Origin of the sequence: Pseudomonas sp. SW-3 (assembly GCF_016615645.1) — a bacterium.
Lineage (GTDB): Bacteria > Pseudomonadota > Gammaproteobacteria > Pseudomonadales > Pseudomonadaceae > Aquipseudomonas > Aquipseudomonas mandelii.
In genome coordinates, this window is the sequence record NZ_CP067098.1 from 4,724,398 (window position 1) to 4,781,645 (window position 57,248).

Here is a 57,248-nt window from a genome sequence, read left to right on the forward strand (position 1 = left end):
GCGAATGTACGCCAGAAACATTGCCAGCGTGCCTGCCCAGAAAAGGAACAGGACAATGACCGCTACCTCAAGAATCAATCAGATGTTCTCCAGGTCCGACCATTCTTCTTCGCTCATCATCTTGTCCAGTTCGACCAGGATCAGCAGTTCATTGTTCTTGTTGCACACGCCTTGAATGAACTTGGCGGACTCTTCGTTACCGACGTTTGGCGCGGTTTCGATTTCCGACTGACGCAGGTAAACCACTTCGGCCACGCTATCGACCATGATCCCGACCACTTGCTTGTCGGCTTCGATGATGACGATACGGGTGTTGTCGCTGATCTCGGCATTCATCAGGCCGAAGCGCTGGCGGGTGTCGATGACGGTGACCACGTTGCCGCGCAGGTTGATAATGCCCAGCACGTAGCTCGGGGCACCCGGGACCGGGGCGATTTCGGTGTAACGCAGGACTTCCTGAACGCGCATCACGTTGATGCCGTAGGTTTCATTGTCCAGTTTGAAGGTTACCCATTGCAGGATCGGATCTTCGGAACCTTTTGCATTCGTCGCTTGACTACTCATACCCTGACCCCTCGAAAAACCGCTTCTGGCGGTGTGTGTTCTGTGTGGCGGCATTCAACAATGCCGTCGCATACTTGTTATGTCGGCAGCTATGTCGGTTTGTGTAGCGGCTTGCTGCCGCCCATGTGCTTTGCCCCACCGCTGGCGATCAACTCGGCCAGGGCGGAAACGTCCAGCAGCGCACACATGTGCTCAATCACCGTGCCGGCGAGCCATGGCCGCTGACCTCGATGACTTCTCCATTTGATTTCGTTCGGGTCCAGGCGCAACGAGCGGCTGACCTGATGCACCGCCAGCCCCCACTCGTAGCCCTGAACCGAAATAACGTATTGCAGCCCTTGGCGGAAATCGTCGCGGTAGCGGTCGGGCATGACCCACCGCGCGGTGTCCAGGACTTTCAGGTTGCCGGCCTGACTCGGCAGGATCCCGAGGAACCATTCGGGCTGGCCAAACAGCGGCGTCAGCTCGTGACCGGCCAGCGAATAAATCGAGCCCAGGCACACCAGCGGCACCGCCAGGGTCAACCCGGCGACATCGAACAGCAGGCATTCGAACGGCTCGGCGGCCCACGCCGGGCGACCGTCGGTTTCCACCGGTGGCGGCGTGTTGCTCGGCGGCAGATGGACTTCGACCAGCGGCGGCACCAGGGTTTGCAGCAACGGTGCGAGGGTCGAGACCGGCGCCAGAATCGGTGCCGGCGCATCTTCGATCACCACCGGGGCTTTTGCGACCGCAGCGACCACTGGCGCGACGACAGGCGCAGCTGCCACAACGGACTTCTGCGCATCACGCGCCTGCTCTTCAAGCACGGCTGCCTGGAACTCGTCCAGCGCAGCCTCAACCTCTACCGCTTCAACGACCTCGATGACTTCAGCCACCGCTTCGACTTCCAGCGGCAACTCTTCAGTCGCTTCCATCAGCAGGCTGTCCAGATAAGACTGGAGCGCCAGTTGCGGACGCGAGGTGATTTTCACCGGCCGATTCATCTCAGGCCACCTGCGGGACAAGTTGTGCCGCCAGCAAATGCTTGAGCAAGGCGCGATAAGCGAGAACCCCACGGCTCTTGCCGTCGAATTGCGAAGGCGTCAGCCCGGCCCGGCTCGCATCCCGCAGGCGCGTGTCGATCGGGATGTAGCCTTGCCAGATTTCTTCCGGGTATTTGTCGCGCAGCACGCGAAGGGTCCCGAGGGACGCTTGGGTGCGGCGGTCGAACAAGGTTGGAATGATGGAGAACGGCAACGCCACTTTGCGTGAGCGGTTGATCATCGCCAGTGTATTGACCATGCGCTCCAGACCTTTGACGGCCAGGTGCTCGGTCTGCACCGGAATCACTAATTGCTGGCTCGCCGCCAAGGCATTGACCATCAGTACGCCGAGCAACGGCGGGCTGTCGATCACGGCGTAATCGAAGTCCTGCCACAGTTGCGCCAGGCTCTTGGCAATCACCAGGCCCAAACCACTCTGGCCCGGCGACTGACGTTCAAGCGTGGCCAGAGCGGTGCTCGACGGCAACAACGAAATGCGTTCGTCGCTGGTCGGCAACAGCAACTGCCCGGGCAAGCCTTGCGGCACGCTGCCCTTGTGCAGGAACAGGTCGTAGCTGCTGTGCTCCAGGCTGTCGGGATCGTAGCCGAAGTAGCTGGTCATCGAGCCGTGCGGATCGAGATCGACCACGACCACGCGCTTGCCCGCCTCGGCCAGCAAGCCGGCTAAAGCGATAGAGGAAGTGGTTTTACCAACACCACCCTTTTGATTGGCAACGGCCCAGACTCTCATTCGGATTGTTCCTCCCGGTCGATATGCTCGACCGAGAAATAGCTCAACGTGTTAATGCAGGTGACGGAGAATTGACGGCGCTCTCTCGTACCGGCGACTTGACCGGGGTCGGTGCAGTTTGTGTGCCAGCACGCTTCAACGCGGCATCCGGTTGCGCATGGGCGGTCCCGGTGCCGGTGAGGCTGCGACGTACATCAAGATTTCGCGACACGACCAGCACCACGCGACGGTTACGCGCCCTGCCCTCAGCGGTGGCGTTGTTGGCCACCGGCTGGAACTCGCCGTAACCCACCGACGCCAGGCGGCCAGGGTTTACGCCCTGCATCGCCAGCATGCGCACGATGCTCGCCGAACGGGCCGAAGACAGCTCCCAGTTGGTCGGGTATTGCGCGGTGCGGATCGGCTGATCGTCGGTGAAGCCTTCGACGTGGATCGGGTTGTCGAACGGCTTGAGGATTGCGGCCACCTTGTCGATGATGTTGAACGCCATGTCACTGGGCATCGCATCGCCGCTGCCGAACAACAGGCTGGAATTGAGTTCGATCTCGACCCACAACTCGTTGCCGCGCACGGTCATCTGATTGGACTTGATCAAGTCGCCGAATGCCGCGCTGATGTCATCGGCGATGCTTTTCAATGGATCACTGGCACCGGCCACGCCGGCATCGACCTGCTCGCTGTCCTTGACCAGAGGCTTGGCCGGGGTCACGGTCTTCGGCCGCTCTTCACCGATCGGGATCGGCTTGAGGGCGCGATCGCTGTCGGTAAACACCCCGATCAGCGCCTCGGAAATGACTTTGTACTTGCCCTCGTTGATCGACGAGATCGAGTACATGACCACGAAGAATGCGAACAGCAACGTGATGAAGTCGGCGTAGGAAACGAGCCAGCGTTCGTGATTGACGTGTTCTTCAGGTTGCCGACGACGAGCCATAGTCCGTTACTCCCATCAATCCATGAAGCCCTGAAGCTTCAACTCAATAGAGCGAGGGTTTTCACCTTCGGCGATCGACAGGATTCCTTCCAGCAACATTTCGCGATAACGCGACTGGCGCAAGGCAACGGACTTGAGCTTGGCGGCAATCGGCAGCAACACCAGGTTGGCACTGGCCACACCGTAGATGGTGGCGACGAAGGCGACGGCGATGCCGCTGCCCAGTTGCGTCGGATCGGCCAGGTTGCCCATGACATGGATCAGGCCCATCACCGCACCGATGATGCCGATGGTCGGCGCGTAGCCGCCCATGCTTTCAAAGACTTTGGCCGCTTCGATGTCGCGGGCTTCCTGGGTGTAGAAATCCACTTCAAGAATGCTGCGAATCGCTTCCGGCTCGGCGCCGTCGACCAGCAGTTGCAGACCTTTGCGCGAGTAGCTGTCAGGTTCGGCATCGGCCACCCCTTCCAGACCGAGCAGGCCTTCCTTGCGCGCGGTCAGGCTCCAGTTGACGACGCGGTCGACGCCACCGGCCAGGTCAACGCGAGGCGGAAACAGAATCCAGCCAATGATTTGCATGGCACGCTTGAAGGCGCTCATCGGCGATTGCAACAATGCCGCGCCGATAGTCCCACCGAGTACGATCAGCGCCGCCGGGCCGTTGGCCAATGCGCCGAGATGACCGCCTTCAAGGTAGTTGCCGCCAATGATGGCGACAAACGCCAAGATGATCCCGATAAGGCTTAGAACATCCATCAGATACACGCCTCGACCAAGTGCCTGCCAATATCGTCCAGACCGTAGATCGCGTCGGCGAGGTCGGCTTTGACGATGGCCATCGGCATGCCGTAGATCACGCAGCTGGCTTCATCCTGAGCCCAGATCGCGCTGCCGCCCTGCTTGAGCAGGCGCGCGCCTTCACGACCGTCGGCACCCATGCCGGTCAGTACGACCGCCAGAACTTTGTCGCCGTAGGACTTGGCTGCCGAACCGAAGGTGATGTCCACGCACGGTTTGTAGTTCAGACGCTCGTCGCCCGGCAGGATTTTCACCGCGCCACGGCCGTCGATCATCATTTGCTTGCCGCCCGGCGCCAGCAGCGCCAGGCCCGGACGCAGAATGTCGCCATCCTCCGCTTCCTTGACGCTGATGCGGCAGAGCTTGTCCAGACGTTCGGCGAAGGCCTTGGTGAAGGCGGCCGGCATGTGCTGGATCAACACGATCGGGGCCGGGAAGTTGGCCGGCAACTGGGTCAACACCCGTTGCAGGGCAACCGGACCGCCCGTGGACGTACCGATAGCCACTAGTTTGTAGGCTTTGCGTTTTGGTGCGGGCGACGACTGTCCGGACGATGCCGGGGCCGATGCCGGGGCGTAGCTACGCGCCGGAATCGGTGCCGGAGCCGGACGCGCAGGCGTGCTGCTGCCGTAACTGCTGACGCTCGAAGGCGCAGGCGTCGGGGCTGGCGCGGCGACCGGGGCCGGTGCGCTGTAGGTGCTGGCACGACGGTTACTGCGCGAGATGCTGAGAATTTTCTCGCACAGCAGTTGCTTGACCTTCTCCGGGTTACGGGAGATGTCTTCGAAATTCTTCGGCAGGAAATCCACCGCGCCGGCGTCCAGCGCATCGAGGGTTACCCGAGCGCCTTCGTGGGTCAGCGAGGAGAACATCAACACCGGGGTCGGGCAACGCTGCATGATGTGCCGCACTGCCGTGATGCCATCCATCATCGGCATCTCGTAGTCCATGGTGATCACGTCTGGCTTGAGGGCCAGCGCCTGATCAATCGCCTCTTTTCCGTTGGTCGCCGTACCGACGACCTGGATATTCGGATCCGCTGAAAGAATTTCCGAGACGCGGCGGCGGAAAAACCCCGAATCGTCCACCACCAGGACTTTGACTGCCATAAACACTCCGTTAGGACGGAGCGAGGCTTAGTCGCCCCGCTCCACCAGAATCAAATACGCCGTGCGGCGTAACGCTTGAGCATGCTCGGAACATCGAGAATCAGCGCGATGCGACCGTCACCGGTAATGGTGGCGCCCGACATGCCCGGGGTTCCCTGGAGCATTTTGCCCAATGGCTTGATGACCACTTCTTCCTGGCCCACCAGCTGGTCGACGACGAAGCCGATCCGCTGAGTACCCACCGAAAGGATCACCACGTGGCCTTCGCGCTGCTCTTCGTGAGCGGCGGAGCTGACCAGCCAGCGCTTGAGGTAGAACAATGGCAGCGCCTTGTCCCGCACGATCACCACTTCCTGGCCGTCCACCACGTTGGTGCGCGACAGGTCGAGGTGGAAGATTTCGTTGACGTTCACCAGCGGGAACGCGAACGCCTGGTTGCCGAGCATGACCATCAGCGTCGGCATGATCGCCAGGGTCAACGGGACCTTGATGACGATCTTCGAGCCTTTGCCCTTGGTCGAATAAATATTGATGGTGCCGTTGAGCTGGGCGATTTTGGTTTTCACCACGTCCATGCCCACGCCGCGTCCGGAGACATCGGAAATTTCGGTCTTGGTCGAAAAACCCGGCGCAAAGATCAGGTTGAAGCAGTCGGACTCGCTGAGGCGATCCGCGGCATCCTTGTCCATCAGCCCTTTCTTCACGGCAATGCCGCGCAGAACATCGGCGTCCATGCCCTTGCCGTCATCGGAGATGGACAGCAGGATGTGGTCGCCTTCCTGTTCTGCGGACAGGATCACCTTGCCGCTGCGAGGTTTGCCCATCGCTTCGCGCTCGGCCGGCTCTTCAATGCCGTGGTCGACCGAGTTGCGCACCAAGTGGACCAGCGGGTCGGCCAGGGCCTCGACGAGGTTCTTGTCGAGGTCGGTTTCTTCGCCGACCAGCTCCAGGTTGATCTCTTTCTTGAGCTGGCGAGCCAGGTCGCGAACGAGGCGCGGGAAGCGCCCGAAAACTTTCTTGATCGGTTGCATCCGGGTCTTCATGACCGCGGTCTGCAGGTCGGCCGTGACCACGTCGAGGTTCGACACAGCCTTGGACATGGCTTCGTCGCCGCTGTTGAGGCCCAGACGGACCAAGCGGTTACGCACCAATACCAGTTCGCCGACCATGTTCATGATTTCGTCGAGACGCGCGGTATCAACCCGCACGGTGGTCTCGGCTTCACTGGCCGGTTTTTCCGGTGGCGGCGCGGACGGTGCGCGGGCCGGAGCCGGTGCAGCGGCAGCCGCCGGTTTCGGCGCTTCGGCTTTCGGCTCGGGCGCCTTGGCAACCGATTTCGGTGCAGCAGCCTTGGCGGCTGGAGCAGCCACCGCAGCACCTGTGCCGACTTCAGTGAATTTGCCTTTGCCATGCAATTCGTCGAGCAGCGATTCGAACTCGTGATCGGAGATCAGATCACCACCGGCCGCTTTCGCGGTTGGCGCAGCCGAGGCGGGTACGGCGGCAATGGCCGACTCCAGCGCGTCCACCGCAAAGTTGCCCTTGCCGTGCAACTGGTCGAGCAGTGCTTCGAATTCGTCGTCAGTAATATCAGAGCTGTCGCCGGCCGCTTTCGGAGCAGCCGGTGCAGTGGGCGGTGCCACCGCGTCGACGGCGAACTGGCCTTTGCCATGCAGTTGATCGAGCAACGACTCGAACTCGGCATCGGTGATTTCGTCGCCGGCCGCCGAATCGGCAGCCGCCACTGGAGCAACCGCCGGCGCTTCGGCTTGAGCCTTGACGGCGTTCAGCGAGTCCAGCAATTGCTCGAATTCGTTATCAGTGATGTCGCCCGATTCTTCAGCAGCAGGTGCTTCAACCACTTCAGCAACCGGTGCAGATTCATCAGCCGTTTGCGGCTCGGCCAGACGGGCCAGTGCCGCGAGCAATTCAGGCGTGGCAGCCGTAATCGGGCTGCGTTCGCGGACCTCGGTGAACATGCTGTTCACCGCATCCAGCGCTTCGAGAACCACGTCCATCAGTTCCGAGTCGACGCGACGTTCACCCTTGCGCAGGATGTCGAACACGTTCTCGGCGATGTGACAGCACTCCACCAGCTCGTTGAGCTGGAGGAAGCCGGCGCCCCCTTTTACAGTGTGAAAACCGCGAAAAATTGCATTGAGCAAGTCCGCATCATCCGGTCGGCTTTCAAGCTCGACCAGCTGTTCGGACAGTTGCTCTAGAATCTCGCCGGCCTCAACCAGGAAATCCTGAAGGATCTCTTCATCGGCGCCGAAGCTCATTAAGGGGGTGCTCCTGAGGTCTAAAAACCTAAAAAACCTAAAATGCTAAAACTCTAAAATCCTAGGCTGGATAACAAATCGTCCACATCGTCCTGACCGGACACAACGTCTTCTCTTTTATCGGCATGAATCTGCGGACCTTCACCCTGAGAGAGATGTTTTTGCGGATCTTTTTCAGCGAGCATCGCTTCACGGTCATGTTCGATACCCGCAAAGCGGTCTACCTGACTGGCCATGAGCACAAGCTTGAGCAGGTTGCTTTCAACTTCGGTGACCAATTGGGTCACGCGTTTGATCACCTGACCGGTGAGGTCCTGGTAATCCTGGGCCAGCAATATGTCGTTGAGGTTGCTCGACACCGTGCGATTGTCTTCGCTGCTGCGTGTCAGGAAACCGTCGACTCGCCGGGCCAGTTCGCGAAACTCTTCAGCCCCGACTTCGCGACGCATGAAGCGCCCCCAGTCGGTGCTCAATGCCTGAGCTTCAGTGCTCAGGCCATTGACCAGCGGCGTGGCGTTTTCCACCAGGTCCATGGTGCGGTTGGCCGCAGCCTCGGTCAGCTTGACCACATACCCCAGTCGCTCGGTGGCGTCCGTGATCTGCGACACTTCCTCGGCTTGCGGCATGTTCGGGTCAATCTGGAAATTGACGATCGCGCTATGCAGCTCGCGAGTGAGCTTGCCCACTTCCTGGTACAGGCCGCGGTCACGGGTCTGATTGAGCTCATGGATCAGTTGCACAGCGTCGCCGAACCTGCCCTTTTCAAGGCTTTCGACCAGTTCGACCGCGTGTTTTTTCAGGGTCGATTCAAAATCGCCCAGTGAAGATTCGTTATGCTCCATAGCTCCCCCGTGGCGCAGTGGATCAACCGATGCGTTCGAAAATCTTCTCGATTTTTTCTTTCAACGCCTGGGCCGTAAAGGGTTTGACCACATAGCCGTTAACACCGGCCTGGGCTGCTTCGATAATCTGCTCGCGCTTGGCTTCGGCGGTCACCATCAGCACCGGCAGGTGCTTGAGCTTTTCATCGGCGCGCACGTGACGCAGCAGATCGATACCGGTCATGCCAGGCATGTTCCAGTCCGTTACCAGAAAGTCGATGCTCCCGCTGTTGAGAACCGGAATGGCAGTAGTGCCATCGTCGGCCTCGACCGTGTTGGTGAACCCAAGGTCACGCAACAGGTTTTTTATGATCCGCCGCATCGTTGAGAAGTCATCAACGATGAGGATTTTCATGTTCTTGTCCAATTCGACCTCCAAGCAGTCTTAAACGCGCCCAGCACCTGGACGCGCCATTTCAATCAATCCGGCAATGCACTCGATGACTGTCTGGAGCACAACAGATCGCGACCGGTGCAGCTCAACACCCCACCGGCCTCGTTCGCAGTGCCCCCACACTGCCTTCAGCGCGCTCGCCACTCCCCCAAACGCCCCCGCAAACGGGCCGCGCACTGGCTATGTAACTGGCTGACCCGCGATTCGCTGACCCCCAGGACCTCACCGATTTCCTTGAGGTTCAGCTCTTCGTCGTAGTACAGCGCCAACACCAGTCGCTCACGCTCCGGCAAATTGGCAATCGCGTCCGCCAGCGCGGCCTGGAAGCGTTCATCTTCCAGATCGCGTGACGGCTCCAGATGTGCACTCGCGCCATCCTCGTGCAGCCCTTCGTGTTCGCCGTCCTGCAACAGATCGTCGAAACTGAATAACCGGCTGCCCAGGGTGTCGTTCAAAATCCCGTAATAATCGTCGAGACTCAATTGGAGTTCGGCCGCAACTTCATGATCTTTAGCGTCACGACCGGTTTTAGCTTCAATCGAGCGAATTGCGTCACTGACCATGCGGGTATTGCGGTGAACCGAGCGTGGCGCCCAGTCACCCTTGCGCACTTCATCGAGCATCGCGCCGCGGATTCGAATGCCCGCGTACGTCTCGAAACTCGCGCCTTTGCTGGCGTCATATTTGGTCGATACTTCCAGCAGGCCGATCATCCCGGCCTGGATCAGGTCTTCAACCTGAACACTGGCCGGCAGACGCGCCAGCAAGTGGTAAGCAATGCGTTTGACCAGTGGCGCGTAACGCTCGATCAGCTCGTACTGCGCGTCACGTGCCGACTTCTTGTAGAGGTTGTAGCCACTGGCTGTCATAGGACGGGTCCTGCGGTCTGTTGCACGAGGCGCTCGACGAAAAACTCCAGGTGCCCACGCGGGTTGGCAGGCAGCGGCCAAGTGTCTACTTTCTGCGCGATGGCCTTGAACGCCAGGGCGCACTTGGAACGCGGGAAGGCTTCGTAGACGGCACGCTGTTTCTGCACGGCCTTGCGCACGCTTTCGTCGTAAGGCACCGCGCCGACGTATTGTAAGGCGACGTCAAGGAAGCGGTCCGTGACCTTGGTCAACTTGGCGAACAGGTTGCGACCTTCCTGCGGGCTCTGGGCCATGTTGGCCAGGACGCGGAAGCGGTTCATGCCGTAATCGCGGTTCAGCAGTTTGATCAGCGCGTAGGCGTCGGTGATCGAGGTCGGCTCGTCGCACACCACCAGCAAGACCTCTTGCGCTGCGCGGACGAAACTGACTACCGAGTCACCAATACCTGCAGCGGTGTCGATCACCAAGACATCGAGGTTGTCGCCGATATCGCTGAAGGCCTGGATCAGGCCGGCGTGTTGAGCCGGGCTCAGATGAACCATGCTCTGTGTGCCGGACGCGGCCGGGACAATGCGAATACCGCCGGGGCCCTGCAACAGAACGTCGCGCAGCTCACAGCGGCCTTCGATCACGTCGGCCAGGGTACGTTTGGGTGTCAGCCCCAAGAGGACGTCGACGTTCGCCAGCCCCAGATCGGCGTCCAGCAGCATGACGCGCCGGCCGAGCTCAGCTAGAGCCAGGGACAAGTTCACTGACACGTTAGTCTTCCCGACGCCACCTTTGCCGCCGGTCACCGCGATCACCTGTACGGGATGCATGCTGCCCATGTTATTTCTTTACCTTGTCTTGCATAGACGGAGGCCACATTACTGGCTGCGCGCTCAATAACTGAACAATGCATGGCAGACCATCGATGTAGGTACAAAAACGGTTCATTAGCACCTCAGCCAACCTGCTTGGTCGGGCTGTGGTAAATATCAGCGAACATGTCAGCCATGGCTTCTTCGCTGGGTTCTTCTTGCATTTGCACGCTGACGGCACGACTGACCAACTGATGACGACGCGGCAGATGCAAATCATCCGGAATACGCGGTCCATCGGTCAGGTAAGCCACCGGCAATTCATGACTGATCGCCAGGCTCAACACCTCGCCCAGACTTGCCGTTTCATCCAGTTTAGTCAGGATGCAGCCAGCGAGCCCGCAGCGCTTGTAACTGTGATAAGCGGCCGTTAGAACCTGTTTCTGGCTGGTGGTTGCCAGAACCAGATAATTTTTTGACTTGATGCCCCGTCCGGCCAGGCTTTCGAGCTGCATGCGCAGGGCTGGATCGCTGGCCTGGAGGCCGGCGGTATCGATCAGCACCACGCGCTTGCGCAGCAAGGGGTCCAGCGCCTGCACCAGAGATTGGCCCGGATCGACGTGGGTTACCGACACGTTGAGAATCCGGCCCAGGGTCTTCAATTGTTCCTGAGCACCGATACGGTAGCTGTCCATGCTCACCAGCGCGATGTTTTGCGCGCCGTATTTGAGCACGTAGCGGGCCGCGAGCTTGGCCAGGGTGGTGGTCTTGCCCATGCCGGCAGGGCCGACCATGGCAATCACGCCGCCCTCTTCCAGTGGTTCGACTTCCGGTGTGGCAATCATCCGTGCCAGGTGCGCCAGTAACATGCGCCAGGCCTGACGGGGTTCGTCAATGTCGGTAATCATCGCCAGCAAGTCGCGGGACAACGGGCCGGACAGGCCGATGCGTTGCAGGCGACGCCAAAGATTGGCCTGGGCTGGACGGCTGCCTTGCAGCTGATTCCAGGCCAGGGAGCCGAGTTGTACTTCCATCAATTCGCGCAGGCTGTTGAGTTCGAAACGCATCGAATCGAACGCCCGCGGATCGACGCCGCCAGCGGCAGGTGCCGGGGTTGGTGCCGAGCGACGAGGTTCGGCATACGTCGGCTCGATCAGCGGCTCGGCGGCGGTCAACGGCAGGCCGGCGAACAACTGGCGATTGGTGGTCTTGTCGCCTTCGGTTTCGCCTTCGCCACGCAGGCTCAATTCGGCCTGGGCGGTGACGATCCGCGACTGGGTCTTGCGCAGCTCATCCTCGAGTTCCATGTTCGGAACACGCGGGGCCAGCGCCGACAATTTGTAATCCAGGGCAGCCGTCAGCTCGACACCACCGGCGATCCGGCGATTGCCAATAATGGCGGCATCAGCGCCCAGCTCATCACGAACCAGTTTCATGGCCTGACGCATATCGGCGGCGAAAAAACGCTTAACTTGCATAAACCACTACCTCAGCCGTTGGGCCCTACTGTCGCAACGATGGTCACTTGCTTGTTGTCAGGAATTTCCTGGTAAGCCAACACATGCAAACCCGGCACTGCCAGTCGGCCGAATCGCGACAGCATCGCGCGAACCGGACCGGCTACCAGCAGAATCACCGGTTGACCTTGCATTTCCTGACGCTGCGCCGCATCGATCAACGAACGTTGCAGTTTCTCAGCCATGCTTGGCTCCAGCAGAACACCCTCTTCCGAGCCTTGTCCTGCCTTCTGAAGACTATTGAGCAATATCTGTTCCAACCTTGGCTCCAGCGTGATAACTGGTAGCTCGGAGTCAGTCCCTACAATGCTTTGGACGATTGCGCGGGATACGCCGACGCGCACCGCGGCCACCAAAGCGGCAGTATCTTGACTCTTGGCAGCATTGTTGGCGATGGCCTCGGCGATGCTGCGAATGTCCCGCACCGGCACCTGTTCGGCCAACAACGCTTGAAGCACCTTGAGCAACTGCGACAGCGAGACCACACCCGGCACCAGCTCTTCGGCCAGCTTCGGCGAGCTTTTGGCCAGCAATTGCATGAGTTGCTGGACTTCTTCGTGACCGATCAGTTCGCTGGAGTGCTTGTACAGAATCTGGTTCAAGTGCGTCGCCACGACCGTACTGGCGTCCACCACGGTGTAACCCAGCGATTGCGCCTGGGCACGCTGGCTGATTTCGATCCAGACCGCTTCCAGGCCAAAAGCCGGATCTTTGGCGGTTATGCCGTTGAGCGTGCCGTAGACCTGCCCCGGGTTGATCGCCAGTTCGCGATCCGGGTAAATCTCGGCTTCTGCCAGGATCACGCCCATCAGGGTCAGGCGGTAAGCACTGGGGGCCAGGTCGAGGTTGTCACGAATGTGCACAGTCGGCATCAGGAAGCCCAGGTCCTGGGACAGCTTCTTGCGCACGCCCTTGATCCGCGCCAACAACTGACCACCCTGATTGCGATCCACCAGCGGAATCAGGCGATAGCCGACTTCCAGCCCGATCATGTCGATCGGTGTCACGTCGTCCCAACCCAGCTCCTTGGTTTCCATCGCGCGAGCTGGCGATGGCAGCAGCTCCTGTTGACGCTTGACCTCTTGCAGGGCCTGAACCTTGACCACGTTCTGCTTCTTCCAGAACAGGTACGCGCCGCCAGCAGCCAGGGCCGCCATGCTGAGAAAGGAGAAGTGCGGCATGCCGGGCACCAGGCCCATCACTGCCATCAAACCCGCCGCCACGGCCAACGCTTTCGGCGAGGCGAACATCTGGCGATTGATCTGTTTGCCCATGTCTTCCGAACCGGAAGCACGGGTCACCATGATTGCCGCCGCTGTCGACAACAGCAGTGATGGCAATTGCGCCACCAAACCGTCACCGATGGTCAACAAGGCGTAAACCCGGCCGGCATCACCAAAGGTCATGCCGTGCTGGAAGATACCGACCGCCATGCCGCCGATCAGGTTGATGAACAGAATCAGCAGGCCGGCGATGGCGTCACCGCGCACGAATTTGCTGGCACCGTCCATCGAACCGTAGAACTCGGCTTCCTGGGCGACTTCCATCCGGCGCAGTTTGGCCTGGTTCTGGTCGATCAGGCCGGCGTTCAAGTCGGCGTCAATTGCCATTTGTTTGCCGGGCATCGCATCGAGGGTGAAACGTGCGCTCACCTCGGAAATCCGCCCGGCGCCCTTGGTCACCACGACGAAGTTGATGATCATCAAGATCGCGAAAACTACGATACCAACCACGTAGTTACCGCCGATCACCACCTCGCCGAAGGCCTGGATCACCTTACCGGCGGAAGCGTGACCGTCCTGTCCGTGGAGCATCACCACTCGGGTGGAGGCCACGTTCAGCGCCAGTCGCAACAACGTTGCCACCAGCAGAATGGTTGGGAACACTGCGAAATCCAGCGGCCGCAAGGCGTAGACGCAAACCAGCAAGACGACAATCGACAACGCGATGTTGAACGTGAAAAACACGTCCAGCAGGAACGGCGGGATCGGCAACATCATCATTGCCAACATGACCAGCAGCAACAACGGCACACCCAGGTTGCCCCGACTTAAGTCGGCAACGTTTGTGCGTGCGGTGCTGAGTAACTGAGAGCGATCCACCGGTTTTCCCCGTTCCTTTAAAGCAAACTTTTGACGCCTGAAGCAGGCGCAGAGCGGCTACTGCAAGAAGCCTTCCAACTTTTGCCGGAGCGGGGAATACGTAGTGGATTGCAGGCGCAACCTTTGTGACCGCTGATCCAAAAAGCATTCGTACCTGTTAGTTCTGACAGTAGCCGTGTGCCGCGCATTGACCTTCAATGAAAGACCAATCGCAGCGACAGGAATTGCCCCATGAACAACACACGCACGTCACTGACTGCACCGTCGGTGAAAGTTAATCTCGACACTCTCGACTGGAAAGACACCGGAATCAGGCTTGCCTCCCGCGAAGACTTCTTTCCCTACAATGGGGTGAACGTAACCATTGCCGACCCGTGTTTAGCCTCAGACAACGAACTGGAGCTACTGCTCGACGACAAAGTCATTGCTCGACACATCATCACAACTGCGGATGCCGGATCGCCTTTGATGATCCATGTGAAACCCGAGGACCTCACCGAAGGCCGACATGAACTGAGCTATCGAGTAAAAATCAACAACCAGCCATTTCAAACATGCGAGCAACGCGCAGAGATTCACGTTGCACTCAGGTCTCTGACAGACCTGCGCCTGGAAAAGGTGACCTCCCGTCACCACGGCCCATTTGCGCAGATCCAGATAAGCTACCCGCACGCTGCCCCCCTGGCGACGCGGGCGAACGACAATATACAGATGGTCCAGGGCATCCACGGCCTCACCCTCAACCGGGATGCTTCACGGCTGTATTTCGTTCAATCCCCGGATGGCAGCGTCAGTTATGTCCGCGCAATGGATACCCGTACTCAGACAATCGTTCATAGCTACTCACCTGAAACGGGAGGCGAAACGTTAGGTGGCCTAAGCCCGAACGGTGACCATGCTTACGTCAACAGTCGTTACTCGAATTACATTTGGGAGATCGACACTAAAACTCACGACATCAAGAAAGGCGCCGACCTCGAATCCGGCTCACCTTATATGGTGGTGAGTTCAAGCGGCGAACGTCTCTATGCCTGTAACACACTGGGAATCAATGGGTACTTGAAAGCAGTCGATACAAGCACTCAGTCCATTGTCCTGTCGCTGCCGATCAATCCGTGGCCTTTTGGCCTCGCTATCAATTCCAGCGGTTCGCGTGTGTACCTTGCCCACGGGGGCGACGCGGAGTCGGACTCCGATCCAACCGCTATTGACGTCATTGACACTGAAAAATTAAAAACTGTCGCAAGAATACCGATCACTGGATCTGCCTACTCGATGGCCCTGAACCAGGACAGTACTCGCCTTTATGTGGCCGATATCAGTGCTAGCGAAATTGCGGTAATTGATACGGCTACCAACAAAATCATCAATGTTGCCTGGAGCGAAAAATCGCCGAGACATGTGTCGGTGAGCGCCGACGGTAAGCACCTCTATGTCGTTACGTTTACCTCCGCGTTTATCTGGGTTCTGGATGCTGTAAGCCTGGAGGTTATCCAGAAAATCGATACAGGAAAGAACAACCTGAGAGAGGTGCTTGCGCGGCCTGACAACGGCATCTTTGTGCTTTATTTCTATTAGAATCCAAAGCTAAAAGCCTACTCACCTGCAGTTTTCCAACTGCAGGTCTCCCTTCGCAACTTTTGCGCAGGGAGGTTCGAAACAGAAGGGCTCACGTCAGCGGTCGTCAGGCACAAAAACATCACACACCAGCGCTCAATCATCCCGCCGTCAGAATCTGCGCCTCACGGATGGCACCGAAATCAAGCGTTCTGCCAACCATGTACCGTGTACCTTTATTCATCTGCAATCCCTCCGCCTCCACCAACTCCTCCAAGGCATAGCCAAGTATGACGACTGTCCCCGGCGCAAGGGAATCACCCGCCATGTTGTGCCCCAGCAACAGGTCTAATGCCCATTGAAATTTAATGACCGGCAAATCACTCACCAGAATCGGGCGTTTTTTCGAATGGCGATAATCTACTGTGGCGACCACTTGCAGTTGCCCATCGACAAATGAGAATTCAGGTTTGTGAGGGCGTCGCTGCAAGACCCCGGCGGACCACTGATCGTTGTAGTTTTCTGGATCCGTAAAAAGGCGGCACAACTCCTCTGTGCTACCGATTTTTCCGGCCGAATCTTCTAAATAGTTGAAGCTGTCATGGCTGGCGAACCCTTCTAACGAGGGCCTGATGGCATTTTTTGGAAAGTTTAAATATCCAGGTATATGAGCATTGGCCATCTGCACAAAGCACGCGAAATCCAGCGACATTCTGAATGTGACCGAATAACCGATAGCGCTTTCTGTCGGCTTATCCTTCAGAACACCCGAAACAAACTTCAACTCCATACCCTGCAGTTTTCGATAGAGACGCTCGGTCATGATTATTCCCTCTAGAACAGACGCAAACACCAATCCTTGGCGCTCCAGTCGAATGATCAGAACACCACTGCAAGGACGTTGATCGGGAGAATTCCCACGGGTATGACAGCGCAAGCGGGTGCTGACCGTCTACTGTCAGAACTAACAGGGTTGCAGAGTTTTCAGATGAACGGGATCAGGAATCACGCCGCAGATCCGGTGGGATCGGCAAGTTGTCCTTGAGCGGATCCGGGCGCTTGCCCTTGCCCGCGCGGTACTGGCGGATCTGGTAGACGTAGGCCAGCACCTGAGCGACCGCCAGGTACAACCCACCGGGGATTTCCTGCTCCAGTTCCGTGGAGTAGTAGATCGAACGCGCCAGGGCCGGCGATTCGAGCAGCAGCACATTGTTAGCCACGGCGATTTCACGAATCTTCAAGGCAAGGAAGTCGCTGCCCTTGGCCAGCAGCACTGGCGCGCTGCCCTTGTCGGGATCGTACTTGAGGGCGACGGCGTAGTGAGTCGGGTTGGTAATCACCACGTCGGCCTCAGGGATGGCTGCCATCATCCGCCGCTGCGACATCTCGCGCTGCAACTGGCGAATACGCTGTTTGACCTCCGGCCGCCCTTCCTGATCCTTGTGTTCGTCACGCACTTCCTGCTTGGTCATCAGCAGTTTCTTGTGGCTTTCCCACAGCTGCACCGGCACGTCGACGGCAGCGATGATGATCAGCCCGCAAGCCATCCACAAAGTGCTCCAGCCGACCACTTGCAGGCTGTGAATGATCGCCATGTCCAACGGTTCATGAGCGATGCGCATCAGGTCGTCGATGTCGGAAGACAACACCGCCAGCGCCACGAACAGCACGATGAAAAACTTCGCCAGGGCCTTGAGCAGTTCGACCAGCGCCTTGGCCGAGAACATCCGCTTGAGCCCCGCACCGGGGTTCATGCGACTGAATTTCGGTGCCAGGGAGCCTGCCGCGAACAGCCAGCCACCGAGGGAAATCGGGCCAATCAACGCGGCCAGCAACAAGGTGATCATCACCGGCTGAATTGCCAGCAGGGCGATCTGCCCCGAGTGCAGCAGGAAGGCGCCCATGTTGCGCTGATCCAGAATCACTTCCCGCGACAGCGTGAAGTTCATGCGCATCAGCTCCATCATGTCCTGCGCCAGGGCTCCACCGAAAATCAGCAGCCCGCCAGCGCCGGCGAGCATGACAGCCAGGGTGTTGAGCTCCTTGGAGCGCGCAATCTCGCCCTTTTCCCGGGAGTCCTTTTTACGTTTCTCCGTGGGGTCTTCTGTTTTGTCCTGACCGCTTTCGCTCTCAGCCATGACTCAGCGCGCCCGTGCCAGTTCGCGTAACAACTGCAAGGCCTCGGAGGCCAGCGGTTGATACTGATTGATGATGTCCGCCAACCCGACCCAGACGATGAACAGCCCGAGCACCAGGGTCAGCGGGAAACCGATGGAAAAAATGTTCAGTTGCGGCGCGGCCCGGGTCATCACGCCGAACGCAATGTTGACCACCAGCAACGCGGTGATCGCCGGCAGTACCAGCAACAGTGCAGCACCCAGAACCCAGCCCAGCTTACCGGCCAGCTCCCAGAAATGATTGACCATCAAGCCACTGCCCACCGGCATCGTGGTGAAGCTTTCGGTCAGGACTTCGAAGACCACCAGATGGCCATTCATGGACAGGAACAACAGCGTCACCAGCATGGTGAAGAACTGCCCGATCACCGCCACCGAGACGCCGTTGGTGGGGTCGATCATCGACGCGAAGCCCATGCCCATCTGAATGGAGACGATCTGCCCCGCCACCACGAACGCCTGGAAGAACAGCTGCAAGGAGAAACCCAGCAACGCACCGATGAGGATCTGCTCGGCGATCAGCAGCAGCGCACTCAGATCCAGCGCATTGATCGGCGGCATCGGCGGGAGGCCCGGCGCAATCACCACCGTGATCGCCAAGGCGAAATACAGGCGCACGCGAGTGGGCACCAGGGTTGTGCCGAACACCGGCATGACCATCAGCAAGGCGCCGATGCGAAACAGCGGCAACATGAACGTCGCCACCCAGGTACTGATCTGGGTATCGGTCAGCTGCAGCAGCGACGGCATGGTTTAGCCGATGACCTGAGGAATATTGCCGTACAGCTGCAGGATGTATTCCATGAACGTCTGCACCAGCCACGGGCCGGCGACGATCAGCGTGACCAGCATGACCAGCAAGCGCGGCAGGAAGCTCAGGGTTTGTTCGTTGATCTGCGTGGCGGCCTGGAACATTGCCACCAGCAGGCCCACCAGCAGACTCGGAATCACCAGCACAGCCACCATCATGGTGGTCAGCCACAGCGCTTCGCGAAAAATGTCTACCGCCACTTCCGGCGTCATGGCGACACACCGCCGAAGCTGCTTGCCAGGGTGCCGATGATCAACGCCCAGCCATCCACCAGCACGAACAGCATGATCTTGAACGGCAGGGAAATGATCAGCGGCGAGAGCATCATCATCCCCATGGCCATCAGCACACTGGCCACGACCAGGTCGATGATCAGGAACGGAATGAAGATCATGAAGCCGATCTGGAACGCGGTTTTAAGCTCGGAGGTGACGAAGGCCGGCACCAGAATGGTCAGCGGTGCCTGATCCGGCGAAGCGATGTCGGTGCGCTTGGACAGGCGCATGAACAGCTCGAGATCGCTGCTGCGCGTCTGCGCCAGCATGAAGTCCTTGATCGGCACCTGGGCCTTGGCCACGGCATCCTGAGCGGTGAGTTTCTCCGCCAGGTACGGTTGCAAGGCGTCCTGATTCACCCGGTCAAACACCGGCGCCATGATAAACAGGGTCAGGAACAGCGCCATGCCGGTGAGGATCTGGTTCGACGGCGTCTGCTGCAGGCCCAGGGCCTGACGCAGGATCGAGAACACAATGATGATCCGGGTGAAACTGGTCATCAGCATGACGAACGCCGGGATGAAACTCAGCGCGGTCATGATCAGCAAAATTTGCAGGCTGACCGAGTATTCCTGAGCGCCATTGGCGTTGGTACCCAGGGTGATCGCCGGGATCGACAACGGATCGGCGGCGAACGCCAGCGGCGCGACCAGCATCAGGGCCAGCGTCAAGACGATGCGTAACGCACCCATTACTTCTTATCCTTCTGATCCTTGCCGAGTATCTTCAACAGATGCTGGGCAAACTCCGGGGTCGCTTTCTCGGTGGTGGTCGGCACTTCAATCGGCTCTTTAAGCACATGCAGTGCAGTGATCGTGCCGGGGCTCAGGCCAAGCAAGATCTGCTCATTGCCGACTTGCACCAGCATCAAACGGTCGCGGGGGCCCAAGGCACGGGAACCGACAATCTCGATCACCTGCCCCTTACCGGCCGGCCCGGCCTGCTGGACCCGGCGCAGCAGCCAGGCGAGGAAGAAGATCAACCCCAGCACCAACAGCAAGCCGAAGACCAACTGCGTCAGTTGCCCGGCCACACCGCTACTGACTGCCGGCGCGGCCGCCGCCGTCGCAACCGGCTCGGCGGCCAGAACGCTGAACGGCAACGCCAATAAAAACCCCAGAACCCTCTTCACTTAGCGCAGCTTCTTGATACGTTCGCTTGGGCTGATCACGTCGGTCAGGCGGATGCCAAACTTCTCGTTGACCACAACCACTTCGCCGTGGGCGATCAGGGTGCCGTTGACCAGTACGTCCAGCGGCTCACCGGCCAGTCGGTCCAGCTCGATCACCGAACCCTGGTTGAGTTGCAGCAGGTTGCGGATGTTGATGTCGGTGCTGCCCACTTCCATGGAAATCGACACCGGAATGTCGAGGATCACGTCGAGGTTCGGACCGTCCAGGGTGACCGGATCGTGGTTCTTCGGCACGCTGCCGAACTCTTCCATCGGCAGACGGTTAGACGACGAGCTGCCGACGTCGGTGGCCAGCAAGGCGTCGATATCGGCCTGGCCGGCATCACCGGTTTCTTCCAGGGCAGCAGCCCATTCGTCAGCCAGTGCCTGGTCGTCCTGGGCGTTCATATCGTCGTTCATCATTTGTCCTCGGCGGGCAACTGCTCAATCAAGAGCAGCCAATTAATAGGGGGGTGGAGCGCCAATCAGCGACGCTCGATCGGCTCGATCACCTGCAACGCGAGGTTGCCTTTATGCGAGCCCATCTTGACCTTGAAGGCCGGCACGCCGTTGGCGCGCATGATCATCTCTTCCGGCATCTCGACCGGGATCACGTCACCCGGCTGCATGTGCAGGATGTCGCGCAAACGCAACTGGCGACGGGCAACCGTGGCACCGATCGGCACGTCGACGTCCAGCACGTCCTGGCGCAGGGCGTTGACCCAGCGCTCGTCCTGATCGTCCAGATCCGACTGGAAGCCGGCGTCAAGCATTTCGCGCACCGGCTCGATCATCGAGTACGGCATGGTCACGTGCAGGTCGCCGCCACCCCCATCGAGTTCGATGTGGAAAGTGGACACCACCACCGCTTCGCTCGGACCGACGATATTGGCCATGGCCGGGTTCACTTCCGAGTTGATGTACTCGAAGTTCACTTCCATGATCGCCTGCCAGGCTTCCTTCAAATCGACGAAGGCCTGCTCCAGCACCATGCGCACCACACGCAGCTCGGTGGGGGTGAATTCACGCCCTTCGATCTTCGCGTGACGGCCGTCACCGCCGAAGAAGTTGTCCACCAGCTTGAACACCAGTTTGGCGTCAAGGATGAACAGCGCGGTGCCGCGCAACGGCTTGATCTTGACCAGGTTGAGGCTGGTCGGCACGTACAGCGAGTGCACGTATTCGCCGAACTTCATCACCTGCACACCGCCGACGGCAACGTCCGCCGAGCGGCGCAGCATGTTGAACATGCTGATGCGGGTGTAGCGGGCGAATCGCTCGTTGATCATTTCCAGGGTCGGCATGCGTCCACGGACGATGCGATCCTGGCTGGTCAGGTCGTAGCTTTTGACGCTGCCGGGTTCGGCAGCGTTATCGGTCTGTACCAGACCATCGTCGACGCCATGCAACAGCGCATCGATCTCATCCTGGGACAGCAGGTCCTGCACGGCCATGTCGTGTTCCTACTGCAGTACGAAATTAGTAAAAAGCAGCTGTTCGATAACCACTTTGCCGAGTTCTTTCTGCGCCACTTCCTGGACGCTGGCCGTGGCCTTCTGACGCAACATCTCCTGGCCAACCGGGGTCGCCAGCGTGGCGAAGTCCTGGCCGGAGAACAGCATGACCAGGTTGTTGCGGATCACCGGCATATGCACTTTGAGCGCTTCCAGATCAACCTGATTACGGCCTTGCAGGGTGATGCTCACCTGCATGTAGCGCTGGCGACCGTTCACGTTGTAGTTGGCCACGAAAGCCGGGGCCATGGGCTCGAAAATCGCTGGCTGCTTGCCGACCACAGCGGTTTCGGCGGCGACAGGCTTGCTCTGGGCACTGTGCATGAAGAACCAGGTCGCCCCCACGGACATGCCGACCGCCAGCAACAGGGCCACCACGATCGCAATGATCAGCTTGACCTTGCCTTTGGTTGCGGGTTCTTTTACTACTGCGTCGCTCTTCGCCATGCCAATAATCCGTCACTATTCGGGTTTTCACAGTCGCACGGCAAGGCAAGAGCAAGTGTTATGCCAGAAGTGTCGAGGAGGTATGGGAGACAGCGAAACGCAATCAATTGTAGGAGCGAGGCTGCCCGCGAAACAGGCGCCGCGGTTTATCAGCCATACCGCGTCATCATTCTTCGCGGGCAAGCCTCGCTCCTACAGGAGAGGTGTGATCAGGCGTAGTAGTCGACCGCGCTGGAGCCGATCACGCTGGTAGCGGTTGCCGCCACTTCGGCGACGGCGGTTGCGACCTCTTCATCCATGGAGTCAAGACGACCTCCATTGGCGCTGGTCCGACCGCCCTGCCCCTGCTGAGCCTGATCCTGGCCCTGGCCTTGCCAGCCACGAGACTGGTCGGACACATTGACGTCGACCTGGCCCATGCCCTGTTGCGCGAACATGTCACGCAGGCGTTGCATCTGACTGTCCAGCGCTTCACGAACGCTTGGATGGGCGCTCATGAACGTAATCTGGGTCTGCTGGTCGGGAACCATGTTCACCCGGATATCGAGACGCCCCAGTTCAGCCGGTTGCAACTGGATGTCGGCCGCCTTGAGGTTGGCGCTGGAAAGGTACATGACGCGGTTGACCACTTCCTCGGTCCAGCCGCTCTGATGCATGGCGATCGGTTGGTTGACCGGCAAGGCATTCGCGGTTTTCGGGGTGGCCGCCTGGGTCAGTGCCGCCAGACGGTTGGCGAAGTCATCGACACGGGTATCGCTGCTGGCGGACGTCAAATCCTTGAGGCCGCTATCAATCAGACCGCTGAAGGCTTTCTCGCCACCCTGACTGGTGCTGTCCTTGTCGGCTTGCACGTCGAGCATGCTGGCCATGCCGGCGGCAAAGTTCTGCGCCGCCGTCAGCTCACCGTCAGCCTGGGTCTGGGCAGCCGTGGCTTTGGACTGGGCCTGGCTGCTGGCGGATACGTGGCCGCTCTGCTCCATGGCCATGCGCACGGCGGGCAATGCGTCGAGCGGATCAGCTTCGGGATCAAAATCGCCGTCAGTGGCCGTCTCCACTGGCACAGACGCGGCAACAACGGCGGCGGCAACCGGCGCTTCAGCCTGCGGCTGCGCGGTCGTGACAACTGGCGCAGCTGTTTGCGCGGCCGGTACGGTTACCGACGGCTGCACTGCCTGCATCAACGCAGGATCAAGGGCCGGGTCGAGGCTCGGATCGACAGGCGCCGTATCGGCGACCGGCGTTTCAGCCGTCTCGGGTTGGTTGTCGCTGGCAGCTGTGTCATCGGTCGGCGCCGGTTTATCGGCGGGCAAGGAATTGCCGCTATCGGCAACCGCCCGTTCCGGGGCGGCAGGCTTGTCAGTGCTGACATCCGGTTTGCCGTGGGTTTTCGAGGCATTTTCGGTAGCCGGTTTAGCCGCTTTATCGGCGACCACAGAAGGCTTGTTCCGGGCTTGATCGGCGTAAACATCAGCGAAGCTGGACGCCTTGCCCCCTGGCTCAGCGGCCAGCGCCGGGGTATTGGCGGAGGCGACTTGAGTCTTGGCCGTCGCGGCGGCCTGAAGAAGCGAATGGGGGGTAACGGGCATAAAACGGTCTCCGCTGCACTGGGATCGTAGGTACAGTTGAGTGAGTTGATTGCAAAGGTCGAGCCAGTTCGGCTCGACAAAGGTTAAAAGCGCCGGACGGTTGCGTCAGTCAGCAAGAGAGCGCTGTCGCTCCGCCTCATACAGCGGTCGGATAATGGCGAATTCGCCGTCGATTTCCCCGACCAGTTTTTCAATACCGGCGAGGCTTTTTTGCTTGGCGCGTTGCTCAAGCTCATTGCACAGCTCAGCGAGACGAACGGCCCCCATATTGCTGCTGCTGCCCTTGAAACTATGGGCGGTGCTCATGAGTTGCGCGGCATCTTCAGCCTCTCGCAACACGCACAAGCGCTTTTCGGAATCGGCAATGAAGGTATCCAGCAACATCGGATAATCACCCTCCATGACTTCTTGCAGCGCGCTCAGCACGGCACGGTCCAGATGTGTGTCAGCCACTTGCTCACTCCTTGATCAAGAATGGGTGAATTATGCCAGAGCCTCCCAGAAAAACTCTACGCGAGCACTACGACCATCGTCGGACCAGCTCGCGCTACGGCTCAATTGACGGATCAGACTGACGCCGCGCCCCGACAGACGGCCACCGTCGACGGGACGCTCCATTACCCGCGCCACATCGAAACCTTTGCCACTGTCTTCGACCCGCACAATCAGGCTGCCGCCCTTGCCCGTCGGCACGATCTGCAAATGCACCCGCACAAAGCCGTCCTGCAACGCCTCCAGCCGCTCATTGCGCGTTTGATAATAGCGCGCAAAACCCGAAGCATCGCGCTTGAGGCTTGAATCCAGACCCAGCACGCCGTGTTCAAGGGCGTTGGAATACAGTTCTGCCAACACGCTGTGGAGCGCCCCACTCTGAGCCCGCAGACCATGGACCTCAAGCAACAATTGCAACAGGTACGGCAGCGGATTGAATCGTTTGAGTGTCGCGGCGCGAAACTCGAAACTCACCGACCAGTCCAGCGGACACGACTGGCCGCTGTCGGAATACACCGGCGCCGGAGGGCTCAATTGCTCGGCCTCCAGCAGACTGATCTCGACCATGCTCACATCATCGCGGGCCTCGCCACGAAAATCCCGCAGTGCCTGCTCGATGTCCTCGAACAGCGCGTCTGGCTGACGATTGGCCGCAAACACCTGATGCAAGCGCTCTACACCGAACAACTGATCGTTGGCATCGCAGGTATCGATGACCCCGTCGGAGAGTAGAAACACCCGATCACCAACGGCCATCGGAAACACTTCGGTGCGGTCATTGAAGGTTTGCGGGCTCAGTATGCCCAACGGCAAATGCCGCGCCGTCAACGGCGTGCGCTCACCGCTGACGATGTTGTGCAGATAACCGTCCGGCATCCCGCCGTTCCAGACTTCCACCGAGCGCCGCTGAAAGCTCAGGCACAGCAAGGTGGCGCAGCAGAACATGTCCACCGGCAGAATGCGCTTGAGCTTGGCGTTCATCTCACGCAGGGTTTCAGCCAGGCCATACCCTTTGGCAGTCATGCCATAGAAGACTTCAGCCAAGGGCATCGCGCCCACCGCGGCCGGCAGCCCGTGACCGGTGAAATCACCCAGTAGCACATGCATGTCGCCGGCCGGGGTGAACGCCGCCAGCAGCAGATCGCCGTTGAACAGCGCATAAGGCGATTGCAGGTAGCGGATGTTTGGCGCACTCAGACAGCCCGAATGCGCCACCTTGTCGAATACGGCCTTGGCCACCCGCTGCTCGTTGAGCAAGTAGTCATGATGTTTGGCGATCAGGTCACGCTGCTGCAGCACCGTGGCCTGCAATCGGCGCAAGCGATCCATGGCCTTGATCTTGGCGGCAAGGATCACCTGGTTGTAGGGCTTTGCCAGAAAGTCGTCACCACCGGCCTCCAGACACCGGGCCAGGGCCTCGCTTTCGGTCAGCGAGGTCAGGAAGATGATCGGCACCAGGGTTTCCCCGGCCAGCGCCTTGATCTGTCGTGCCGCCTCGAAACCGTCCATGACCGGCATCATGGCGTCCATCAGAACCAGGTGCGGCCGCTGCTGGCGAAACGCTTCGACGGCTTCGGCACCGTTGGCGGCCGTCAATACCTGGTGGCCCTGACGACGGACAATGCTCGACAGCAGCATGCGATCGGCCGCGCTGTCTTCGGCGATGAGGATGGTCAGCGGTTCAAGCGACGGCTGCATGGCGGTCAAGTGATGTCGAACAGCTTGTCGAAATTGGAGATGGCGAGGATCTTGCGCACATCTGAATTGCTGTTAACGACGCGAATATCGGAACTGTCGCCACCGGCGTGATCACGGAGCAGAAGCAGCATCCCCAGCGCCGAGCTATCGAGATACGTGGCTTTCCTTAAGTCCACCACAACAGATTCCGGTTTTTTTTCGAGTTTCTCGTAAGACTCGCGAAACTCCTGATGCCGACCAAAATCGAATCGTCCCTCGATCGAAATCGTCAGCTTTTTCCCATCCGGAGATACATCTGTAACAACTGACATTTATCGGCTTCCTTGTCATGGGTAAACGTACGTGTACAAGGTTTAGCACTTGGCGGAGATGGGAGCAAGGCGGGAAGTTGTCACGCCTGTCAGACCGCCTTCGCGGGCAAGCCTCGCGCCTACAGGTTATGCGTCCACATTACTCGCAAACGACACAAAACCTGTAGAGCGTGGTTTGCCCGCGAAGAACGGTAACGCGATCCCACTGATTCAATACGGATCATGCCGCGGCAACCGCTGGGACAATTCGTCCAGCAGCTTCTGCTCGCGCTTGTCTTCGAGCTTGCGCGCCTCGTCCATGTAGCGTTGTACAAGTTTGCGCAAACCTTCGACCCGGGCAAACGCCTGCTGCCAGGACTCGCGCGCCTTGTTCAGGTTGTTCTGGTGCCAGTTCAGGCTTTGGCGCTGCTGATCGATGGCGGTGCCCAATTGCGCAAGAAATCCCTGATAGCCAAGCAACCACTGGCCGGAAACGCCAGTGCTACCGCGCACAATCCATTGTTCCTGGTATTCGAGGCGGAAGTTTTCGAGGTCGGCGAGCTTGCTTTCCGCCACACGAACCTGGCCCTGGAAGTGCCCGAGGCGCATGACCGCGGTTTTTTCGGCCTTTTCGGCCATTTCCACCACGGGTGCCAGGCGTGCCGCGCGGCTCAGGGCCATGGCCGGTTAGCCGCCCGCTGCCGGAGCGAAGATCGAGGCGAGGTGGTTTTCGCTGGCGCCCATGCCGATATTGTCGTTCAAGCCCTGACGCAGATAAGTGGTCATGGCGGGCTGCAGGGAAATCGCGACGTCGGTTTCACGATCACCGCCCGGCACGTAGGCACCGACGCTGATCAAGTCGCGGCTCTGCTGATAGCGCGACCAGTACTGTTTGAACATCTGCGCCCGCGCCATGTGCTCGGGGCTGACCACCGACGGCATGACCCGGCTGATGGAGGCTTCGATATCGATGGCCGGGTAATGACCTTCTTCCGCCAGGCGCCGGGACAGCACGATGTGCCCGTCGAGCACGCCTCGCGCCGAGTCGGCAATCGGGTCCTGCTGGTCATCGCCTTCGGACAACACGGTGTAGAACGCGGTGATCGAACCGCCGCCCTTCTCGGCGTTACCGGCCCGCTCCACCAGTTTCGGCAACTTGGCGAACACCGACGGCGGATAGCCTTTGGTTGCGGGCGGCTCGCCAATGGCCAGGGCGATTTCCCGCTGGGCCTGGGCGAAACGGGTCAGCGAGTCCATGAGCAACAGGACGTTCTTGCCCTTGTCGCGGAAATACTCGGCGATTCGCGTGCAGTACATCGCGGCGCGCAGACGCATCAGCGGTGCATCGTCCGCCGGCGAGGCGACGACCACCGAACGCTTGAGCCCTTCTTCACCGAGAATGTGCTCGATGAATTCTTTAACTTCACGACCCCGCTCACCGATCAGCCCGACCACGATAATGTCGGCCTCGGTAAAGCGGGTCATCATGCCCAGCAGCACGGATTTACCGACGCCGGTACCGGCAAACAGACCGAGACGCTGACCGCGACCGACCGTCAACAAACCGTTGATGGTGCGAATGCCCACATCGAGCGGTTCACTGATCGGTTCACGCTTGAGCGGGTTAATGGTCGGGCCGTCCATCGGCACCCAGTCTTCGGCTTTCATGCCGCCCTTGCCATCCAGCGCACGGCCAGCGCCGTCCAGCACCCGCCCGAGCATGCTCATGCCCATCGGCAAGCGGCCAGTGTCTGCCATAGGCACCACACGGGCACCGGGCGCAATGCCGGCGACGCTGCCGACCGGCATCAGGAACACCTTGCTGCCGGAGAAACCCATGACTTCGGCTTCGACCTGCACCGGTTGATAACTGTCGTCGTTGATGACCATGCAGCGGCTGCCCATTGCCGCGCGCAAACCTTCGGCTTCGAGGGTCAGGCCCACCATGCGCAGCAGACGGCCTTCGAGGATCGGCGCCCCCGCCAGCGTAGTGACCTCGGCGTAACTGCCCAGGCGCTTGGCGAAGCTGGTGCGATCAAGGCGCATCAGGTTCGTCCAGCGTCGGCTCGACCGCAGGTTTTTCGTCGACCGGCAGTTCCAGGCTCAGATCCGGAGCGGCCGGGTGCAAGGCCTGGTCATGCAACTGATCGAACAGCTTTGCCATGACTTGGGCGACGCGGGTTTCAACGGTGGCGTCAATGCGACTGTGTTCGGTCTCGACCCGGCAACCGCCGGGCAGCAGGGATTCGTCTTCGACGATGCGCCAGGTTTCTTCATGGCGCTCGCGCAGGGCTTTGACCTGTTCGAAGTCCTGCGGATTGATGTGCAGCCGCACGTTACCCACGCCCAGCGGCAAGAGCTTGAGGGCTTCGCGCATGACGTGTTCGATTTGCGTCGAGTCGATGGCCAGTTCGCGCTGAATCACCTGTTTGGTGATGTGCTGCACGAGGTCGACCAGGGATTTCTCGATCTGGGTGTCCTGCTCGGCAATGGGCTCGAACAGGTTGGCCATCAGCTGTTCCAGGCCGGCAACCTTCGGCGCCAGGACGGCTTCAGCTTCCTGACGGACCTTGAGTGTGGTGCTGTGAAAGCCTTCTTTCTCGCCGATGGCGAAGCCTTCGTTGTAAGCCTCCTGACGGATGCTTTCGAGTTCTTCGAGGGTCAGTGGCTGGACTTCATCCAGCGGCACTTCTTCCATTTCCGGCGGTTCGGGCTCGGGTTCCGGCTCGGGCTCCGGCACAAACGGATCGAAACTGGGCAACGCCCAGACATCGAAACCGGCGACGGCCTTGCCTCGGATCAGGTCGGTCTGGGACTCATCATGTTTGGACGACATAGTGACCTTAGATCATCTCTTCGCCGCCCTTCCCGCCGAGAACGATTTCTCCGGCTTCGGCCATACGGCGGGCAATGGTGAGGATTTCTTTCTGCGCGGTTTCCACGTCGCTGACGCGCACCGGGCCCTTGGCCTCGAGGTCGTCGCGCAACAGTTCGGCCGCTCGTTTGGACATGTTCTTGAAGATCTTTTCCTTGACGCCTTCGTCCGAACCCTTGAGGGCCAGCACCAGCACGTCGGAGGACACTTCACGCAGCAACGCCTGAATCCCGCGGTCGTCGACATCGGACAGGTTGTTGAACACGAACATGAGGTCTTCGATCTGACCGGACAGGTCTTCGTCGACTTCGCGGATCGAGTCCATCAGCTGGCCTTCGATCGAGCTGTCGAGGAAGTTCATGATGTCGGCCGCACGCTTGATGCCACCCAGGGTGGTGCGCGAGGCATTCGAGTTGCCGGAGAACTGCTTCTCGAGAATCTGGTTGAGTTCTTTCAGGGCCGCTGGCTGCACGGTGTTCAGCGAGGAGACCCGCAGAATGATGTCCAGACGCACCTTGTGGTCGAAGTTGCCAAGCACTTCACCAGCCTGATCCGGGTCGAGGTAGGCCACGACGATCGCCTGGATCTGCGGGTGCTCGTAACGGATCACATCGGCGACGGCGCGTGGTTCCATCCACTTCAGGCTGTCGAGGCCGCTGGTGTTGCCGCCCAGCAGGATGCGGTCGATCAGGCCGTTGGCCTTGTCTTCGCCCAGTGCCTGGGTGAGCATTTTGCGCACGTAGTCGTCGGAGCCGACGCCCAGGCTGGTCTGGTCGCCGACGATGTCGACGAACTCGCTCATGACCTGTTCGACCTGCTCGCGATGGACGTTGCCCATCTGCGCCATGGCCACGCCGACGCGCTGGACCTCTTTGGGCCCCATGTGGCGCAACACTTGGGCAGCATCGGTCGAACCCAGGGACAGCAGCAGAATCGCGGCTTTGTCGACCTTGGTCAGTTTGGCGGCAACGGCTCGGTTATCACTCATCTGCGTTAATCCACTCTTTCACGACCTGGGCCACGCGACCCGGATCTTCTGCCACCAGACTCTTGATTGCATTCAACTGTGCGTCATAGCCTTCGCTCGGGCTCGGCAGCAGGATGCTTTGCGGACCACCGAGGCTGACGCGGTCGTTGCCCAGTTCGCCGTCCAGGCCGCCCATGCCACCGAGTTCCACGTCGCTGCCAATGCCGGCCAGTTGCTTGCCTTTGCCGCCACCGGTGATGTTGTTGAGCACCGGACGCAGCACACCGAACACCAGCACCAGGATGAACAAGACACCCAGCACTTGCTTGACGATGTCCCAGAACCAAGGCTGGGAGTAGAACGGAATATCGGCAATCACTTCACCGCGCTCGGCGGAGAATGGCATGTTGATCACGCTGACGCTGTCACCACGGCTCGCGTCGAAACCGACGGCGTCCTGCACCAGGCGAGTGAAGCGCGCCAATTCATCGGCACTCCACGGCGCACGGGTGGTCTCGCCATTGGCGGCGTTGATCTTGACCTGATCATCCACCACCACCGACACCGACAGGCGATTCAAACGGCCCTGCTGTTGTTTGGTGTGGCTGATCGAACGGTCGAGTTCGAAGTTCTTGGTGGATTGTTGACGCTTGTCCGCCGGATACGGTGCCAGCATCGGCTGACCGGTGGCCGGGTCCATGATTTGCTGACCGTTGGCATCGATCAACGGCTGGCCTGGCTGAACCATGCCGGCTGCCGCGGTGCTGCCACCGGTGGTCTGCGGCGCGGAAGCTGGCGATGGCGGCTGGTTGCTCAGGGCACCCGGCACACCTTGCGGGCCATTGCTGGCAGTGCGTTGTTCGTTGACCGACTGCTCGCTGCGCAACGCCGGTTGATCCGGGTTGAACTGCTCGGAGGTCGACTCGACAGCGCTGAAGTCCACGTCGGCCGAGACTTCGGCTTTGTAGCGGTCGTTGCCCAGCACCGGTTGCAGGATATTGTGCACGCGCTGGGTCAGCATGCTTTCCATGCGACGGCTGTAGTCAAATTGCTTGCCGGCCATGGTCAGTTCGGAATTTTCCGCCTGATCCGACAGCAGGTTGCCCTTCTGGTCGACCACGGTGATCTGGGATTTGCTGAGTTCGGGAACGCTGGTCGCGACCAGATTGATGATCGCCACCACCTGACCCGGCTCCAGCGAGCGGCCGGAATACAGTTCAACCAGCACCGAAGCGCTTGGCTTGCGTTCGTCACGCACGAACACCGAGCTTTTCGGAATCGCCAGGTGCACGCGAGCGCCCTTGACGTTGTTCAGGCTGGAAATGGTCCGCGCCAGTTCGCCTTCGAGGCCGCGACGATAACGGGTCGCTTCCATGAACTGGCTGGTCCCCAGGCCCTGGTCCTTGTCGAGGATTTCAAAACCGATGTTGCCATCGCTGGGAGTGACACCAGCGCCCGCGAGCTTGAGCCGTGCACGGGACAGGTCTTCGGCCTTGACCAGCAAGGCACCGGAGTTGGGTTCAACGGTGTAGGGAATATCGGCGGCGGCCAGGGTATCCATGACCTGCTTGGCGTCCATACCGGCGAGGCTGCCGTACAGAGGCCGGTAGTCCGGCTGCTGCGACCACAGCACCACGGCAAAACCAATCGCCACGCTCGCAGCCAGGCCGACCAACAGGCCCACCTGACGCAACATGGTCATCTCGGAGAGGTTTTCCAGGAAGGACAACCCGAACAGCGGCGGTTTGCCGTCTACTGGGGTGGCCTTGGCCGGAACGTTATCGGCGACTGCTTCTGCCATGACTCAATTCGTCCTTAAACCGGCATCTGCATGATGTCTTGGTATGCCTGAACCAGCTTGTTTCGCACTTGGGTCAACGCTTGAAAAGACACGCTGGCCTTCTGCGAGGAAATCATGACATCCGTCAGGTCGACGCCACTTTTGCCGATCTCGAAGGCACTGGCCAACTGACTGGACGCTTGCTGGGTGTCATTCACTTTATTGACAGCCTGACCGAGCATGTCGGAAAAGCTGCTGCCACCCAGTTCAGGGACTGCGGCAGTCGATTTAGGCGCAGACATGGCATCCATTTGCATGGAGCGCATGTCCAGCATCAACCGATTAAATTCAATACCTTGGCTCATGGTCTACTCTCGTTGGCGACCCGCAATTTTTTGACACTCACTCGGCGGGTAGTGAGGTGTTAGCAACAAGGGTGCCAGCTCCGTGGCTGCTCTGAACAAAAGCGTTTCCCGGGCGTTGTTGGCGAACGAATCAAGTCGCGAACAAATAAGCTTCCACATCCATCCCGGCATCGCGCATCTGCGCCAGCTTGTAGCGCAAGGTGCGTGGGCTGATGCCCAATCGCTCAGCCGCTTCTTTGCGACGGCCGCGCTCGGAACGCAAGGTGTCGATGATCATCTGGAATTCACGGCGACGCAGGTCATCACCCAACGCCCCGGCCGATTCAGCCTCGACCTCCACGACCCGCACCGGCGCCAACGCCGGCAACGGCGCACAAGCCACCGGTCCGGACAGGCAGAAATCCTGGGGCTGGATCAAACCACCCTGCTGCAGAATCAAGGCGCGCTGGATCGCGTTATCCAGTTCACGCACGTTGCCCGGCCACAGATAACCGATCAGGCACGCCTGCGCCTCGGGCGACAGTTTCGCCGCGGCATGCTTCATTTTATTGACGTGTTTGGCCAGCAGACGCTCGGCCAGCGGCAGGATGTCGGCGGTACGCTCGCGCAGCGGACGCCAGGCCAGCGGAAATACCGACAATCGATAGAAGAGGTCTTCACGGAACCGCCCCGCCGACACCTCACCGGACAGGTCACGGTTGGTGGTCGCCACGACCCGTATATCCAGGGAGATCGGCTTGCGTGCGCCGACCCGTTCGACTTCACGCTCCTGCAACACCCGCAGCAATTTGGCCTGGAGCCCGAGGGGCATTTCAGAAATTTCGTCGAGCAGGATCGTTCCGCCATCGGCCTGCTCGAACTTGCCGGCCTGCGCCGCGATGGCGCCGGTGAATGAACCTTTTTCGTGACCGAACAAAGTGGCTTCGAGCATGTTGTCGGGGATCGCCGCGCAGTTGATCGCAATGAACGGCTGACTGGCGCGATGGGAGTGCTGATGGATATAACGCGCCAACACTTCTTTACCGGTCCCGGACTCGCCGGAGATCAATACCGTCGAATCGCTGCGCGCGACCCGCGCGGCCAGTTCCAGCAATTGCACACTGGCCGGCTCGAAGGCGATCGGCCCTTCGCTCTCGGTCGCACCGAGCGTGCCCAGTGCGTGCCGCGCCACGAGGTCGAGCAAGGCTTTGGGCTCGAACGGCTTGACCAGATAATCCGCCGCGCCTTGGCGCATCGCATCGACGGCCCGCTCGACCGCACCATGAGCGGTCATCAGCAACACCGGCAATTGCGGCTGACGCGTTCGCAGCAAACCGAGCAGTTGATGGCCGTCCATGCCTGGCATATTGACGTCGCTGATCACCAGGCTGAAGGCCTCATTGCCGACCGTCGCGAGCGCCTCTTCCGCCGAACCGACGGCCGTGTAATCGTGCCCCGCGAGCAGCAGCGTATCGGCCAGTGCTTCGCGTAGCGCGCGGTCGTCCTCGACCAGTAAAACCTTGATTGCCATGTCCTTCACTCCGCTCCCTGAGCGTTAGGCTGTTCACCGGAAAAAAGCGGCAGGATGACCTGCGCGCAGGTGCCGCGACCCGGCCGCGAGCGCAACTGCAATTCTCCCTGATGAGCACGGGCCACGGCCTTGACCACGGTCAGGCCCAGGCCAGTCCCGGTGGTTTTAGTGGTGAAAAACGGCTCACCCAAGCGCGCCAGTACTTTGCCGTCGATGCCGCTGCCGCTGTCACTGATGCACACCCGCAGGTTGTTTCCCCTGGCATAGAAATGCACTTTCAAGCGGACATCACCGGCACTGGCCTGAACGGCGTTCTCGATCAGATTAAGGATTGCGCCGACCAAGGTGTCGCGGTTGCACAGCAGTTCACCGGCATGACTGTCGCACTGCCAGCGAATCGGCAAATCCTGAACATGAGTCAGTGCAGCCGATTGCAGCGACTGCATCAATTGCTTGGGCGTGACGCGGTCGGTCAACGGCAGCTCGCCCCGCGCGAACACCAACATGTCGCGAACCTGATGTTCCAGCTCATGCAACCGCTCTTTCAGGCGCCCGGCAAAACGTTGCTGCGTGGCGACCGGCAATTCCTGCTCAGTCAAATGACTGGCGTAGAGCAACGCGGCGGACAACGGCGTCCGAATCTGATGGGCCAGCGAGGCGACCATTCGGCCGAGAGACGACAGGCGCTCGTGGCGAGCCAGCTGATCTTGCAGATGACGGGTTTCGGTCAGGTCGTTGAGCAACACCAACTGCCCGGGCTCGGCATCCAGCGAACGAGTGGCGATCGACAGACGTCGACCGTCCTTCAGAGAGATTTCGTGACCGTCGTCTTCGCGAGGAGCAAAGCAACGGGCAATGACATGGCGCCAGAGCTCGCCTTCGAGGGGCAGGCCGAGCAACTCGCAGGCCGCCGGGTTGGCTTCACGCACAATGCCCTGGGCATCGATGACGATGACGCCGCCAGGCAACAGATCGAGGAGGTTTTGCAGACGGTTGGCCAGACGTTCCTTTTCCGCCAGCTCTTGCATGCGCTGAGCGCTGACCACCGCCAGCTCACCCTTGAGCTCGGTGACCCGGGCTTCCAGCATGCTGTAGGAATCAGTCAGCTGGCTCGACATTTGGTTGAACAGCGAGAACGCCTGCTCAAGGCCAAGCCGGCTTGCCTGCTCTACGGACGACGGTTGCCCCGAAGCATCAGGGACAGGAGACATCTGGGCGGCTTGGGGCATCGTGCTCTCTCGCTAGGCTGACCGTCAGTTAAACGGAACGTTGCGAGGGATGTAGCAATACCCGTGCCTAAAAAAAACCGCCTACAAATGAACGACTTGAAAAACAGGCGTCAATCATCCGCCTGTTCATCACCGTCGCGACGGCTCATGCCGTACTTGCGCATCTTCTCCACCAGCGTGGTACGACGAATACGCAGGCGTTCTGCGGCACGCGCCACGATCCCATTGGCATCATCCAGCGCCTGCTGAATCAAGCCCTGCTCCAGACCACCGAGGTAGTCTTTGAGGTCCAGACCTTCCGGCGGCAGCATGGCGTTGGCAGTGAAGTCCGGGGTATGACCGTTGATGGCCACCCGCTCTTCAAGATCACTGCGCAGGCTGTCGACCAGTTGCTCGTCTTCATCATCGACGTAGCGGAATTTCTTCGGCAGCTCGACCACGCCGATCACCCCGTAGGGGTGCATGATCGCCATGCGTTCCACCAGGTTGGCGAGTTCGCGAACGTTGCCCGGCCAACCGTGACGGCACAGCGACATGATCGCCGCCGAGTTGAAGCGGATCGAACCGCGCTTCTCGTGCTCCATGCGCGAGATCAACTCGTTCATCAGCAACGGGATGTCTTCGACACGTTCGCGCAGCGGCGCCATCTCGATCGGGAACACGTTCAGGCGGTAGTACAAGTCTTCGCGGAACGTGCCGATCTCGATCATGCTTTCGAGATTCTTGTGAGTCGCCGCAATGATGCGCACGTCGACACTCTGGGTCTTGTTGCTGCCCACGCGCTCGAAGGTGCGTTCCTGCAACACGCGCAGTAACTTGACCTGCATCGGCAACGGCATGTCGCCAATTTCGTCGAGGAACAGGGTGCCGCCATTGGCCAACTCAAAACGCCCGGCGCGACTGGTGATCGCCCCGGTGAAAGCGCCTTTCTCGTGGCCGAACAATTCGCTTTCCAGCAACTCGGCCGGGATCGCCCCGCAGTTGACCGGAACGAACGGCGCGTCACGACGCTTGGAGTGGTAGTGCAGGTTGCGCGCGACCACTTCCTTGCCGGTGCCGGACTCGCCAAGGATCAGCACACTGGCGTCGGTATCGGCCACTTGCTGCATCATCTGACGGACGTGCTGAATCGCCCGGCTGGTGCCGACAAGGCTACGGAAAAGGTTGGGTTCGCGATGACGACCGCGCTCGCGGGCCTGGTCGTACATCTCGCGATAGACCTGCGCACGGTGCAGCGAGTCGAGCAATTTGCTGTAGCTGGGTGGCATTTCGAGGGTCGAAAGCACTCGGCGACGCTGGTCTTCAGGCAAGTCAATGGAAGAATTATCGCCCATTAACAAAACCGGAAGGAACTCATCCCAGGTTGCGAGTGTCTTTAACAGGCCCGGAAGTGCGCCAGGAGCATTGACCGTCCCGATGAGGACACAGATCACTTCACGACTTGAGGACAAAGAGCCGACAGCCTGCTGCCAGTCATGGCTACCGCAGGGTAAATTTTCTTCGCCAAGAAAATTTAAAATCACCGCCAAATCGCGGCGGCGGACGCTATCGTCGTCAATCAGCAGAATTTTGGTTTCACGCCACATGCAATAGCAACTTCCCTAGTCAACTCAATGCCCAAAATGAGGGGGCAAGCTAGACGCTTGCAGACACGTTATGCCTGTAGACGACTGAAATCTGGTACCAGCCACTAGTTAAGTCAAAAAACCGTGCACAGTCAAATTTATGGCGCACTATGTTTGGATTAACTGAGGGTTAATTAACCAAACAGATGGTAAACCTTTGCCGCGCTCTGTGCTTGATGGATCTGCGACATCTCGTCGACTATCGCCTGGCGCTCCCCTGTCGCCGCCTCCAGAAGCTGTTTATACACGCCCAGCAACTCCTCAAGGTTGTCGCGCAACGCGACCTCATCCACCGAAGCTTCACTCAAGACGTCTTCCATGCAGGAACGGCAAGCCAGGTCCAATTCACTAATGGCCTCCCAGTTGCGCTCGGCCAATGCACCGACGAGGGCATCGCGGGTTAGTTCGATTCGCTGCAAGACAAGACTCATGGTGATCTCCTTAAAACTGCGGACCCGGCGCGGCAATGGCATCCCAACCGTCTTTGACCGTGCGAAGCAGGTCGGCGACTTCGTCGAGGATTTTTGGATCGGTCTTGATATTGGCTTCAGCCAGACGCTTCATCATGTAGGTATAGAGATTATCCAGCTCGCCTACCGATTCAGCCTGATTTTCCAGATCCAGACCTTCACGCAGACCGCCGATGATGCCGATGGCCTTGCCGATCAGAACGCCCTTGTTCGGAATGTCTTTGCGTTCCATCGCGCCCCTGGCTTGGGCTATGCGATCCAGTCCGCCTTCCATAAGCATCTGAACCAGACGATGCGGGCTGGCTTCGGAAGTCTGCGCCTGAGCGCCAATCTTCTGGTATTGGCGAAGGGCTAACATTGGATTCATGTTGTACCTCATCAGAAATCTGTGGTTCGTATAACCAGTGTATCGACGACGCGTCAAAAAACTTTAGATCCAAAAACAAAAAGCCCGGAGCGCTCTAAAACGCTGCCGGGCTTTTGGCGGTTCGGGTGTTACGAGTTCTTCTGCTGCGCTGTCATCGCCTCAAACATCGAGGTGATGTTACTGGCTGTCGCTTTCAACTTACCAACGAGCGTGTCCATGTCGTTGTACTTTTTGGTCAGCACCGCCGTCAGGGTCTCGATTCGGCGATCCAGGGCCGCCTGGTCATTGGACAGCTTTTTCTTGGTTGAATCCAGACTCTTGGCGCGCGCGTCCAGGATAGAGTCGACTGCTTTGCCATTGACGGTTTTACCTTCGGTGTAAGGCTTGATCGCGTTGTTCATACGCTCAATCAGACCGTTGGTACCCGTGAACAGTGTCTGAACCTCACCGCCCAGCTTCTTGTCGTTCATTGCAGTGTTGAACTTGGTGCTGTCAAAGTCCAGTGCGCCGGTCTTCTGGTTGGTGGTGATACCCAACTGGGAAAGCACAGTCAGCTTGTCGCCCGCACCGGTCTGCGACAGCGGGCCCCGCAAGGAATCCAGAATCGAACGTGGCAGCGGGTCACCGGTCAGCGCCGCGGAAACGGTCAGCTTGCCATCGTCATCCAGGGACGGCTTGGTCAAGGAGGTCACTGCGTTGGCCACAGCATTGTACGCGTCGACAAACTTCTGGATAGAAGCTTTCAGGCCATCGTTGTTGCCTGCGACGGTTATGGTGGTGGTGTCCTGGGACAGCAAGGTCATCGACAACCCGGAAACGTTGCTCACGGTGTTTGAAGGACCGCTCATGGGCAAGCCATCAACGCTGTAGAGCGCGTCCACGGGCAATTCACCGATGGCTCCGGAAGAAGTCGCCGTCGGCGTTGCCGCCATTTTCACCGTACCGTCCATCTCCAGGCCGGCAATACCGCTTACCTTGAGCTCGGACCCGGCACCCGTGGTGCTGGAACCCATCACCAGACGCGAGCCAAAACTGTCTGTCACGATGTTGGCGCTGAGGCCACTGGACTGGTACTGAGTGTTGATCGCGTCGCGAACCGACTGCAGGGTGGCGCCCGCCGCAACGTTAACGGTGTAGGATTTGCTGCCCTGATTGATCGTCAGGGTGCCTGACCCGACCGGGCTGGTTGCACCACCGGCGAAGGCGGCACTGGCCACTTTCGAGCTGGTTGCCAACTTAGTGACGGCAATGGTGTAAGTACCGGCGACCGCTGAGTTATTAGCGGTGGCGGTGACAACTTTAGCGTTGCCAGTGGTTGCTGCAAAACCGGTGAACTGAGGGGACGTCGCGCTGCCCAGATCCTTGAGCGCAGTCTGGAACGTGGCCAGCAGCGATTTCAAGGTACCGATCCCGGAAATGCTCGCCGAGTTGGTAGCGGTCCCACGGTCGATCTGACCTTGCTTGGCCGCTTTGTCAGCGTTCACCAATGCTTTGACGATAGCACCAGTATCAAGGCCGGAACCTAAACCTGTGCCCGGTAGAATTGGACTTGCCATGTGAAACTCCCTTCAGTGTGTCGCCGGCCTTTTGACCACTACAACGCCCAAAAGAACATAGCAACAAAATTCGTGCCAGTTGTCAGGCTTTAGCGCTGAACAACAGGCTGCTTGCATCATTCAAACTATTGGCCAGTTTCAAGACCTCTTCGTTGGGGATCTGACGGATCACCTCACCAGAGTCGCTGGCAATCACTTTTACCACAACCTTGCCTGAAGGCTCGTCAATCGAGAACTCCAGATTACGCTTGACCGACTGAACGAACTTTTCGATTTCCTGAACGGCCATCTTCAGTTTTTCCTGCTCGGTTAAGCCGCTTTTACCTTCATCCTTGACAGCAACCACTGACGCAGCGACCGCTTGAGGCTTTTCCGCAGGCTTCTCGGCAACAGCCGTCGCCTTTGGGGCCGCAGGATAAGACAAGTTCAGCTTCACGCTCATATCCATGTCCATCACCTCTTAAACCAAAAAAGCGAGAGAGCGCGACATGCACACTCCCCCGCCAAAACTCACTCAGCTATTACTGAAGCAGTTTCAGTACAGCGGATGGCAGTTGGTTGGCCTGAGCCAGAACTGCGGTGGAAGCTTGTTGCAGAGTTTGTTGCTTGGTCAGCTGTGCAGTTTCAGCAGCGAAGTCGGTATCTTGTACGCGACCCAGTGCAGCACTGGCGTTTTCGTTGATGTTTTGCAGGTTGGAAATGGTGCTGGACAGACGGTTTTGTGCAGCACCGAGGTCAGCACGGCTGGAGTTGATCTTGGCCAGAGCGGCGTCGATTTTGGTCAGCGCGTTGTTCATCGAAGCTTCGGCGGTTGCCGAGTTGTTACCAGTGATCTGAACGGTAGCCGAGTCAACCGACAGGGTAGCTGCGTCGAAGCCGCTGTCCAGGGTCAGGGTGATCTGGTTGGTAGCGCCAGTGTTGGAACCAACCTGGAAGGTCATGGTGCCAGCGGTGCCGTCGATCAGGTTCTTGCCGTTCAGGTTGGTCGACTTGGCGATACGAGTCAGTTCGTCCGACATCGAAGCGAATTCTTTGTTCAGAGCAGCGCGGTCAGCGGTGCCGTTCGAATCGTTTCGGGATTGAACAGCCAGTTCACGCATACGCTGCAGAATGTTGGTCGATTCTTGCATCGCGCCTTCAGCGGTCTGAGCGATCGAGATACCGTCGTTGGCGTTTTTGATAGCCATGGTCTGACCGCGGATCTGCGAAGTCATACGGGTAGCGATTTGCAGGCCGGCGGCGTCATCTTTAGCGCTGTTGATTTTCAGGCCGGAAGACAGGCGAGTCATCGATGTCGACAGAGCGTCGGAAGCGCGGTTCAGGTTTTTCTGAACGTTCAACGATGTGACGTTGGTGTTTACTGTTAAAGCCATGACGAATTCCTCGTTGGTTGGGTACTGCGGCTTCCGGCCCTGGCAACCGCCGGGTATGGCCTAGAGAACCTTCGTAATAGTTATCGTCGCCAATGCAACTTGCTTTAGGGGATTTTCAAAATTATTTGCCATCACGTTGCCACCCCCCGTAAATCAAGGGGTTGGCGATGATCCGGCAGCGAAAAAATGACGCCAGGGAAATGTCGGCGACAGGTTGGCGAGGACTCGCCGGCACCGACAGAAGGGATATTGCTTAAACAGACAGGCTTTCGGTCAGCAACTCGACCAGTTCATATTCCAGGTAATCAGCCAATGCGAGCCAGTTCTGCGCTTCCTGACACGCGAACATTTTGCTGAGCAAAAAAGCCCATTGCTTTTGCGATGACTGCGGCGTGGAGTCAAATGCCGGATGCACTTCACCGACCAGCTCGATCATTACCAGGCTGGCTTCGACATCACGCCCCAGACGGAACAAGGCTGCACAGTGCTGCGCATCGGCAACGAAGGTTTCAAGCGCGCTCATGACGCAAACTCCGGATGAAAAACCGTACCGGCGATCATCGCCCCTGCCCGACTGCTGTTATGGAAACGTACCTGTGGGTGGCCCGCAATAAAACGCTCCAGCTCACACAGATAGCTGCGGAAGTTGAGTTGAGTCTTGATGCGCTGGCCGTGGCCATCCAGCACCCAGTGCTTGGCAGCCCCCATCTGCGGCCCCAGATCACCATCGCTCCACCCTGCGTGGGTCTTGTCACCCGGGAAGGCAAAGTCGGCGCCGAACAGCGTGATTTGCACAGCGCCCATTTTCACCGCCAGGTCGACCGCCGGGTGAATCACGCTGCCGCCAACATACAGCTCGCCCCTGGGCAATTGCCGACGCAGCTGCTGGTAGATCGGGCTCGCGGAATAACCGGCATAACGCGGCCCCTGCCAGGCCTCGATCACCGCCGGATCAAGCATGGGCATGTACACCAGCGTGATGTCGGCCGTGCCTTCAGACGGCAGGTGCCGCTGCGAAATGCGCTGGTCGATGCTGACGACAATGTCAGGACGAATGCCGTGCTTGAGCAGCGGACGATAGGCCGTGTCGACGCAGATGAACAACGGTCGCTCGGCTTCATTGCGAATGGCGCGCAAGGTCGCAAAGTGCTGTTCCAGGCTTGGCCCGGTGGCGATGACAAACACCTCCCGCCCCGGCTGTGAACCGAACAACTCGGTCACGTCGCGATCGCCCAGCAACCACTTGAGACTGACCTGCAAGCGCTCCACGATTTCAGGCGACTGCGGATCGAACTCACGATTGTTGAAGGTCAGATGGGTTTCACTGATCAGGCGATCACGGATCTTCGCGCTGAAATCGTCGGCCAGTACCAGCTCGGAGGGCAAGGCAAAAAACGGCAGCTGGATTTCTCCCAGATCGCCGGCATACAACAGCTCGACCCTGGGATCGCTGAGCCACGGCTGTTGATCGAGCAGTTGCAGCACCAGGGCAAACACGGCGCCGTTGAGGATGTGCACGTACAAATGCTCAAGACCGGCGCGTTGCAGCAACTCCATTTGCAGATCGCCGAGCCCGGTGCCGTAGACGTGCGCCACCGGACTGTCGAGCGGCAAACTGTCGGCCTGAAGCACGGCCTCGCGACTGCGATCATGGCGGCTGGTCAGCTGAATGCCATTGATGCTCAGCGTCGAGCCCAGGCCTTCCACCAGATCAGCCTGTAGCAGGCTCGTGTCTTCGACCAGCAAGCGCACAGCCAACGCCGGCCAGCGTTGCTGGATGACGTCGACGTTGTGCTCAAAGAACTCGCTCATGGCGCCTCGCATTGTGTTCGGGCAAAAAAATAGCGCTCAAGGTTACACCTTGAGCGCTTTTTTTGTGTCTGGCTTTCTTTGACTAAGACGCCTTGTTCAAGGGCGGTAGAGGATCGCCGAGCCCCAGGACAGGCCAACGCCGAAACCGCTGAGCGCAACGCGCTTCCAGTCGGAGTCCAGCACGTGTTTTTCCAACAGCAGCGGAATGCTCGACGACACGGTGTTGCCAGTCTCGACCATGTCCTTGATGAACTTCTCCGGCTCGCCTTCGAAGCGGCGCGCCACGGCGTCGACAATCGCGGCGCTGCCTTGGTGAATGCAGAAGGCGTCGATGTCATCAGCGGTCAGTTGCGAGTCAGCCAGCAGCTCATGCAAGTGCGCCGGGACTTTGAGCAGTGCAAAGTTGAACACCTGGCGACCGTTCATGTAGAACACGCCGTCGGTGACTTTCAAGTGCGGCGCACCGGAACCGTCGGTGCCGAACTTGGCTTTGCCCAGCTGCCAGGGCGCGTTTTCGCCCATCCAGGTCGCGGTGGCGGCGTCGCCGAAGAGCATGGTGGTGTTGCGGTCTTCCGGGTCGACGATCTTCGAATAAGGGTCGGCGGTGATCAGCAAGCCATTCTTCAGGCCAGCGGCTTCCATGAAGCCCTTGATCGCGTAGATGCCGTAGACGTAGCCGGAGCAGCCCAGGGAAATATCGAACGCCGCCACGGTAGTCGGCAGGCCCAGCTTGTCCTGAACGATGGCGGCCGTGTGTGGCAAACCTTCTTCGTCGCCGTTCTGGGTGACGACGATCAGCACATCGACGGATTCACGCTTCAAGTCAGGGTTGTTGGCGAACAGCGCGTTGGCTGCTTCGACACACAGGTCCGACGTTTCCTGCCCGGCGTCTTTACGCGGCAGGAAGGCCGAACCGATTTTGCCCAGGATGAACTCTTCATCCTTTTCGAATTTTGCACCTTGTGCGTAATTGTCCACGCCGGCTACAGGAACGTAGCTCGCAATGCTTTTTATGCCAATCATTACGGCTTCCCAATAATAAACAGCCCAATACCACCGCTCGTAATGATTCGAGGGGCGCCGACAAACAGTGAAAAACGTCGCCCCATGGAGGCGACAACGGGAAGAATAAAAGGCTATCACTGGGCCAAACAGAGACCAGGCGCCACCTCCCCGATTTATACAATACAGTGAAGATGCGCGTTATGACTCGCAGGTCACGCTATTTTGCCGAAACAGACCGACAAGGCGTTATTCGACCAACGACCAGTCCAGCGCGGTTCCACGCTGGATGGCGTGGCGGGCGCGGCGGCCCAGAAGGGTTTCGGCGTGTTTGGGCGCCAGCCCCAGGCCAGGACGGATGGCACGCAGATTGGCGACGGTAAACGGCTCTCCGGCCGCCATATCTTGCGTGACATAGAGCGAGCGTCGGTACACCAGGGACTTGCGCTCGGCCTCGGTCACCCCGTAATGCACCTGACCCATAGCCTGCCAGGCACGCTCGGTTTCGATCACCAGGCTTTCCAGTTCGGCCGGCTCCAGGGAGAAACTGGCGTCCACCCCTCCGGCCGCACGGTCGAGGGTGAAGTGCTTTTCGATCACAGTCGCTCCCAGCGCCACGGCGGCCACAGACACGCCGACGCCCATGGAGTGATCGGACAGGCCGACCTCGCAGCCAAACAATTCACGCAAATGTGGAATCGTGCGCACATTGCTATTGGCCGGTGTTGCCGGGTACGTGCTGGTGCATTTGAGCAGCACCAGGTCCTTGCATCCCGCCTCACGGGCAGCGCGCACGGTTTCGTCGAGCTCGGCGATGCTGGCCATGCCGGTGGAGATAATCAATGGCTTGCCGGTGGCCGCGACCCGGCGAATCAGCGGCAGGTCGGTGTTTTCAAAACTGGCGATCTTGTACGCCGGCACATCGAGGCTTTCGAGGAAGTCGACGGCGCTGTCATCAAACGGCGTGGAGAACGCCAGCATGCCCAGTTCGTTGGCCCGGGCGAAAATCGGCGCGTGCCATTCCCACGGCGTATGCGCTTTCTCGTACAACGCGTACAACGAGGTTCCGGCCCACAGACTCTTTGGGTCCTTGATGAAGAACTCACCTTCGGCCAGGTCCAGGGTCATGGTGTCCGCGGTGTAGGTTTGCAGCTTCAAGGCATGCGCGCCGGCTTTGGCCGCCGCTTCGACGATTTGCAGCGCCATGTCCAGCGACTGGTTATGGTTGCCGCTCATCTCGGCGATGATGAACGGCGGCGCGTCGGCACCGATGGAGCGGTTGCCGATCTTGAAGCTAGTCATTGCTGCGTTCCTTTAATACGCGCGTGAACGCGCAAGCACTCTGAGTAAAACCGGCTTCGCGAAACACCTTCAGCGAAGGCTGGTTGTCCGGCAACACTTGGGCGGTGATGGCCGTCAGTTGCGGCCAGTGGGCCGTCACGAACGTCTCGCCGCGGACCAGCAGCGCCCTGCCCCAGCCCAGGCCGATGCGATCTTCAAACAGATAAATCGAGACTTCGGCTTCAAAACCGCGCACGTCATAACGCAACACCCCCACCGGACCGTCATCGGTTTCGGCGATCAACAGCAAGCGCCGCGCATTATTCAAACTGGCGGCCAGCCAATGTTGATGCGACGACCATTCAATCGCCCCGGCGTCCAGCGACCAGCGCCGAACCGCCTCGGCGTTGCGTCCGTGGAACAGAAGCCGTGCATCGTCTGCGGTCGCGAGACGGATCTGCAACACCGCACCGGCCAACGCTGCCGCCACCCGCTGCGCCCCCCGACCATCCACCAATTGCCGCGAATGATCGGCCAGGCTCTGGCGTATCCCCTGATTGCCCGCGACAAAACCGATGGCCTGGCGCAGTTGCTCGATGCTCACCTGCTCACGAGGGCCCAGGTAGACATGGGCACCCGAGGCGGCCATGACCTCGCCATTGGCCTGCTGATTGTTCGAGACCGCAATGCAAATCGTCGGCAGCCCCATGGCCGCCCGCTCCCAACTTGTCCCGCCACCGGCACCGACAAACAGGTCGGCCTCGGTCATCAGCCGGTAGAAGTCGCTGACAAAACTGTGCAAGCGCCAGTTCGGCCGAGTCGCCGCCATGGCCTGCATATCGTCCCAGGCCGGGTTGTCGGCTCCGGCAACGAAATCGACTTCCAGCGCATCGAAATCCGCCATGGCCAGCATCGCGTGATGAGTCTGCATCGCCGCATCGAAGCCGCCGAAATTCACCAACACCCGCTTGGCCTGCGGTTTGATCGGGATCGCCGGGCAACGGAACTCATCGCGCAGCATCGCGAAACGTGGGCCGAACAACGTATGGCAGCCAGGCGTGAGCAGTGAGTCATAGGCCGCTGGCGTGCCCGACAGGTTCTGGTTGAGCAGCAGGTCGACGGCGTACTGGCGAGTGGCAAGATCATCCACCGCAGCGATCCGTAGCGCCCAGCGCCGGGCCGCCGTTTGCCAGTGATGGTCAAGGCCGTAGTGATCGACGATGATCCAGTCGAACGGCGGATGGTTTTCCAATGCCTGCGCCAACGCGTCGATGTCCGCCTGCCACGGCAGCATGGATTCGATGCCTTGCTGCGGGTCTTCATCGGGATAACGCCCCGGCAGCGCGAAGGTTTCAAAACCTTCGGCCGCCAGACTGTCCAACCGATGGCCCGGCAGCAGGCGACAGGCAAAGGCAACATGTGAACCCTGCTTGCGCAAGGTTCTGGCCAGGGGCAACAAGCGAGCGATATGCCCGCTGCCAATGGTCGGCGATGCGTCGGAGCGAATCAGCACCCTCATTGCAGTTCGCCTCCAGCCTTCAACACGGCGTAAAGGTATTCAGCGCGTTTCCAGTCTTCGAGGGTATCGATGTCCTGCACCAGATGCCGCGGCAGAATCACCGGCAGGCTCGCCGGGGAAAACAATACATCGCCGCGCAACCAGGCCTCGCTGCGCCCCCAGTAGAACTGCCCCGCATCTTGAAAGGCTTCGGCCAGGTCCTGCGAGCGGGTGTTGCGAAATTCCGGGTACAACGACGTCAACGCGCCGTGTTCGTCGAGGGTCAAGGCACGCTGCACGGGAAAGCCGAAACCGGCCACGGAAAACGCGAAGGATTTATCCGGGTTCTGCTCCAGCAATTCAAAGCCCTGACGCAGAAACCGTGCCTGCAAGAGGGGTGCGGTCGCGTAGATACAACAGGCATAGTCGAACGCCGCAAGCTCATTCAAGGCATGCACCATCACCGCCGCCGTGCCGGTGAAATCGTCGGCCAACGACGCCGGACGCATGAACGGCACCTGAGCACCGTGCACCCGCGCGACCTCGGCGATTTCTTCATCGTCGGTGCTGACGACCACCTGATCGAACAGCTGCGAATCCAGCGCCGTACAGATCGAGCGGACGATCATCGGCACGCCGTCGAACGGTTTGAGGTTCTTGCGCGGGATTCGCTTGCTGCCGCCCCGGGCCGGAATGATGGCTACGCAGCTCACAACCAGCCCCCCGCCGCCCGACGATACATCATGATGTTCAACCCAGAATTCGCCTCAAATGCCCCACCACTTCATCCTGCTCCTCATCCGTCAGATCCGGGTACAACGGCAAGCTGATGGCTTCGGAAAAATAACGTTCGGCCTCAGGGAAGTCGCCGTCCTTGAAACCCTGCTCACGGTAATACGGCTGCAAATGCACTGGAATGTAATGCAGGTTCACCCCCAGCCCGGCAGCCCGTAACGCTTCGAACACCTGAGTCTGGCTGAGTTTGATCTGTTCCAGCTGCAACCGGACAACGTACAGGTGCCAGGCCGATTCGGCACCTGACTGAACGGCCGGCAATGTCACCGCAATACCCGCCAGCAGTGTTTCATAACGCGCGGCCAATTGACGACGTCGGGCGACAAACGCATCAAGCCGCGCCATTTGCGACAGGCCCAAGGCGGCATGCAAGTCGGTCATGCGGTAATTGAAGCCAAGCTCCAATTGCTGGTAGTACCACAACCCTGTGTCCGGCACGCTCATCTGAGCCGGATCACCGGTAATACCGTGACTGCGCAAACGGCGCAAACGGTCGGCGAATTCCGGGCGATTGGTCAGCACCATGCCACCTTCGGCGCTGGTGATGATCTTCACCGGGTGAAAGCTGAAAATTGTCATCGCCGCGTATTGGCCACACCCCACCGGCCGCCCCAGATACGAAGCGCCCACCGCATGGGAAGCATCCTCGATCAAGGTGAAGCCATAGCGTTCGGACAACTGCGAGATCGCGCGCATATCGCAACTCTGCCCCGCGAACGCGACCGCCACCACCACTTTGGGCAACTTCCCGGCCGCTTCGGCGATCTCCAATTTCTCTGCGAGTAACCGTGCATCCAGGTTCAAGGTGTGCGGGTCGATGTCGACGAAATCGACGTCGGCGCCGCAGTATCGACCGCAGTTGGCCGAAGCGACAAACGTGTTGGGACTGGTCCAGAGGTAATCGCCCGGACCAAGCCCTGCGACCCGACAGGCAATGTGCAACGCCGCCGTGGCATTGCACACGGCTACCGCATATTCAGCCTGGCAGTGTTCGGCCAGGGCTTTTTCAAAGCGCTCGATCGTCGGCCCCTGAGTCAGCCAGGGCGAGTTGAGTACCTCAATGACAGCGTCGATGTCTGACTGATCAATGTTTTGTCGGCCGTAGGGAATCCGGTACGGCATCATGACCGTGACTCAACACAATGCCCAACCAGCAGGCGGCCACAAGCGTCCTTGAACTTCATTTTGCCGTTGCACATGTGCTGAGTCCTTTTGCTGATCAGGTAGCTTATGCGAGCAACTGCGTCCAATTCACGCTGGAAGCATCGCCGAGGGTAAAGCCCTTGCCGGTCAAGGCCAGGTTCTGGTTGTAGGCTGAATCCTGTTCGAAGCGTGCTTGCCACTTGTCGCGCAGAGCGGCGCGAGCCTGGGTTGCCTCAGGCAGCACGCCCGGATGCAACAGTTGCGCTTGTGGTGTCCAGACAGTCAGGTAACCGGCATCGGCGACTTTCAGGCACAGGTCGATATCGCCAAACGCTTCGTCGAAATGCTCCTCGTCCAGACCACCTACCGCTTCGAACACGTCCTTGCGAATCATCAGACAGGCACCGGACACTGCCGAGTAGTTCTGCTCGACCTGATGGCCGTTCATGTAGCCCTTGGCGTCCTTACGTTCATCGACAAAGACCGAGCCGATATCGCCATTCAAACCCAGGACCAGACCGGCCTGAGTGGTGACGCCACGAATGTCCATCAGTTTGGCGCCAACGATGCCGACTTCCGGACGCTGGGCCTGGTTGAGCATGGCGTCGAGCCAATTGGCATTGACCACTTCGGATTCTGCCGATAGCAATACCAGGTAGTTCCCCTTGGCCTCGCCACAGGCAAAATTGTTCAGCGCCGAGGCGCTCAGGCGCTGACCGCTGCGCAGTACACGAAGGCGATCGCCCTTGCCTTCCAGGCTGCTCAGCCAGGTTGCGAGTTCTTCGGATTGGCTGTGGTTGTCAGCAATCAGCACTTCGTGACGCTGATAACGGGTACGTTGCAGCACACTGACCAGCGCCCGTTGCAGCGACTCAAGGTTGTCCTGGCTCTGGAGGATGATCGACACCAGCGGCCGTTCAGCGTGTTGATAGTCGATCTGGTACGTCAGCGGCAGTGCCGAGCTGACCTGAGCGCGATAACCGCGCGCCGCCAGAGAGCGGGTCAGCACCTGACGTTCCTGAGCGCTGGATTCTTCTAACGGGGCATTGCAAATCAGCAAGGGTTCGGCCAGATGCGCCAGCCCTGCCAGGCCACCGTCCTCGATCAGGCGCAGCAACAGATCGAACTCCAGAGCCTGGGGGTACTCGGTCGAGAAACCTTTGGCCTGAGCCAACACATCACGCTGGATCAACCAGTGGCGCGCCATCAACGACGGCACGGTTTGCAGCAGGTCGAGGTTGACCCCTGGACGGAATACATCCGCCAGAGCGCCGTTGGCCTGACGCTGAAGCTCATCCATCGCCACCGCACGCACACCCTCGGCACCGGCCAGCTCAAGGCTGGCGCGCAGCAAACCGCTGGCAGTGAACTGATCTCCGGCCTCGGCCAGCAACAGCCAATCGGCAGTGGACTGGGCGACGATCTGGTTGATGCGCTCCACATAATTGGTTGTGCTGACTTTGACGAAGTGCACGGTGTCGCGCACGGTCGTGGTCGCCGGTAAATCACCGGTGGTGAACACCACCAGGTTGAACGCCCTGCAGTGACCAGCGACCAAGCTATCGAAGGTCGCCTGCAACTTGACCATGTCGGCGTCCAGATCCAGCAACAGAATGCCGAACTGAGGACCGCCATTGTGCCTGGCCAACTGTGCGGCGATTGCCTTGAGCTGCGCGGCATCCGGGTTACGCGCTTCGAGCCAGTTCAGCAACCGGCCGGACGGCATGTTCTCGAACAATCGGCGGTCTTGCTGACCCGGTAAAGCGTTCAGTCGCTCGGCCCAGGCTTGCAGCTTGAGGCCTTCTTCCGGCTCTTCGCTGTCCTTCAACGACTCCGCCAGGCGCTCGACCACCGCCCGGTTGAACACGTTCAGGCTCAAGGCCTCCCACAACCGGCTACGCACAGTGCGGTCAGTGTCATTGGGGTGAATTTGCATCAACTCATGCTGCTTGAGCAGGATGCCTTCCAGTTCCTGAAGTTGCAGGCGTCCGGCAGGCATGGCATGCAGCAGGAATTCGAACTCGGTCAGCAGGTCGAACACCGGTTTATTGTAGAACGGCATTTCGACGAATTGCTCGGGGCCGAACGAACGAATCGGCTCTTCCCCCGCCTCGCGCCAGGCCGAGCGAATAATCATGGTGCCTTTGAGCGAGCGACCTTCGATCAGGCAATCGGCCATGGCGGTAAAACTGTCCAGGGCGATCTGCTTGGCCTGGACCGCCCCCTTGGCGCTGAGTGGCGTCGGGATCGAGGCCAGGAATTCGGCAAACTGCTCGCGCTCGGCAACGCTTTTGGCGTCTTTGAAGGTCAGCACCGTCAACACGTTGGTGTTGTGGTCCGAGGCGCCATAGTTCATTTCCCGCACGGCGAACGGAATCGGCAGGATCCGTGCCTTCGCACAGGCCAGCAGGTAGAAGGTGTGGCCGATCTCCTGCCATTCGAAACCGGTGCCCGGTGGCAGCAGGCTGTACCACTGTTGCAGCAGATCGGTACGGGTGACCGCATAGAACGGTGGCAGGAAATTATCCATGAACCGCACGACACGGTCTTCAGCCTGCTCCGAGTTGTAGTCCTCATGAACCTTGCGGTCGCGGCGGAAGTAGTTCACTTCAGTGGCGCGGGTCAGGTACATGATCCCGTAGCCGTGGCACAGGCCGTAGTCGGGGTTGGCTTCGAGAAACTCCACCGACTCGGTCAGTGCGCGGTGCAGCAGGAAGTCGTCATCGGCGGCAAACACCATGTAAGGCGTGGTGACCTGATTGACGCCGTAGGTGAGTTTTTCCTGCAGCCCCTTGTAGGTGTATTGCGGCAAGTGGCGATAGTCGACCGACGGGAAGTCCCGGGCCATGTTCTCGTCACCCTCAGCAGAGGAGTCCAGAACCAGAACCGTGCAGGGATAGCTGCTGTAGTACTGCAAAGTGCGCCGCAGGAACGCGTTCCGGTTGTGAGAAATCACCACCACCGTAAACCGCTCGTTCAGCGGTGCAACGTTGTTTTGAGCACTGTTTTGAACCTGCATCTTCCTATCCCCACAACCGGCCAATCGCCAAGAACCTGAAACCACTTTTGATTAACGAACGCGACGCAGATAGCCGTCTGGCGCCACGGTGATCAGCAGTTTGTTTTGCATCTGCTGGTCGATCTCGAAGTCCTTGTTTTCTTCCAGGTACTTCCACACCGCGGTTTTCGGGTTATCGCCCGGGCCCCAAGGACGATCCGGGAAAAAGTCCGCCGGCATGTCTTCAACCACGGTGTCCATCACCACGCAGTAGCTGTCCACCGAGACCAACGGCGCGTAAAGACGCAGTTCTTCGAGCACGTGATCGTGAGTGTGGTTAGAGTCCAGCACCAGAATGACTTTCTTGCCTTCGGCCGCGGCGCGCACTTGTGCAGCGATCGCAGGATCAATGCTCGAACCTTCGATCATCTTGATGCGCTTGCTCATCGGGTGGCTTTCGATGGCTTCGCGGTTGTGCGGACGGATGTCGAGGTCAATACCCAGCACTTCGCCGTGGCCTTGCAGCTCCAACAGGGAGGCGTAGTAGATGATCGAACCGCCGTGGGCGATGCCGCACTCGATGACCAGATCCGGTTTGACCTGCCAGATGATCTCTTGCATCGCCATCATGTCTTGCGGCAACTGAATGATCGGACGGCCCATCCACGAAAAGTGGTAGCTGTATTTGTGCTTGGCCGATTCGTTGAAGAAGTCCCGGGCCAGGCCGGTGAGTTTCTGGTCATCACCTTGCTGGGCGATCTGTTCCCGGCATTCGGCTTCGAAGGCTTTATTGATGCTGTTGTCGGTCATTTCAAAATTCTCAATGGTCACTGGAACGAAGCGCTGTCGACGGCGTGATAGACGTAGCGTCCATCGGTCATCCGCTTGATTTCTTCGAGGTAGTTGGAGTTCATCACAAACAGGTTGGCGCCTTCGGGTAACGCATCCATGGCTTCTTGTGGCGAGGACACCCGCACGCCACTCAGGGGCAGATACCGACCCTGTTTGGCCGGGTTGATATCCACCACACGATCCACCGCCACGCCGGCCCGTTGCAGGAACAGCGAATAGATCACGCCTTTGGACGACGCGCCCCAGATCGCCGAACCTTGCTCGGGCGCGGCCTGAATGATCTGCACGGCTCGGTCGAGGCTGGTGGTGAAATCTTCGGGCAGCGTCAGGCGCGACACCGGTTGATCCGGGGTCAGGCGCAAGGTCGCCAGGTCGGCGACGATGTACAGGTATTGGCCACCGAACAGGTGACCGGCCTCGTGGACGGTGCCGAACATCCGGCGCAGGTCGTCGAGGCGGAAATAATTGACGTGCTCGTAGAACAGGTCGAACCAGGCACGATGCTCGAGGATCCAGTCGAAGCACGGCACTTCGATGTAGATCTGCCCGCCCTGATTGGCGTCGGCCATTTCGGCGAGGAAACTCACCGGGTCCTGAATATGTTCCAGCACATGGCGCAGCACAATGGCGTCCGCCGCCAGCCCCAGGCCGCGGGTGAACGGCGCCTTGATCACGTCAGCGTTGTTGCCTTCGTAGGCCGGGTCAATGCCGGTGATGGCGTAGCCCAGGCTTTTCAGCAACTCCAGGAAGTACCCTTTGCCGCAGCCGACTTCGATCAGTTCCTGACCCTTGAAGTGACGGGCAATGATGCCTTCGACATCGCTCAAGTGCTTCTGGAACTGACCCGAGTGCGCCTGTTCGTTCTGGTAGTCAGCGTCGTAGCTGAGCTTGTCGGCATCGAAGGCCTGGTTGAAGATCAACCCGCTCTTTTCGTCCTGCACCAAGACCATGTCGGCGCACGCCGACGCTTTCGCCGACGCAGGGTCGGCAAAGGTGCGGTTCTGCAACACCGGCAGGTCGGCGACCCGATACAACTCATGCCTCATGCTCTGCTCCCAGTAGCTGTTGCAAACGGTCCGCCACGCCCCAGAACGCCATCGGTTCGTGGGTCGGGTATGGGTAGTGACCGAGGTTCAGGCGGATCGCCGCGCCACGCTCGCGCAGACGCTGCTCGACCAGCGCCCGAACCGAAACCGGTTGGCCGCTGGAACAATTGATCACGCCGTCGAATTCACGCTGTTGCACGATGGCGGCGAGGTAGCCGGCGGCCGTGTCGATGGCCAGGTAATCGCGCAACTGCTCGCCGGCCGACATGTTGAAACTGGCATCGCCGGCATCGATGGCCCGGTCCAGCGCCGCCAGCAAACTGTTCGGGTTTTGCCCCTCGCCGTGCAGGTAAAACAGCCGCGCCCATTGCAGCTTGAACGGTTGAACCCGCTGCAGATTCTCGAGGAACAGGCGCAAGGTGTTCTTGGCCAGGCCGTAAGGATTACTCGGCAGAGGCGCGGTCTGCTCGCTGAGCGGTCCGCTCTGCAGGCCGTATTCAAAACAGGTGCCGGTGACCAGCACTTGCGAGACGCCCGCCTCCACCGCGCCCTTGATGAACCGATAGTCGGCCATCAGGTTGTGCTCGAAGTGAAACAGCGCCTGATAGTTCGGCAACCCTGGCCAGGCCAGGTGCGCCAAGGCATCGATGCCATCGGTCAGTGCGGCAATGTCGAGATCGGCGGCGTGAATATCCGCCGCAACGAATTCCACGGCCTTGATCCACGGCAAGTTCGCGGCGGTCTCGGCGTTACGCGCTACGGCGCGGACTTCGCAGCCACGGGCGAGCAAGGCCTCGACCAGATGCCTGCCGACGAACCCGGTCGCCCCGGTGACCAGGACTTTCACAGGACGGTCAACTCAGGCACGGCGATGACAAAGCGGCCGTCCCACTCGCGCACCTGGGCCAGTTGCTGACTGACTTCGTGCAGCAAGTTCCACGGCAGGACGAGGACGTAATCCGGCTTTTCCAGATCGATCTGCGCGGGCGAAACAATCGGGATGCGGCTGCCCGGCAGGTACTTGCCCTGTTTGTGAGGATTGGCGTCGGCCACCCAGGCCAGCAGGTCCGGCTTGACCCCGGCGTAGTTGAGCAAGGTGTTGCCCTTGGCCGCCGCGCCGTAACCGACCACGCGCTTGCCATCGGCCTTGGCCTGCAACAGGAAACGCAGCAGTTCGTGCTTGATGCGTTCGGCAGCGGGCGCGAGGGTCGCGTAGTACTCGGGCGTTTTCACCCCGGCGGCGAGTTCGGCTTGCAGCTGCTGAGCCACCGCTGGCTGCACCTCGCGGCGCACACCATCGGCGCGCTGGACAAAGACCCGCAGCGATCCGCCATGGGTCGACAGCTGGCTGACGTCGAACACTTCCAGACCGTTGCGCGCGCACAGGGTCTGGACAGCGGTCAGCGACAGATAGGAATAGTGCTCGTGATACAGCGTATCGAACTGCTGCCCGGCCATCAGGGTCAGCAACTGCGGAAACTCGAACGTCGCCACGCCGGTCGGCTTGAGCAATGTCGCAAAACCGCCGAGGAAATCATTGATGTCGGGCACGTGGGCCAGCACGTTATTGGCCGCCATCAGGTCGGCGGACCAACCGTCGGCGATCAGTTGCGATGCCGTGTCGCGGCCGAAGAACAGCTCGCGGATCTCCAGACCTTTTTCCCGCGCCGCTTGTGCGGTGCTGCGGGTCGGCTCGACGCCCAGGCATGGGATGCCGCGCCCGGCCACGTACTGCAACAGGTAACCGTCGTTGGCCGCAATTTCCACCACGCGGCTGTCGGCGGTGAGGCCGAAACGCTCGACCATTTCGGCGACGTATTTGTCGGCATGGGCCAGCCAGGTGCTGGAGAACGAACTGAAATACGCATACTCGGCGTCGAACAGGCTGTCGGCGCTGGTGTAATCCTCGGTCTGCACCAGCCAGCATTGCTGACACACCGCCACTTTCAGCGGTACCCATTGCTCGGCTTGTTCCAGCTGATCGGCGCGCACATACGCGTTGGACGGCGGCGAGGTGCCGAGATCGATCAGCGGCAAGGCCAGAGGAGTCCCGCAACCACGGCAGTTCATACACGTACTCCAGCGAAGTGTTCATCAAGCAAAGGATGGCTGGAATCCCGTGCCGACAGATTATTGACAGGCAACGGCCAGGCAATCGCCAGCCGTGGATCGTTCACGCTCAAACCACCCTCGTGCACCGGCGTGTAATCCGCGCTGTGCAGGTAGAGCAATTCAGCGTCGTCGGTCAGGGTCTGGAAGCCATGGGCGAACCCGGCAGGGATCAACAGGCTGCGACCGTCGCCGGCCCGCAGGTGTTCGGCGTGCCAGTGCAGAAAGGTGTCGGAGTCGGGGCGAAGATCCACCGCGACGTCCCAGACTTCACCGCGCAGGCAAGTGATCATTTTCGCTTCCGGCGCGCCGGCGTTCTGGTAATGCAGACCGCGCACACTGCCGCGTTCGCGGGTGCAGGAATGGTTGATCTGGCGGATATGAAACGGCTCACCGAATGCACTCAGGCTGCCTTCACAAAACAGCCGCGCAAAGTGCCCGCGCTCATCTTCGAAGCGTTTGTGCTGCACGCTGAACAGTCCGGCGAGCGGCAATGGCTGCAACAGAAACTCGCTCACAGCGCGCCTCGGTACAGGTTCAACTGGCTCAGCGTGATGGCGCGCATGTCGTCACCGTTCCGCCACGCCAAATGCCAGTCGAGGGTCTGGGTCAGGCACTGCTGCAACGACCAGCGTGGCTGCCACGCCAAGAGTTGACGGGCGCGGCTGCTGTCCAGGCGCAGCAGACCGGCCTCATGCAAATCACTTGGTTCGATGCGCAGGCCACGGGCTTGCGGCCAGCGGCTGGCAAGCAATTCGACAACTTCGCCGACGCTGCACATATCCGCTTCGCTCGGGCCGAAGTTCCAGGCACCGGCAAATGCCGGCCCCTTTTCGTAGAGCCCGGCGGCCAGTTGCAGGTAACCGGCCAACGGCTCCAGCGCGTGCTGCCACGGGCGTACGGCTTGTGGGTAACGCAGGGTCACCGGTTCGTCGGCGGACCAGGCTTTAAGCACATCGGGGATCAAACGCTCTGGTGCAAAATCACCACCGCCCAACACATTGCCGGCACGCGCAGTGGCCAGGGCCAGACCGTGTTCGGCATGTTTGTCGGCCGGGAAGAACGACGCCGCGTAAGACTGCGCCAGCAACTCGCAGCAGGCTTTGCTGCTGCTGTAAGGATCGTGTCCGCCGAGGGCTTCGTTTTCGCGGTACGGCCACAGCCATTCCTGATTGGCGTAGACCTTGTCGGTCGTCACCAGCACACAGGCGCGCACGCCACCGACCTGGCGGATCGCTTCGAGCAAATTGAGGGTGCCCATGACGTTGCTGGAGTATGTCCCCAGCGGGTCGCGATAACCCTCGCGCACCAGCGGCTGGGCTGCCAGGTGCAGGACGATTTCCGGTTGGGTTTCGGCGATCAGCTCCAGCAGCGCGCCGAGGTCACGCAGGTCGCCGCGCTGATCGTTGATGCCTTCGTGCACCCGCGCCAGCTCGAACAGGCTCGGCTCGGTCGACGGGTCCAGCGAAAAACCGCTGACCTCGGCCCCCAGGCTTTGCAGCCACAACGTCAGCCAACTGCCTTTGAAACCGGTATGGCCGGTCAGCAGGACCCGCTTGCCGCGCCAGAACTCCGGACTCAGTCCCATTGTTTCCATGGGGCCTCCCCGCTCTGCCACAACGCTTCGAGGTGATTCTTGTCACGCAGGGTGTCCATCGGATGCCAGAAACCTTCGTGCTCGAAGGCCTTCAACTGTTCATCCTGGGCCAGACGGGCCAAGGGCTCGGCTTCCCAGGTGGTCTCGTCACCGCCGATGTACGACAGCACTTTCGGTGAAAGCACAAAGAAGCCGCCATTGATCCAGCCACCGTCGCCACGGGGCTTCTCGGTGAAACCGAGCACCTGATCGCCGTGACGCTCCAGGGCACCGTAACGGCCCGGCGGTTGTACGGCAGTGACGGTCGCCAGGCGACCGTGGGCGCTGTGGTAGTCCACCAGTTGACGGATATTGATATCGGAGACGCCGTCGCCGTAGGTAAAGCAGAAGGCTTCTTCATCCTTGAGGTAACGGCCGGCGCGCAGCAAGCGGCCACCGGTCATGGTTTCTTCACCGGTGTCGATGAGGGTGACGCTCCACGGCTCGCTGTAGTTCTGGTGCACGTCCATGCGGTTGTTGCGCATGTCGAAAGTGACGTCGGAAGTGTGCAAGAAGTAGTTGGCGAAGAAGTCCTTGATCGCATAGCCCTTGTAGCCAAGGCAGATCACGAAGTCATGAATTCCGTGGGCGGAGTACTGTTTCATGATGTGCCAAAGAATTGGCTTGCCGCCGATCTCGATCATTGGCTTTGGCTTGAGGTGCGACTCTTCGCTGATCCGCGTACCGAGACCACCTGCCAGAATTACTGCCTTCATCGCTGTCCTCTTGCTCTTCGCGCGGCCTGGGCACCCTCGCGAGGGTGGGCGGACCGTCAGATGCACATCATTTACCCGCAGCCATTGAGCCGTTCACACCCATTGGGGTGAAGGTTTTATGGCGATATACGGGGGACTTGCAGGAAGTGAGCCAATTGCGCAGGACAAAAAAAATCGCAGCCTTTGGCCGCTACAGGTG

General features: G+C 59.7%; 57 protein-coding genes (1 of these 57 running past the window's edge). 1 reads left to right on the forward strand and 56 read right to left on the reverse strand.

Translation table 11 applies throughout. The features are described 5' to 3' along the window. The 14 genes from JIO00_RS21205 to flhA all read right to left on the reverse strand — a co-directional run. Positions 1-78: the 5' end (the start) of a DUF2802 domain-containing protein gene (locus JIO00_RS21205; protein ID WP_010456926.1), read on the reverse strand. The gene continues 315 nt to the left of window position 1, outside the view; the window shows 78 of its 393 coding nt (coding positions 1-78); the start codon lies at positions 76-78; its stop codon lies off the left edge, out of view. Then, positions 79-564, reverse strand: a complete 486-nt coding sequence (locus JIO00_RS21210; RefSeq protein WP_010456928.1) for a chemotaxis protein CheW — start codon at positions 562-564, stop codon at positions 79-81. It abuts the gene before it with no gap. A gap of 89 nt (positions 565-653) precedes the next feature. Next, positions 654-1,550, reverse strand: coding sequence for a CheW domain-containing protein (locus JIO00_RS21215; protein WP_010456930.1), 897 nt, complete (start codon positions 1,548-1,550; stop codon positions 654-656). A gap of 1 nt (position 1,551) precedes the next feature. Next, the gene (locus JIO00_RS21220) at positions 1,552-2,340 is read right to left on the reverse strand and encodes a ParA family protein (RefSeq protein ID WP_010456932.1); all 789 of its coding nucleotides are present in this window, start codon (positions 2,338-2,340) and stop codon (positions 1,552-1,554) included. A 43-nt stretch (positions 2,341-2,383) separates the two neighbouring features. Continuing rightward, positions 2,384-3,274 (reverse strand): flagellar motor protein MotD, encoded by an 891-nt coding sequence (gene motD / locus JIO00_RS21225; protein WP_010456934.1) that lies wholly within the window; start codon positions 3,272-3,274, stop codon positions 2,384-2,386. A 15-nt stretch (positions 3,275-3,289) separates the two neighbouring features. Further along, on the reverse strand, positions 3,290-4,030 hold the full coding sequence (locus JIO00_RS21230) for a flagellar motor protein (protein ID WP_010456935.1): 741 nt from the start codon (positions 4,028-4,030) through the stop codon (positions 3,290-3,292). Next, positions 4,030-5,181: a protein-glutamate methylesterase/protein-glutamine glutaminase gene (locus JIO00_RS21235; protein WP_154501386.1), complete on the reverse strand. Its 1,152-nt coding sequence runs from the start codon at positions 5,179-5,181 to the stop codon at positions 4,030-4,032. The genes JIO00_RS21230 and JIO00_RS21235 overlap by 1 nt, the downstream gene beginning before the upstream one ends. 50 nt (positions 5,182-5,231) lie before the next feature. Then, positions 5,232-7,463 (reverse strand): chemotaxis protein CheA, encoded by a 2,232-nt coding sequence (locus JIO00_RS21240; protein WP_200666791.1) that lies wholly within the window; start codon positions 7,461-7,463, stop codon positions 5,232-5,234. A gap of 53 nt (positions 7,464-7,516) precedes the next feature. Then, the gene (locus JIO00_RS21245) at positions 7,517-8,305 is read right to left on the reverse strand and encodes a protein phosphatase CheZ (RefSeq protein ID WP_010456938.1); all 789 of its coding nucleotides are present in this window, start codon (positions 8,303-8,305) and stop codon (positions 7,517-7,519) included. A gap of 22 nt (positions 8,306-8,327) precedes the next feature. Continuing rightward, entirely contained in the window at positions 8,328-8,699 is a 372-nt protein-coding gene (locus JIO00_RS21250) for a chemotaxis response regulator CheY (protein WP_003183998.1), read from the reverse strand. A gap of 167 nt (positions 8,700-8,866) precedes the next feature. Next, positions 8,867-9,607: an RNA polymerase sigma factor FliA gene (gene fliA, locus JIO00_RS21255; RefSeq protein ID WP_007894214.1), complete on the reverse strand. Its 741-nt coding sequence runs from the start codon at positions 9,605-9,607 to the stop codon at positions 8,867-8,869. Further along, positions 9,604-10,434: a flagellar synthesis regulator FleN gene (fleN, locus tag JIO00_RS21260; protein WP_003222917.1), complete on the reverse strand. Its 831-nt coding sequence runs from the start codon at positions 10,432-10,434 to the stop codon at positions 9,604-9,606. Before fleN ends, fliA begins: the two co-directional genes overlap by 4 nt. A 116-nt stretch (positions 10,435-10,550) precedes the next feature. Continuing rightward, complete coding sequence (gene flhF / locus JIO00_RS21265; RefSeq protein WP_083375991.1) at positions 10,551-11,885, reverse strand: flagellar biosynthesis protein FlhF; 1,335 nt, start codon at positions 11,883-11,885, stop codon at positions 10,551-10,553. Positions 11,886-11,896: 11 nt separating this feature from the next. Next, positions 11,897-14,026, reverse strand: a complete 2,130-nt coding sequence (gene flhA / locus JIO00_RS21270) for a flagellar biosynthesis protein FlhA (protein WP_010456941.1) — start codon at positions 14,024-14,026, stop codon at positions 11,897-11,899. Positions 14,027-14,257: 231 nt separating this feature from the next. On the opposite strand from flhA, the gene JIO00_RS21275 reads away from it, so the two are divergent. Beyond that, positions 14,258-15,604, forward strand: coding sequence for a YncE family protein (locus JIO00_RS21275; RefSeq protein WP_083375989.1), 1,347 nt, complete (start codon positions 14,258-14,260; stop codon positions 15,602-15,604). A 139-nt stretch (positions 15,605-15,743) separates the two neighbouring features. Here JIO00_RS21275 and JIO00_RS21280 read toward each other — a convergent pair whose 3' ends face one another. The 42 genes from JIO00_RS21280 to rfbF all read right to left on the reverse strand — a co-directional run bounded on the left by JIO00_RS21280 (position 15,744) and on the right by rfbF (position 57,049). Continuing rightward, positions 15,744-16,406, reverse strand: coding sequence for a hypothetical protein (locus tag JIO00_RS21280; RefSeq protein WP_042933033.1), 663 nt, complete (start codon positions 16,404-16,406; stop codon positions 15,744-15,746). Between the two features lie 175 nt (positions 16,407-16,581). After that, a complete protein-coding gene (flhB, locus tag JIO00_RS21285) occupies positions 16,582-17,721 on the reverse strand; it encodes a flagellar biosynthesis protein FlhB (protein WP_010456944.1) in 1,140 nt (379 codons plus the stop codon). A gap of 3 nt (positions 17,722-17,724) precedes the next feature. Then, on the reverse strand, positions 17,725-18,510 hold the full coding sequence (gene fliR / locus JIO00_RS21290) for a flagellar biosynthetic protein FliR (RefSeq protein WP_077748632.1): 786 nt from the start codon (positions 18,508-18,510) through the stop codon (positions 17,725-17,727). Between the two features lie 3 nt (positions 18,511-18,513). Then, on the reverse strand, positions 18,514-18,783 hold the full coding sequence (gene fliQ, locus JIO00_RS21295) for a flagellar biosynthesis protein FliQ (RefSeq protein WP_010456946.1): 270 nt from the start codon (positions 18,781-18,783) through the stop codon (positions 18,514-18,516). Continuing rightward, positions 18,780-19,538, reverse strand: coding sequence for a flagellar type III secretion system pore protein FliP (fliP, locus tag JIO00_RS21300; RefSeq protein ID WP_010456947.1), 759 nt, complete (start codon positions 19,536-19,538; stop codon positions 18,780-18,782). The genes fliQ and fliP overlap by 4 nt, the downstream gene beginning before the upstream one ends. Then, entirely contained in the window at positions 19,538-19,978 is a 441-nt protein-coding gene (gene fliO, locus JIO00_RS21305) for a flagellar biosynthetic protein FliO (protein ID WP_010456948.1), read from the reverse strand. The genes fliP and fliO overlap by 1 nt, the downstream gene beginning before the upstream one ends. After that, the gene (fliN, locus tag JIO00_RS21310) at positions 19,979-20,440 is read right to left on the reverse strand and encodes a flagellar motor switch protein FliN (RefSeq protein WP_200666793.1); all 462 of its coding nucleotides are present in this window, start codon (positions 20,438-20,440) and stop codon (positions 19,979-19,981) included. Positions 20,441-20,502: 62 nt separating this feature from the next. Next, positions 20,503-21,471: a flagellar motor switch protein FliM gene (gene fliM / locus JIO00_RS21315; protein WP_010456950.1), complete on the reverse strand. Its 969-nt coding sequence runs from the start codon at positions 21,469-21,471 to the stop codon at positions 20,503-20,505. 9 nt (positions 21,472-21,480) lie between these two features. Next, entirely contained in the window at positions 21,481-21,978 is a 498-nt protein-coding gene (gene fliL / locus JIO00_RS21320) for a flagellar basal body-associated protein FliL (protein WP_077748629.1), read from the reverse strand. A gap of 209 nt (positions 21,979-22,187) precedes the next feature. Then, the gene (locus JIO00_RS21325; protein ID WP_200666795.1) at positions 22,188-23,564 is read right to left on the reverse strand and encodes a flagellar hook-length control protein FliK; all 1,377 of its coding nucleotides are present in this window, start codon (positions 23,562-23,564) and stop codon (positions 22,188-22,190) included. 105 nt (positions 23,565-23,669) lie between these two features. Then, positions 23,670-24,017, reverse strand: coding sequence for an Hpt domain-containing protein (locus JIO00_RS21330; RefSeq protein ID WP_169856641.1), 348 nt, complete (start codon positions 24,015-24,017; stop codon positions 23,670-23,672). A 30-nt stretch (positions 24,018-24,047) separates the two neighbouring features. Continuing rightward, on the reverse strand, positions 24,048-25,754 hold the full coding sequence (locus JIO00_RS21335) for an ATP-binding SpoIIE family protein phosphatase (protein ID WP_010456954.1): 1,707 nt from the start codon (positions 25,752-25,754) through the stop codon (positions 24,048-24,050). A 5-nt stretch (positions 25,755-25,759) separates the two neighbouring features. Then, positions 25,760-26,065: an STAS domain-containing protein gene (locus JIO00_RS21340; RefSeq protein ID WP_010456955.1), complete on the reverse strand. Its 306-nt coding sequence runs from the start codon at positions 26,063-26,065 to the stop codon at positions 25,760-25,762. Between the two features lie 210 nt (positions 26,066-26,275). Continuing rightward, positions 26,276-26,725 (reverse strand): flagellar export protein FliJ, encoded by a 450-nt coding sequence (gene fliJ, locus JIO00_RS21345; protein WP_010456956.1) that lies wholly within the window; start codon positions 26,723-26,725, stop codon positions 26,276-26,278. Between the two features lie 6 nt (positions 26,726-26,731). Next, positions 26,732-28,090 carry a flagellar protein export ATPase FliI gene (fliI, locus tag JIO00_RS21350; RefSeq protein ID WP_077748627.1) on the reverse strand — a complete coding sequence of 453 codons (1,359 nt, stop codon included), beginning with the start codon at positions 28,088-28,090 and terminating at the stop codon, positions 26,732-26,734. After that, positions 28,080-28,880, reverse strand: coding sequence for a flagellar assembly protein FliH (gene fliH, locus JIO00_RS21355; protein ID WP_010456958.1), 801 nt, complete (start codon positions 28,878-28,880; stop codon positions 28,080-28,082). Before fliH ends, fliI begins: the two co-directional genes overlap by 11 nt. Positions 28,881-28,887: 7 nt before the next feature. Beyond that, the gene (gene fliG / locus JIO00_RS21360) at positions 28,888-29,907 is read right to left on the reverse strand and encodes a flagellar motor switch protein FliG (RefSeq protein ID WP_007894195.1); all 1,020 of its coding nucleotides are present in this window, start codon (positions 29,905-29,907) and stop codon (positions 28,888-28,890) included. Then, positions 29,900-31,687, reverse strand: a complete 1,788-nt coding sequence (fliF, locus tag JIO00_RS21365; RefSeq protein WP_169856637.1) for a flagellar basal-body MS-ring/collar protein FliF — start codon at positions 31,685-31,687, stop codon at positions 29,900-29,902. Before fliF ends, fliG begins: the two co-directional genes overlap by 8 nt. A 14-nt stretch (positions 31,688-31,701) precedes the next feature. Further along, the gene (fliE, locus tag JIO00_RS21370) at positions 31,702-32,031 is read right to left on the reverse strand and encodes a flagellar hook-basal body complex protein FliE (protein WP_010456962.1); all 330 of its coding nucleotides are present in this window, start codon (positions 32,029-32,031) and stop codon (positions 31,702-31,704) included. 130 nt (positions 32,032-32,161) lie between these two features. Continuing rightward, positions 32,162-33,541 carry a sigma-54-dependent transcriptional regulator gene (locus tag JIO00_RS21375; protein ID WP_200666797.1) on the reverse strand — a complete coding sequence of 460 codons (1,380 nt, stop codon included), beginning with the start codon at positions 33,539-33,541 and terminating at the stop codon, positions 32,162-32,164. A gap of 5 nt (positions 33,542-33,546) precedes the next feature. Beyond that, a complete protein-coding gene (locus JIO00_RS21380; protein ID WP_178113288.1) occupies positions 33,547-34,752 on the reverse strand; it encodes a sensor histidine kinase in 1,206 nt (401 codons plus the stop codon). Positions 34,753-34,880: 128 nt separating this feature from the next. Next, positions 34,881-36,356, reverse strand: a complete 1,476-nt coding sequence (locus JIO00_RS21385; RefSeq protein ID WP_010456968.1) for a sigma-54 dependent transcriptional regulator — start codon at positions 36,354-36,356, stop codon at positions 34,881-34,883. Positions 36,357-36,529: 173 nt separating this feature from the next. Beyond that, positions 36,530-36,826 carry a hypothetical protein gene (locus JIO00_RS21390; protein WP_010456970.1) on the reverse strand — a complete coding sequence of 99 codons (297 nt, stop codon included), beginning with the start codon at positions 36,824-36,826 and terminating at the stop codon, positions 36,530-36,532. A 10-nt stretch (positions 36,827-36,836) separates the two neighbouring features. Next, a complete protein-coding gene (fliS, locus tag JIO00_RS21395) occupies positions 36,837-37,232 on the reverse strand; it encodes a flagellar export chaperone FliS (RefSeq protein ID WP_010456972.1) in 396 nt (131 codons plus the stop codon). A gap of 128 nt (positions 37,233-37,360) precedes the next feature. After that, positions 37,361-38,788 (reverse strand): flagellar filament capping protein FliD, encoded by a 1,428-nt coding sequence (fliD, locus tag JIO00_RS21400; protein ID WP_145309650.1) that lies wholly within the window; start codon positions 38,786-38,788, stop codon positions 37,361-37,363. Between the two features lie 82 nt (positions 38,789-38,870). Continuing rightward, on the reverse strand, positions 38,871-39,236 hold the full coding sequence (locus tag JIO00_RS21405; RefSeq protein ID WP_010456977.1) for a flagellar protein FlaG: 366 nt from the start codon (positions 39,234-39,236) through the stop codon (positions 38,871-38,873). A 73-nt stretch (positions 39,237-39,309) separates the two neighbouring features. Further along, entirely contained in the window at positions 39,310-40,161 is an 852-nt protein-coding gene (locus JIO00_RS21410) for a flagellin domain-containing protein (protein ID WP_008072599.1), read from the reverse strand. A 253-nt stretch (positions 40,162-40,414) separates the two neighbouring features. After that, positions 40,415-40,684, reverse strand: coding sequence for a hypothetical protein (locus JIO00_RS21415; RefSeq protein ID WP_200666799.1), 270 nt, complete (start codon positions 40,682-40,684; stop codon positions 40,415-40,417). Then, complete coding sequence (locus JIO00_RS21420; protein WP_200666801.1) at positions 40,681-41,973, reverse strand: motility associated factor glycosyltransferase family protein; 1,293 nt, start codon at positions 41,971-41,973, stop codon at positions 40,681-40,683. The genes JIO00_RS21415 and JIO00_RS21420 overlap by 4 nt, the downstream gene beginning before the upstream one ends. A gap of 96 nt (positions 41,974-42,069) precedes the next feature. Further along, entirely contained in the window at positions 42,070-42,996 is a 927-nt protein-coding gene (locus tag JIO00_RS21425) for a ketoacyl-ACP synthase III (protein WP_010456985.1), read from the reverse strand. Positions 42,997-43,224: 228 nt separating this feature from the next. After that, complete coding sequence (gene pseI / locus JIO00_RS21430) at positions 43,225-44,277, reverse strand: pseudaminic acid synthase (RefSeq protein WP_154501393.1); 1,053 nt, start codon at positions 44,275-44,277, stop codon at positions 43,225-43,227. Continuing rightward, the gene (pseG, locus tag JIO00_RS21435; protein ID WP_145309656.1) at positions 44,270-45,775 is read right to left on the reverse strand and encodes a UDP-2,4-diacetamido-2,4,6-trideoxy-beta-L-altropyranose hydrolase; all 1,506 of its coding nucleotides are present in this window, start codon (positions 45,773-45,775) and stop codon (positions 44,270-44,272) included. Before pseG ends, pseI begins: the two co-directional genes overlap by 8 nt. Continuing rightward, on the reverse strand, positions 45,772-46,467 hold the full coding sequence (gene pseF, locus JIO00_RS21440; protein WP_200666802.1) for a pseudaminic acid cytidylyltransferase: 696 nt from the start codon (positions 46,465-46,467) through the stop codon (positions 45,772-45,774). The genes pseG and pseF overlap by 4 nt, the downstream gene beginning before the upstream one ends. 37 nt (positions 46,468-46,504) lie before the next feature. Then, positions 46,505-47,674, reverse strand: a complete 1,170-nt coding sequence (pseC, locus tag JIO00_RS21445; RefSeq protein WP_010456993.1) for a UDP-4-amino-4,6-dideoxy-N-acetyl-beta-L-altrosamine transaminase — start codon at positions 47,672-47,674, stop codon at positions 46,505-46,507. Positions 47,675-47,777: 103 nt separating this feature from the next. Next, on the reverse strand, positions 47,778-50,711 hold the full coding sequence (locus JIO00_RS21450) for a TIGR00180 family glycosyltransferase (RefSeq protein ID WP_200666803.1): 2,934 nt from the start codon (positions 50,709-50,711) through the stop codon (positions 47,778-47,780). A gap of 51 nt (positions 50,712-50,762) precedes the next feature. After that, the gene (locus tag JIO00_RS21455; protein WP_010456998.1) at positions 50,763-51,500 is read right to left on the reverse strand and encodes a cephalosporin hydroxylase family protein; all 738 of its coding nucleotides are present in this window, start codon (positions 51,498-51,500) and stop codon (positions 50,763-50,765) included. A 17-nt stretch (positions 51,501-51,517) separates the two neighbouring features. Then, a complete protein-coding gene (locus JIO00_RS21460; RefSeq protein WP_154501397.1) occupies positions 51,518-52,588 on the reverse strand; it encodes a class I SAM-dependent methyltransferase in 1,071 nt (356 codons plus the stop codon). Further along, a complete protein-coding gene (locus JIO00_RS21465) occupies positions 52,578-53,435 on the reverse strand; it encodes an NAD-dependent epimerase/dehydratase family protein (RefSeq protein WP_010457003.1) in 858 nt (285 codons plus the stop codon). Before JIO00_RS21465 ends, JIO00_RS21460 begins: the two co-directional genes overlap by 11 nt. Beyond that, positions 53,432-54,658: a class I SAM-dependent methyltransferase gene (locus JIO00_RS21470; RefSeq protein WP_200666804.1), complete on the reverse strand. Its 1,227-nt coding sequence runs from the start codon at positions 54,656-54,658 to the stop codon at positions 53,432-53,434. The genes JIO00_RS21465 and JIO00_RS21470 overlap by 4 nt, the downstream gene beginning before the upstream one ends. Beyond that, a complete protein-coding gene (locus JIO00_RS21475; RefSeq protein WP_200666805.1) occupies positions 54,655-55,215 on the reverse strand; it encodes a dTDP-4-dehydrorhamnose 3,5-epimerase family protein in 561 nt (186 codons plus the stop codon). Before JIO00_RS21475 ends, JIO00_RS21470 begins: the two co-directional genes overlap by 4 nt. After that, positions 55,212-56,294, reverse strand: coding sequence for a CDP-glucose 4,6-dehydratase (gene rfbG, locus JIO00_RS21480; protein WP_169856630.1), 1,083 nt, complete (start codon positions 56,292-56,294; stop codon positions 55,212-55,214). The genes JIO00_RS21475 and rfbG overlap by 4 nt, the downstream gene beginning before the upstream one ends. After that, positions 56,276-57,049, reverse strand: coding sequence for a glucose-1-phosphate cytidylyltransferase (gene rfbF, locus JIO00_RS21485; RefSeq protein WP_008072576.1), 774 nt, complete (start codon positions 57,047-57,049; stop codon positions 56,276-56,278). The genes rfbG and rfbF overlap by 19 nt, the downstream gene beginning before the upstream one ends. Between the last annotated feature and the right edge of the window lie 199 nt (positions 57,050-57,248).

Excerpts from the sequence above, each read along its gene's own strand:
- pseG (WP_145309656.1), bottom strand. The coding sequence starts at position 45,775 with ATGAGGGTGCTGATTCGCTCCGACGCATCGCCGACCATTGGCAGCGGG.
- flhB (WP_010456944.1), bottom strand. The coding sequence starts at position 17,721 with ATGGCTGAGAGCGAAAGCGGTCAGGACAAAACAGAAGACCCCACGGAG.
- fliJ (WP_010456956.1), bottom strand. The coding sequence starts at position 26,725 with ATGGCCCTGAGCCGCGCGGCACGCCTGGCACCCGTGGTGGAAATGGCC.
- fliG (WP_007894195.1), bottom strand. The coding sequence starts at position 29,907 with ATGAGTGATAACCGAGCCGTTGCCGCCAAACTGACCAAGGTCGACAAA.
- rfbF (WP_008072576.1), bottom strand. The coding sequence starts at position 57,049 with ATGAAGGCAGTAATTCTGGCAGGTGGTCTCGGTACGCGGATCAGCGAA.
- JIO00_RS21460 (WP_154501397.1), bottom strand. The coding sequence starts at position 52,588 with ATGAGGCATGAGTTGTATCGGGTCGCCGACCTGCCGGTGTTGCAGAAC.
- JIO00_RS21230 (WP_010456935.1), bottom strand. The coding sequence starts at position 4,030 with ATGGATGTTCTAAGCCTTATCGGGATCATCTTGGCGTTTGTCGCCATC.
- JIO00_RS21455 (WP_010456998.1), bottom strand. The coding sequence starts at position 51,500 with ATGACCGACAACAGCATCAATAAAGCCTTCGAAGCCGAATGCCGGGAA.
- JIO00_RS21425 (WP_010456985.1), bottom strand. The coding sequence starts at position 42,996 with ATGATTGGCATAAAAAGCATTGCGAGCTACGTTCCTGTAGCCGGCGTG.
- fleN (WP_003222917.1), bottom strand. The coding sequence starts at position 10,434 with ATGGGCAGCATGCATCCCGTACAGGTGATCGCGGTGACCGGCGGCAAA.
- rfbG (WP_169856630.1), bottom strand. The coding sequence starts at position 56,294 with ATGGAAACAATGGGACTGAGTCCGGAGTTCTGGCGCGGCAAGCGGGTC.
- JIO00_RS21340 (WP_010456955.1), bottom strand. The coding sequence starts at position 26,065 with ATGTCAGTTGTTACAGATGTATCTCCGGATGGGAAAAAGCTGACGATT.
- JIO00_RS21450 (WP_200666803.1), bottom strand. The coding sequence starts at position 50,711 with ATGCAGGTTCAAAACAGTGCTCAAAACAACGTTGCACCGCTGAACGAG.
- fliF (WP_169856637.1), bottom strand. The coding sequence starts at position 31,687 with ATGGCAGAAGCAGTCGCCGATAACGTTCCGGCCAAGGCCACCCCAGTA.
- JIO00_RS21335 (WP_010456954.1), bottom strand. The coding sequence starts at position 25,754 with ATGCAGCCGTCGCTTGAACCGCTGACCATCCTCATCGCCGAAGACAGC.
- JIO00_RS21375 (WP_200666797.1), bottom strand. The coding sequence starts at position 33,541 with ATGGCAATCAAGGTTTTACTGGTCGAGGACGACCGCGCGCTACGCGAA.
- JIO00_RS21235 (WP_154501386.1), bottom strand. The coding sequence starts at position 5,181 with ATGGCAGTCAAAGTCCTGGTGGTGGACGATTCGGGGTTTTTCCGCCGC.
- JIO00_RS21210 (WP_010456928.1), bottom strand. The coding sequence starts at position 564 with ATGAGTAGTCAAGCGACGAATGCAAAAGGTTCCGAAGATCCGATCCTG.
- fliE (WP_010456962.1), bottom strand. The coding sequence starts at position 32,031 with ATGAGCCAAGGTATTGAATTTAATCGGTTGATGCTGGACATGCGCTCC.
- fliQ (WP_010456946.1), bottom strand. The coding sequence starts at position 18,783 with ATGACGCCGGAAGTGGCGGTAGACATTTTTCGCGAAGCGCTGTGGCTG.
- JIO00_RS21215 (WP_010456930.1), bottom strand. The coding sequence starts at position 1,550 with ATGAATCGGCCGGTGAAAATCACCTCGCGTCCGCAACTGGCGCTCCAG.
- JIO00_RS21325 (WP_200666795.1), bottom strand. The coding sequence starts at position 23,564 with ATGCCCGTTACCCCCCATTCGCTTCTTCAGGCCGCCGCGACGGCCAAG.
- fliA (WP_007894214.1), bottom strand. The coding sequence starts at position 9,607 with ATGACAGCCAGTGGCTACAACCTCTACAAGAAGTCGGCACGTGACGCG.
- JIO00_RS21280 (WP_042933033.1), bottom strand. The coding sequence starts at position 16,406 with ATGACCGAGCGTCTCTATCGAAAACTGCAGGGTATGGAGTTGAAGTTT.
- motD (WP_010456934.1), bottom strand. The coding sequence starts at position 3,274 with ATGGCTCGTCGTCGGCAACCTGAAGAACACGTCAATCACGAACGCTGG.
- fliD (WP_145309650.1), bottom strand. The coding sequence starts at position 38,788 with ATGGCAAGTCCAATTCTACCGGGCACAGGTTTAGGTTCCGGCCTTGAT.
- JIO00_RS21250 (WP_003183998.1), bottom strand. The coding sequence starts at position 8,699 with ATGAAAATCCTCATCGTTGATGACTTCTCAACGATGCGGCGGATCATA.
- JIO00_RS21420 (WP_200666801.1), bottom strand. The coding sequence starts at position 41,973 with ATGAGCGAGTTCTTTGAGCACAACGTCGACGTCATCCAGCAACGCTGG.
- fliS (WP_010456972.1), bottom strand. The coding sequence starts at position 37,232 with ATGAATCCAATGTTAGCCCTTCGCCAATACCAGAAGATTGGCGCTCAG.
- JIO00_RS21470 (WP_200666804.1), bottom strand. The coding sequence starts at position 54,658 with ATGAACTGCCGTGGTTGCGGGACTCCTCTGGCCTTGCCGCTGATCGAT.
- fliN (WP_200666793.1), bottom strand. The coding sequence starts at position 20,440 with ATGATGAACGACGATATGAACGCCCAGGACGACCAGGCACTGGCTGAC.
- fliH (WP_010456958.1), bottom strand. The coding sequence starts at position 28,880 with ATGTCGTCCAAACATGATGAGTCCCAGACCGACCTGATCCGAGGCAAG.
- fliR (WP_077748632.1), bottom strand. The coding sequence starts at position 18,510 with ATGCCGTCGCTGCTGCAGCTGACCGATACCCAGATCAGTACCTGGGTG.
- fliL (WP_077748629.1), bottom strand. The coding sequence starts at position 21,978 with ATGGCGAAGAGCGACGCAGTAGTAAAAGAACCCGCAACCAAAGGCAAG.
- JIO00_RS21220 (WP_010456932.1), bottom strand. The coding sequence starts at position 2,340 with ATGAGAGTCTGGGCCGTTGCCAATCAAAAGGGTGGTGTTGGTAAAACC.
- fliM (WP_010456950.1), bottom strand. The coding sequence starts at position 21,471 with ATGGCCGTGCAGGACCTGCTGTCCCAGGATGAGATCGATGCGCTGTTG.
- JIO00_RS21410 (WP_008072599.1), bottom strand. The coding sequence starts at position 40,161 with ATGGCTTTAACAGTAAACACCAACGTCACATCGTTGAACGTTCAGAAA.
- JIO00_RS21415 (WP_200666799.1), bottom strand. The coding sequence starts at position 40,684 with ATGAGCGCGCTTGAAACCTTCGTTGCCGATGCGCAGCACTGTGCAGCC.
- JIO00_RS21245 (WP_010456938.1), bottom strand. The coding sequence starts at position 8,305 with ATGGAGCATAACGAATCTTCACTGGGCGATTTTGAATCGACCCTGAAA.
- pseI (WP_154501393.1), bottom strand. The coding sequence starts at position 44,277 with ATGACTAGCTTCAAGATCGGCAACCGCTCCATCGGTGCCGACGCGCCG.
- fliI (WP_077748627.1), bottom strand. The coding sequence starts at position 28,090 with ATGCGCCTTGATCGCACCAGCTTCGCCAAGCGCCTGGGCAGTTACGCC.
- JIO00_RS21385 (WP_010456968.1), bottom strand. The coding sequence starts at position 36,356 with ATGTGGCGTGAAACCAAAATTCTGCTGATTGACGACGATAGCGTCCGC.
- JIO00_RS21390 (WP_010456970.1), bottom strand. The coding sequence starts at position 36,826 with ATGAGTCTTGTCTTGCAGCGAATCGAACTAACCCGCGATGCCCTCGTC.
- flhF (WP_083375991.1), bottom strand. The coding sequence starts at position 11,885 with ATGCAAGTTAAGCGTTTTTTCGCCGCCGATATGCGTCAGGCCATGAAA.
- pseC (WP_010456993.1), bottom strand. The coding sequence starts at position 47,674 with ATGATGCCGTACCGGATTCCCTACGGCCGACAAAACATTGATCAGTCA.
- JIO00_RS21275 (WP_083375989.1), top strand. The coding sequence starts at position 14,258 with ATGAACAACACACGCACGTCACTGACTGCACCGTCGGTGAAAGTTAAT.
- fliP (WP_010456947.1), bottom strand. The coding sequence starts at position 19,538 with ATGGGTGCGTTACGCATCGTCTTGACGCTGGCCCTGATGCTGGTCGCG.
- JIO00_RS21405 (WP_010456977.1), bottom strand. The coding sequence starts at position 39,236 with ATGGATATGAGCGTGAAGCTGAACTTGTCTTATCCTGCGGCCCCAAAG.
- JIO00_RS21380 (WP_178113288.1), bottom strand. The coding sequence starts at position 34,752 with ATGTCTCCTGTCCCTGATGCTTCGGGGCAACCGTCGTCCGTAGAGCAG.
- JIO00_RS21240 (WP_200666791.1), bottom strand. The coding sequence starts at position 7,463 with ATGAGCTTCGGCGCCGATGAAGAGATCCTTCAGGATTTCCTGGTTGAG.